Raw genomic sequence first — 54,807 nt, forward strand, 5'->3', positions numbered from 1 at the left:
CCGCGGCCGGGGAGGCGCTGGTGCCGGATATCCTGCCGCGGCTGGATGGGCTGATGCTGACCGGCAGCCGGTCCAACGTGCACCCCACCTATTATGACGGTCCCGCCCATGCCGAGGGCACGCCGGAGGACCCGCAGCGGGATTCCACCACCCTGCCACTGATCCGCGCCGCCATCGCCGCGGGGCTGCCGGTGCTGGCGATCTGCCGGGGATTCCAGGAGCTGAATGTGGCGCTCGGCGGGTCGCTGGACCAGCGGATCCAGGACCTGCCGGGTCGGATCGACCATTCCACCCCGTCCGACCAGCAATTGCCCGGTGTGCGCACCGGCAAGGCCCATGCGGTGCGCATCGCCGCCGATGGCCAGCTCGCCCGCATCTGGGCCGCCGCCGGGCTGCGCGTGCGGCCGGAGGCGGTGCCGGTAAACTCCCTGCACAACCAGGGCATCTGCCGCCTGGCGCCGCGCCTGGTGGCGGAGGCCTGGGCGCCGGATGGCACGGTGGAGGCGGTGCGGGCCGCCGATGCGCCGGGCTTCTGCATGGGCGTGCAGTGGCATCCGGAATATGACTGGGAACAGGATGCGCGATCCCGCGTGATCTTTGAGGCTTTTGGCGCGGCCACCGCCGACTGGGCGGCGGGCAAGCGCCTGGTCGTCGCAGCGCAGCGCGCGGCTTGAGCTTGGCGCGGCGCGCGGCTTGAGCCCCGGTGTCGCCGCATGTTCTTTGCATGCGGGGGGCGGGACGCGCTAAGATGCGCGGGCCGGCCGACTATCGCCGGCGGACGAGGCCCGGTTCCCCTGCCGGCTCGCCCGACCATTCCGATCGGAAGTAATCCGCGTTGGCGCCCGGTCACCCCCCTGACCGGGCGCTTCGCGTTTGGAGGCCCGGAGGCAACGGATGGATGAGCAAAAGCTGGCGGCGTTGAAGGCGCGTTTCGCCACGGGGGCGGAGAGCGAGGACCCGCTGTTCCGCCGCATCATCGAGACCCAGTTCCAGGGCGACCGCCGGGCCTGGCCTTTTGCGGGATTGGCCACCCTCTGTGGCGCCCCCTTCCAGGCCGACCCTTTTGCCAATCCGCCCGAGATCGGACTGGTCGGCGTGCCGATGGACCTCGGCGTGACCAACCGGGCCGGCGCGAGGCTCGGCCCGCGCGCGATCCGGGGGGTGGAGCGCGTCGGCCCCTATGAGCCGGCCTTGCACATGGCGCCGCTGAGCGAGGCGCGGGTGGCGGATATCGGCGACGTGCCCATGGCCTCCCGCTTTTCCCTCGAATCCTGCCATGCCGACATCGAAAACCACTTCGGCGCGCTGCGGGCGGCGGGCATCCGCACCGTGGCGGCGGGCGGCGACCATTCGATCAGCCTGCCGATCCTCAAGGCCCTGGGGGCGGGGCGGCCGCTGGGGATGGTGCATATCGACGCCCATGCCGATACCGGCGGCGAATATGAGGGCAGCCGCTTCCACCATGGCGGCCCCTTCCGCCAGGCTGTGCTGGAAGGCGTGCTGGACCCGGAACGCACCATCCAGATCGGCATCCGCGGTGGCGCCGGCTATCTGTGGGAGTTTTCGACCGCCAGCGGCATGACCCTGATTCAGATGCATGAATTCGCCGAGATGGGCGTATCGGCGGTGCTGGAGCTGGCCCGGAAGGTGGCGACCGGGCCGATCTACGTCTCCTTCGACGTGGATGCGGTGGACCCCGGCTTCGCATCTGGCACCGGCACGCCGGAGGTGGGCGGGCTGACCCCCTTGCAGGTGATGCAACTGCTGCGGGGCCTGGCGGGGCTGGATGTGGTGGGGGGCGATGTGGTGGAGGTGGCGCCGCAATACGATGCCGGCACCGCCACGGCCCAGATCGGCGCCCAGGCGATGTTCCAGATTTTGTGTCTGCTGGTCCGGGCGCCATCCTTCCGTCGATAAAATGGGCGGAAGTCCGGCCCTTCAAAGCCTGATTCCAGCCTGTTAGACTGGCACCCCGCGCGGGGCGGGTAGGGGTCGGCCTGTCGCCGCCAGATTTCGGGAATTCAGGTCATGAAGTTCACGGTGGACCGGGCGGTGCTCCTCAAGGCGCTCGCACATGTGCAGAGCGTGGTGGAGCGGCGGAATACGATCCCGATCCTCGCCAATGTGCTGCTGGAGGCCCGCGAGGGCGGGCTGCGGCTGACCGCGACGGATATGGAGATCGCGGTGGTGGAGGATGTGCCCGGCGTGACCGTGGCGCGCGCCGGCCGCACCACGGCCCCGGCGGCCACCCTGTTCGAACTGGTGCGCAAGCTGCCGGACAGCGCGAAGCTGGAGCTGGACCATCCGGGCGGCGACGCGCAGATGACGCTGCGCGCTGGCCGCTTCGACGCCAAGCTGTCGGTCCTGCCGGTGGAGGATTTCCCCTCCATGACCGAGGGCAAGCTGCCGCACCGCTTCTCCCTGCCCGCCGGCCAGCTGCGGGAGCTGATCGACCGCACGAAGTTCGCGATCTCCACCGAGGAGACGCGCTACTATCTGAACGGCATCTATATCCACGCCACCGAGAGCGGCGGCGCCCAAGTGCTGCGCGCCGTGGCGACGGATGGCCACCGCCTGGCCCGCGTCGAGGAATCCCTGCCCGATGGGGCGGCCGGCATGCCGGGCGTGATCGTGCCGCGCAAGACGGTGAACGAGTTGCGCAAGCTGGCCGAGGAAGTGACGGATGAGATCGCCGTCGCCCTGTCCGATACCAAGATCCGCTTCACCCTGGGCGCGGTGCAGCTGACCTCCAAGCTGATCGACGGCACTTTCCCCGAATATGAACGGGTGATTCCACGCGGCAACGACAAGGTTCTGCGGGTCCAGAAGAAGGATTTCGCGGAGGCCGTGGGGCGCGTGGCGGGCATCAGCAGCGAGCGGTCGCGGCCTGTGAAGCTCTCCATCGACCGCAACCACCTGCTGCTCTCTGCCGCCAGCGCCGAGCTGGGCCAGGCGCAGGAGGAGCTGGATGGCGATGTGGTGAGCTACGAAAGCGGCCCGCTCGAGATCGGCTTCCAGGCGCGCTACCTGAACGATATCACCGACCAGATCGCCGATACGGTGGAATTCCGCTTCTCCGACGGTTCCGCGCCGACCATCGTGACGGACAGTGCGAAGCCGGAAGCGCTGTACGTGCTGATGCCGATGCGGGTCTGACGCGGCTTGCGGTTGGGGCCGTCCGGACCATTTCCGGACGGTCATGACCCATATGCCGCCACCTGCCTTCAACGCCGACCTGCCCGACTGGCTGCTCGGCGAATTGCGGTCCGACCATGCCGGGGAAACCGGCGCCGTGATGATCTATCGCGGCATTCTGGCATTCGCCCGCGACCCCGAGATCCGGGATTTCGCGCAGCGGCATGGCGCCACCGAACAGGGACATCTCGACCTGCTGGAAGGGCTGCTGCCGCCGCGCCAGCGCAGCGTGCTGCTGCCGATCTGGCGCGTGGCGGGCTGGCTGACCGGGGCGCTGCCCGCGCTGGCCGGCAACCGCGCCATCTACGCCACCATCGATGCGGTCGAGACTTTTGTCGATCACCACTACCAGGCGCAGATCGACCGGCTGGATGCCGAAGCCATCCACCCCGACATCCGCGCGATGCTGGCGCATTGCCAGGCCGAGGAAGTGCACCACCGGGACGAGGCGCGGGAGGCCGCGGATGCGCCACCCGGCGCCTTGCTGCGCGGTTGGGCCTGGCTGGTGGGAAGCGGCTCCGCCGCCGCCGTCCATGCGGCGCGACGGATTTAGCGCCCTGCCCCACCCCTGACGCCGCGGGGCAAGCGGCGTAAAGACGCGGCATGGAGCTTTCAGCGGATATCCTGGTCGCCGGCGGCGGCATGGCCGGCACCATGGCGGCGATCGCGGCGGCACGCGCCGGCGCCGATGTGCTGCTGGTGGAGCGCTTCGGCTTTTTGGGCGGCGCCGCGACGGCCGCGGCGGTGGGCCAGTTCGTGGGTTGGGAAACCGCCGCGGGGCGCCGCGTGGTGGCCGGGCTGGCGGAGGAGGTGGTGGCGCGGCTTCAGGCGCTCGGCGCCAGCGACGGCCATTCGTACTTCACCATGTCCACCGGCCACCGCATGGACCGCGTCTGCTACGACCCGGAACTGCTGAAGCCGGTGCTGGACGCCATGGCGGCAGAAGCCGGCGTGCGGCTGCTGTTCCACACCGCCATTTTGGGCGCCGAACGCCAGGGCCGCGCCATCGCCTCGGTCGATCTGCTGACCAAGGCGGGGGTGTGCAGGGTGACGCCGCGCCTGGTCATCGACGCCAGCGGCGACCTCGACCTGCTGGCGCGGGCCGGCGCGGATTTTCTGGCGCTGCAGCCGGGCCAGGTGATGCAGCCCGCCACGGCCATGTTCCGATTTGGCCCCATCGACCTGCCGGCCTTCGACGCCATTGCGCCCAAGGACCTCGCCGCGCTGGCGCAGCAGGGCGTGGCGGAGGGAAGGCTGGCGCGCGCCGCGCTGCATGCCAGCCGCATCGAGGGCACCGCCGACGCCTGGTTCAATATCGGCCGCCTCGCCTTCGATGCGACGGACCCGCTGGCGCTCTCGGCCGCGGAGGTGGAGGGCCGGCGCCAGTCGTTGGCGGCCGCCGGCTTCCTGCGCGACCTGGTGCCGGGCTGCGCGGCGGGGCGCATCCAGGCCTTCGCGCCGCAGGTGGGCGTGCGCGAAAGTCGCCGCATCCACGGCCTGCATGTGCTGGAGGAGGCGGAGCTGCGCGAAGGGAAGGCCTTCGCCGACCGCATCGCCTGGGGCGCCTATCCGATGGACATCCACCCGGCCAAGGGCGCCGGGCTGCATTTCGAGGGATTCGGGGCCGACCACGCCTATGCGATTCCCCTGCGCGCGCTGCTGCCGCGCGGCTTCGACAATGTGCTGGTAGCCGGGCGCGGCATCTCGGCCAGCCACAAGGCGCATGCGGCGATCCGGGTGATGCCGATCGTCATGGCGATCGGTCAGGCGGCCGGAATCGCCGCCGCCATGGCGGCACGCGGCAATGCCGCGCCGGCCGAGATTGACGTGCCCGCCTTGCAGGACGCGCTGCGCCAGGCCAGCGCGCATCTGCCGTGACGGGTTTAGGGTTGGGGAAAGGAAACGACATGATGGACAAGAAGCTGATCACGCGCCGGCTGGCACTGGCGGCGGGCGGCGCGCTGCTGGCAGGTGGCGCCGCGGCCCAGGCCAACAGCTGGCCGACACGGCCGGTCCGCATCATCGTGCCCTTCGCCGCCGGTGGCCCGGCTGATGCGCTGGCCCGCATGCTGGCCGAGATTTTTGCGCCCCAGCTCGGCCAGCCCGTGGTGGTGGAGAACCGCGCCGGCGCGGGCGGCATTTTGGGCACTCAGGCGGCGGCGCAGGCGAATGACGGGCATACGCTGCTCTTCGGCAGCGTCAGCATGACCATCGTGCCGCACCTCCAGCCGCAGCCGCTGGCCTATGACGTGGTGCGCGATTTCGCGCCGATAGGGCTGGTGGCCTCGACCCCCTTCGTGCTGGTGGTGCCCGCGGCCTCCCCGCTGCGCAGCGTGGCGGATGTGGTGGCGGAGGCGCGCAAGGGCGGGATGGCGGCGGCGAATAGCGGCCATGGCACCATCTCCCACCTCACCGCCGAACTTTTGGGCGAGGCGGCGGGGGTGCGGATCGAGCCGGTGGTCTATCGCGGGGAGGGCGTGCTGATGCCGGACCTGCTGAACGGCGCGGTGCCGATGGGTTTCCTGACGCTCTCCACCGTGCTGCCGCAGATCCAGGCGGGGCGGCTGCGCGCGCTGGCCATTGCGGGCGCCACGCGGCTGGCGGTGCTGCCGGATGTGCCGAGCCTCGCCGAACAGGGTTTTGCCGGAATCGAGGCGGATGGCTGGCAGGCGCTGTTCGCGCCTCGCTCGGTGCCGGAGGCGGGGGTGGACCGCCTGGTGCCGCTTCTGCGCGATGCCATGGCGAGCCCCGCGCTGCGCGAGCGTATTGTGGGCTTCGGTGCCATTCCTGGCACGCGGGATCGCGCCGCCTTCGCCGAGATGTTCCCGCAGGAATATCAGCGCTGGGGCGCGGTGGTTCGGGCGCGCGGCATCCAGGCGCAGTAGGGGTGGACGACATCTATGATGCGGTGGTGCTGGGCAGCGGTGCCGCCGGGCTGACGGCGGCGCTGACCGCCGCCGTGTCCGGGCTGCGCGTGCTGGTGGTGGAGAAGACCGACAAGCTGGGCGGCACCAGCGCCATGTCCGGCGCCGGCACCTGGATTCCCGCGAACCACCATGCCGAAGCTGCCGGCATCGCCGACAGCCCGGAGGAAGCGCTCGCCTATATCCGCGCCGCCGCACCGGAAGGTTGGGCAGCGACGGAGGATGCGCTGTGGCAGCGGCTGGTCACGGCCTCCCCCGCCATGCTGCGCTTCGTCGAGGCGCATTCGCCGCTGCGGTTTCGGCTGACGCCGGAGGGCGACCCGCTGCGAACCCTGCCGGGCGCCAAGCCGCGCGGGCGCATGCTCTCGCCGCTACCGCTCAGCCGGTGGCGTGTGAGGCGCTTCGCCTTTCGTATCCGGCGATCGACCATCCCGGAAATCTTCACCTATCACGAGGCGGTGGAGACGGACCTCTATCACCACCCCTATCGCACGGCGGCAAAACTCTGGCCGAGGTTGGCTTGGCGGCTGCTGGTGAACAGCCGCGGCAAGGGCACGGCGTTGATCACCGGCCTGCTGCGCGGCTGCCTGGATGCCGGCGTGCGGTTTGTGCTGTCCTCCCGCGCGGTCGAACTGCTGCGGGACGAGACGGGTGCGGTGACGGGCGTGGTGGTGGAACAGCGCGGCCGACGCAAAACCATCCAGGCGAGGCGCGGCGTGGTCATCGCGACCGGCGGTTTTGAGTGGAATGCGGCGCTGCGGGCACAGCATTTTCCGGGGAAGGTGGACTATCTCGGCAGCCCGCCGGGCAATGAGGGGGATGGCCATCGCATGGCGCAGGCTGCCGGCGCGGCGCTGGCGCATATGGACCAGGCGACGCTGACGCCGGCCGTGCCGGTGCGGCATGAGGGGCATCTGATGGCGCGCCCCGTGCCCTTCCACACCGAGCCGAATGCGATCCTGGTGAACCGCCACGCGCTTCGCTTCGTGAATGAGCTGGTCTTCAATATCGGCGAGGCGATGGATGCGCGCGATGCTTCCGGGCAGCCGGTGCACCTGCCCTGCTGGGTGATCGCCGATGCGCGGCTATTGGACCGCCTGCCGCCGGCGCGCTGGGCCGCGAAGGATGATGCGAGCTGGCTGCATCGCGCGGGCAGCATTGCGGAGCTGGCCCAAAGGATCGGCCTGGACCCGGCCGCGCTGGAGGCGACTGTCGCGCGCTACAACGCCGCCTGCGCCGCGCAGAAGGACGCGGACTTCGGCCGTCCTTCCGCCGCCGATGCCGCCGCCAGCGGCGACAAGCGACGTCGCGGCGGGTTGGAGGCGCTTGAGAAAGGGCCGTTCCTGGCGATGCCGTTCAACCGCTCCATTTTGGGCACCAAGGGCGGGCCGCGCACCAATGACCAGGCGGAGGTGCTGCAGCCGGATGGCAGCGTCATCGCCGGGCTCTTCGCCGCGGGCGCGTCGAGCGCAAATCCGCTCGGCACCCGCGGCGTCGGCACCGGCACCACCATCGGCCCCTATATGGCCTGGGGCCATGTGGCGGGGCTGCGCCTCGCCCAGCGCAATGCCTGAGGGTCAGCCGAAGGCGACGGAAGGCAAAAAGGTGGCGATGCCCGGGAACAGGCAGAGCAGCGCCACGCCCACGAGCAGCGCGATCCAATAGGGCAGCGCGGCCAGCGCCGCCTCGCCCAGCTTCACCTCGCCGCCTGTGATGCCGACGAGCACAAAAAGATTCATGCCGACAGGCGGCGTCAGCATGCCGACCTCGATCATCAGCGTGACCACCACGCCGAGCCAGACGGCGTCGAACCCCACGCCGGTCAGCAGGGGAAAAACCAGCGGCAGGGTCATGATCATCATCGACAGCCCATCGAAGAACATGCCGAGCAGCAGATAGACCGCGACGACGACCAGCAGCAGCACCCAGCGCGAGAGGCCCCATTCGGCGACGCTCGCCAGCAATTGCTGCGGCAGACCCAAAAGGCTGATCGCCTGCGCCAGCACCAGCGCGCCGATGAAGACCATGGCGATGACGGCGAAGGTGCGCACCGTGCCGACCAGCGAGGCGATGCAGCCGCGCCAGCTCAGCTCGCCCAGGGTGAAGCCGAGCAGCAGCGCGGCGGCGACGCCGACGCCCGCCGCCTCGGTCGGCGTGGCTAGGCCTGCGAACAGGCTGCCGAGCACGGCGACGATCAGCCCGATCAGCGGCAGCACGCCGACCAAGCCCCGCAGCGCCTCGCCGAGCGCCACGCGCTTCTCCGCCGGTGCGATAGCCGGGTTGCGCAAGGCGGCCACCAGGATCCAGGCCATGAACAGCGCCGCCATCATCAGCCCGGGCAGCACGCCCGCCAGGAACAGCCGCCCGATGGAGGTATCGGTCAGCGCGCCATAGATCAGCAGGGACAGCGAGGGCGGGATCAGCAGCCCCAGCGTGCCACCGGCCGCCAAGGTGCCCACCGTCTGCGCCCGGTCATAGCCGCGCGATTTCAGCTCCGGATAGGCGACGGACCCCACCGCCGCGGCGACGGACATCGAACTGCCGGACACCGCGCCGAACACCGTGCAGACCGCGATATTCGTGTGCAGCAGCCCGCCCGGCAGCCGCGCAAAGATCGGCGCCAGGGCACGATAGACGCCGCGCGCCAGGCCCGAGGCCACCAGCAATTCGCCGAGCAGGATAAACAGCGGAATCGCCGTCAGCGTGAATTCGTTCAGCGTGTTCCAGACGGTCTGCACGCCGATGCGCGTCGATCCGCCGGCGAAGAAATGGAGAATGGCGAAGCCGGTCAGCCCCAGCGCCGCGCCGATCACGGCGCCGGACAGCACGGTCGCCGTGACCATGCCGAGCAGGAAAGTCCAGATCACAGATGTTGCGCCTTTTCCACGGGCGGCGGCCGCAGCCCGACCCAGGCCGCGACCAGGCCGGTGAAGGCGAAGCCGGCCGGCGCCACCGCCACCCAGGGGCCCAGCGGCAGCCGCGCCTGTTCGCTCATCAGCGACAGCCGCCAGGTGAATTCGGCCAGCCCATAACTCTCCCAGGCGAAGACCGCGCAGAAAGCCACCATGATGAGCTGGCCGATCACCCAGGCGATGCGCCGGCCAAGCGGCGGCAGCCGCTCGGTCAGCAGGGTCACGCGGATATTGGCGTTGCCCGCCATGGCGAAGGGCAGTGCCAAAAAGGCCAGCGCGGAAAGCAGCAGCCCCGCCAGCTCCTCGGTGAACCAGAAGGGCGCGGCGACGGCGTAGCGCATCACCACCGCCGCCACGACCAGCCCCAGAATCCCCGCGCAGGCCGCCGCCGAGACGGCCAGCAGCGCGCGGGAGATGCCGAGCAAGGCGCGGTCGATGATCTCCAACTCAGTTGGCGCCGAGCGCGGCCTGGATGCGGCTGCGCCAGGCGGGACCCTGGCCGCCAGCCTCCCGCATCAGCGTGTCCCAGGTCGCCATGGCGGCGCTGCGGATCGCTTGCTGTTCCGTCTCCGTCAGCGTCGGATGGAAGGTCACGCCCTGGCCGCGCAGGCGTTCGCGGGAGGCTTCGTCATCCGCCGCATCCTGCTCGAACCGCGCGCTGCGCTGTTCCATCGCGCCGACCGTGGCCTGAAGCGCCGCGCGGTTTTCCGCCGACAGCGCGCGAAAGCGCGCCTGGTTGGCCAGCACGATATAGGGCGTGGGCGGGAAGGCGAAGCCGGTGCTGGTGGCATGCTTCGCCACTTCCTGCAGGCTGATGGTATGGACGATGCGCGGCGGGTACAGCGCGCAATCCACGACACCGGTCTGCATCGCCGCATACAGCTCCTGCTGCGGCACGATCTGCGCCGCCACGCCGAGCGCGCGGAAGGTCTCGACCTGCTCCCGCGATCCGACGCGCAGCTTCACGCGCTTCAATTCCTCCAGCGTGCGGATCGGGCTGCGGCAGAACAGCGCGGCATCCAGCAGGCCGAGCTGCATGTAGCCCACGGGCTCGATGTTCCAGCGGCGGATGCCCTGGTTCAGGCTCTCCTGCAAGGCCGGCATCACGCGGTTCAGCTCCTGCGCGTTGCGGATCAGGCCGAAGACCAGGATGGAGGACATCGCCGCATCGTCACGGCCCAGGAAGGGCGGCCAGATGAAGCTCATCTCCGGCGTCGCGCCCTGCATGGTGCGCAGCATGTCGGCATCGCGCAGGTTCATCGCATTGCCCTCGAAGACATTGAGGGTGAAGCGGCCGTTCGTGCGCGTGCGCAGATCGGCGGCGAGGTCGCGTACATGCTGGCTTTCGATGCGCGTCGGCGCATAGCTGTTGTGGAAGCGCCATTCCACATTCTGCGCCTCGGCCGCGCCGGTCAGGCCGAACAGGGCCGCCATCGCGCCCAGCATCCAGTTCCGCATTGTCCCCACTCCCACCCTCATCGTGCCGGACGATAGGAGGCGGAGGCCGACATTGACAATCGCCGGCCGGGGGCAACCCTATGTAACCATGGCAGGATATATCGACCGGACGCGCGCGGCGCGGCTGATGCGGGCGGCGGGGCTGGACGCGCTGGTTCTGGCGGCGCCCGAAAGCTTTCGCTGGGCCAGCGGCGCGCCGGCCGGCGTGGCGGCGAATTGGCGGCGGCTGGGGGCGGCGATCGCCGTGGTGCCGGCCGATCCTGCCCGCCCGGTGGGCGTGGTGGTGAGCGACCTTTTTGCCGGGGCGGCGGAAGCGGCGGGCTGCGCGCCGTTGCACCGCCACGTGACCTGGCCCGAAACCGGCGATCTGCGCCCTTTCCTGCCCTTCGAGGCCGATGCCGCGACCCTGGTGGCGCGCGCCACGGCTGCCCGGCCACCTGGCTTCGCCCGCCCCGCCACCTTCGACCGCGCGGCGGCGCTGGCCGCTTTGCGCGCCCTTCTCACCGAGCAGGGCCTTTTGAAGGCCCGGCTCGGCGTGGAACTCTCCGCGGTTCCGGCCGCGGATATGCCGGCGCTGGAAGCGGCGATCGCGCCCGCCGGCATCGCCGATGCCTCCCTGATGGTGGAACGACTGCGCGCCCATAAGTCGCCGGCCGAAATCGCGCTGCTGCGGGAGGCCGGGCTGATCACCGAGGCCGCCCTGCTCAGCCTGCTGCCCGAGATCCGCCAGGGCGCGACGCGGGAGGCGCTGGGGCAGCGCTTTCTCGACCTGGTCCGGCGCGTGGCGCAGCAGCGCGGCACGCCTTCGGTGACCGCCTGGGAATATATCGGCTTCGGCGCCTCCCCCTGGTCCAGCCCGGGCGGCATCGCGCCTGGCGATGTGGTGAAGGTGGATGTCGGCGCCGTGGTCGGCGGCTATTCCGCCGACCTCGCCCGCACCTTCACCTGCGGCGCGCCCGCCCCCCAGGCGCGGCAGCTCCACGCCGCGCTGCGCCAGGCTTTTGACATCGGCCGGGCGATGTTCCGCCCCGGCGTGGCGCTGCGCGACATCCACGCCGCCTGCCTCGGCGCGATGCGGGATGCGGGCTTTCCCAGCTATGCGCGGGGCCATTTCGGCCATGGCCTCGGCGCTTCCATCTGGTCCGAGGAGTTCCCCTATACCGCCGCCGACAGCGACGTGGTGCTGGAGCCAGGGATGGTGATGGCCTTCGAGCTGCCCTGGTACCTGGACGGCCTCGGCGGCTTCATCGTCGAGGACATGCTGCTGATCACGGCGGAAGGTGCGGAAACCCTGGCGGGTGGCGGGCTGCCACACGCCCTGGTGGAATTGCCCTGAGGCGTCTTCACGCAATCTGTGCTGCGGTGCAAGATTGTTGAAGATATGCCAAAGGATCGCGGCTCATGGCTGCTGCTGCTGCCCGGTCACGCCTCGCGCCTCGCCTGACGGGCCTGGGGCGGCGCCCCCTGTTGCTGGCCGCCGGGGCGGGGCTGCTCGCCGCCCCCGCTGTGGCTCAGGCGCCCTGGCCGCAGCGCGCGGTGCGGCTGGTGGTGCCGTTTCCGGCCGGCGGCGGCACCGATGTGGTGGCCCGCATCTATGCAGCGAAGATGGCGCAGCTGCTGGGCCAGCCCATGGTGGTGGACAATCGCGGCGGGGCGGGCGGCAATTTCGGCCTCGAGCATGTGGTCCGCTCCCCGGCGGATGGCCATACGCTGGTCTTGTCCTCCAATGGTCCGGTCGCGGTGAACCGCCATCTGTTCCGCGACCTGCCCTTCGATCCGTCGCGCGACCTGGCGCCGGTCAGCCTGGCCTTCCGCATCGAACAGGCGCTGGTGGTGCGGCCGGACCTGCCGGTGGCCAATCTGGCAGAGTTCATCGCCCTGGCGCGGCGGGAGGAACTGGACTGGGGCTCCGGCGGCACCGGCAGCACGCTGCACCTGGCCGGGGAGCTGTTCAATCTGCGCGCCGGGGTGAAGCTGGCGCATGTGCCCTATCGCGGTTCCGCCCCGGCCACCAATGATCTGCTCGCCGGCACGATCGACGCCATGTTCGACAGCCTGCCCTCCTGCGTGCCGCTGATTCGCAACGGGCGGGTGCGGGTGCTGGCGCTTTGCGGCGCCCGGCGCCACCCGCTGCTGCCGGAGGTGCCGACGATGCAGGAGGCCGGGGTGGCCAACTACGCCACCGGCACCTGGGGCGCGGTCTTCGCCCCGGCGGGCACGCCCGCGCCGATCATCGCGCGGCTGTCCGCCGCCACCAGCCAGGCCCTGGCCGACCCGGCGACGCGGGAGCAGTTGGCCCGCGCCGGCGGCGACGCCGAATCCTCCACGCCGGAAGTGCTGGCCGCCCTGCTGCGGGCGGAGATTGCGATGTGGGGCCAGGTGGTGCGGGAGGCGGGGATCAGCGCCGGCTGAGCTTCATGCCAGCAGGATCGTGACGCCCGCCTGTTCCAACGCCCGGCCTAGCTTCGACGGCGGCGGCGCATCGGTGACGAGGGTGCCGAAATCCCGGGCCGGGGCGATGCGGATCAGCGCGTCGCGGGCGAACTTCTCCGCATGGCACAGCAGCACCGTGCGCCGGGCGGCGGCCATGGCGGCGCGCTTGATGGCCACCTTCTCCGGGTCGAAATCCATCGGGCTGCCGGCGGCGTCGAAGCCCGAACAGGCGAGCACCGCCACATCCAGCGACAGCGCGGCCAGCGCGCCCGCCGTTTCCGCCCCCACCAGCGACCCGTCACCACCGCCCAGACGCCCGGGCAGCACATGCACCGCCGGATGTTCGGCGCGGGCGAAGGCCAGTGCCGCGACCATGGAATTGGTGAAGACCCGGTCGCCACCCCGCGCCGCCAGCGCCACGGCCGCGGCTTCGACCGTGGTCCCGACATCGAGGAAGATGGACTGGCGCGGCGGCAGATGCGCGGCCAGTGCGGCGCCGATGCGGGATTTCGCCGCCGGGTCGCGTTCCCGCTTTTCCGCGTAGCCTAGCCGCACCGCGCCCACCGGCCCGGCACCGCCATGGAAGCGCTGCAACAGCCCCGCCTGGGACAGGTGGATGATGTCCCGCCGCGCTGTCTGCGCGGAGATGCCGAAGCGCCGGGCCAGCGCCTCGATGGTCGCAAAACCCTGCTCCGCGACCAGGCGCAGGATCGCCTGCTGGCGGGGGTTGGGCGCGGTGTCTTGCTCGGGCGGCAGGTCCATGGAAGGTTTCTTACATTCTGTGCTTGCGTCGGGGCAAGTTCCGGTGCTGCCATCCGGCTGGGAGAGACGACCAATGAGCCTTCGACTGCACGAACAGGCGGGCGATGTCACCCTGCATCGCGACGCGCGGGTCTTCGACCCCTGGCGGCTGGAATGGGCCGAGGCGCCGCCGCGCCCGGGCGGGGTGGAGGTAACGCCGGAGGCTGCCTTGGCGGCGCTGTCCGCCGCCCGGAAACTGCGCGGCGTGCCGGTGGCGGTGATCGGGCCGCGGGAGGCGGGGGCGGAGGAGTTGCGCCTGGCCGAAGCAGTCGGCGCCGGCCTGGCCCGTTGCGGCCTGGTGCTGCTCTGCGGCGGCAAGAATGGCGCGATGGAGGCCGCCTGCCGCGGCGCGCAGCGGGAAGGCGGACTGACCATCGGCCTGTTGCCGGATGAGGAATGGCCCGCCGCGAATAACCACGTGATGGTCCCGCTGGCCACCGGCATCGGCCCGGCCCGCAACGCCATCCTGGCCCGCGCGGCCGTCGCGCTGATCGCCGTCGGCGGCGCCTACGGCACAATTTCCGAAATGGCCCTGGCGATGCAGTTCAACCGCCTGGTGCTGGCCCTGCCGCCGGCGCCGGAGGTCCCCGGCGTCGTCCGCTGCCCGACGCCGGAGGCGGCGCTGCACCGTGTCGCTCTGCATCTGCTGCGGATGTCATGAAACGATCATTCGCCAAGATCATGGAAGTTTTCGTAAACGCGCCGCAGCAAAGGATGCCCCGTGCCCATTGAACGCCGCCCCCCTGCCGGCATCACCCTGCGCGGCATCACCAAGCGCTATGGCGCGGCGACGGTGCTGGATGGCGTCTCGCTGGACATCGCGCCGGGCGAGTTCCTGACGCTGGTCGGCCCCTCCGGCTGCGGCAAATCCACCCTGCTGCGCACCATCGCCGGCTTCGAGCCGCAGGATGGCGGGGAGGTCGCGATCGGAGGCCGGGTGGTGGATGCGCTGCCGCCGGCCGCGCGCGACGTCGCCATGGTGTTCCAGTCCTACGCGCTCTACCCGCATATGACGGTGGCCGGAAACATCGCCACGCCGCTGGAAATGCGGCGCCTGTCGCTGGCGGAACGCCTGCCGCTGCTGCGCCTTCTCTCGCCCCGCCGCCCGCGCATCCGGCGGCAGATCATGGCGGAGGTGGAGGTGGTGGCGCGTCAGCTCGACATCCTGAAGCTGCTGGACCGCAAGCCGGCGCAGCTTTCCGGCGGCCAGCGCCAGCGCGTGGCATTGGGCCGCGCCATGGTGCGCAACCCCGCCGCCTTTTTGATGGATGAGCCGCTGTCGAACCTTGATGCCCGGCTGCGGGTGCAGATGCGGACGGAGCTGGCGGAACTGCACCAGCGGCTGGGTGCCACCTTCGTCTATGTCACGCATGACCAGGTCGAGGCGATGACCATGTCCGACCGCGTGGCGCTGATGGAGGCCGGGCGGGTGCTTCAACTCGGGACACCCGCGCAGCTTTACGACACCCCGGCCAGCATCGCCGTGGCGCGCTTCATCGGCAGCCCGCCGATCAACCTGTTGCCAGCCACGGCGCGGGCGCTCGGGGTGCTGGAGGCCGAGGGCCTGGTGCTGCATGCCGATGCGACGGTGCCGCCGGGCCCCGTGACGATTGGCATCCGCGCGGAATCCCTGGCGCTGGCGCCGGAGGGTGCGCCCGGCACCCTGGCCGTGCGGCTGCGCCGGGCCGAGAATCTCGGCGCGGAATGGCTGCTCCACGCAGAAACCCCCGCCGGTGTCGCGCTGACCGCGCGGGTGCCGGCGACGGAGCGGGTGCCGGAACGCTTCGCCTTCGCGGTCGACCCGGCCCGCCTGCATCTGTTCGGCGCCGATGGCCGGCGCATCGAGGCCCGTCTGGGCACGATGGTGCCGGCATGAACGCCAAATCCCTGGCGGGCACCGCCTTCGCCGCCCCCGCCTTCGCGCTGATGCTGGCGCTGCTGATCGGGCCGCTCCTGGTGCTGCTGGCCCTGTCCGTCACCGATTATCGCCTCGGCGCCATGGCGGTGAATTTCATCGGTCTCGGCCATTACGCCGCGCTGTTCAGCGACGAGGTCTTCCAACGCGCTCTGCGCAACACCTTTCTCTATGTCGGCTTCGTGCTGCCGGGCGCGGTGTTCGGCGGGCTCGGCGTCGCGCTGCTGGTGCATGCGCGGATCAGGACGCGCAGCTTCTATGAGGTGATCTACTTCCTGCCCGTCACCTCCACCCTCGTGGCCATGGCGACCGTCTGGCAGTTCATGCTGCATCCCTCGCTCGGCCCTGTCAGCGCGATTTTTTCCGCATTGGGGCTGGCGGGCGTCGATCTTCTGAACGATCCGGACCTCGCGCTGGGCACGCTGGCGATGATCGGGCTGTGGCAACAGGTCGGCTTCAACATGGTGCTGTTCCTGGCCGGCCTGTCCGCCATTCCGCGCGACCTGTACGAGGCGGCGGCGCTGGATGGCGCGGGGGGCGGGGCGGATCGCTTCCTGCGCGTCACCTGGCCGCTGCTGGGGCCGACGACCATGTTCGTCACCATCACCAGCACCATCGCCGCCTTCAAGGTCTTCGACACGGTGGCGGTGCTGACCAAGGGTGGGCCGCTGGGCGCCACCGAAACGCTGCTCTACGTGCTGTATCTGGAAGGCTTCCAGTATTTCCGCACCGGCTACGCGGCGGCGATGACCATCGTGCTGCTCGCCTTCCTCATCATCCTCTCCGTCATCCAGGCGCGGGTGATCGACCGCAAGGTGCATTACGCATGAGGCGCCGTGGATTTTTGGGGGCGCTGCTGTCGCACGCCGTTCTGCTGGCGGGTGCGGTGCTGATGGCTGCGCCCTTCCTCTGGATGCTGCTGACCTCCATCCGCCCGCCGGAGGAGGTTTTTGGCACGGTCTTCAACCTGATCCCCTCCCGCTTCGCCGGGTTCGAGAACTATGCGGAGGCGCTGACGCGCAGCAACCTGCCGCGGGCCATGCTGAATGGCGTGATCGTCTGCGGCGGCATTTTGGCGGTGCAATTGCTGTTCGCGATTCCCTCGGCCTATGCACTCGCAAAACTGAAATTCCGCGGGCGGGAATGGCTGTTCGGGCTGGTGCTGTTCGGGCTCTGCGTGCCGATCCAGGTGCCAGCGCTGCCATTGTATCTCGGCCTCGCCCAGGCCGGGCTGCTCGACACCTTCTTCGCGCTGATGGCGCCCTTCGCGCTGACGGTCTTCGGGATGTTCCTGTTCCGGCAGTTCTTCCGTGGCTATCCGGAGGAGGTGCTGGACGCGGCGCGGCTGGACGGCATGGGGGAATTCGAGATCGTCTGGCGGCTGGCGACCCCGGCCGCGTTGCCGGCGATCGCGGCGTTTTCCATCTTCTCCATCGTCGCCCATTGGAACGACCTCTACTGGCCGCTGATCGTCGTCACCTCCGCCGAGCGGTCGGTGCCGTCGCTGGCGATCCTCGCCTTTCGCGATACCGAGACGGGCGGGAATTACGGGGCGCTGATGGCGGCCGCCGCCATCACCACCGCGCCCCTCATCCTCGGCTTCTTCGCCGCGCGCCGCGCCTTCCTGCGCGGCATCACCATGACCGGGCCGCGCTGAGGCGGCCCCCAGAACAGAGAGGATTCCCCACATGACGACCCGCAGAACCCTTCTCGCCAGCGGCGCCGCGCTGCTCGCCGCCCCCGCCATCGGCCATGCGCAGGCCCAGGTGACGCTGGACGTGCTCTTCGCCAACCCGTCCTTCGCGCGCTTCTTCACGCCGATCTCGGAGGCCTTTACCCGCGCCAATCCCGGCATCCGCATCGCCTTCCGCCAGCCGGCGCCGAATTACGACGAGCAGCACCAGGCGCTGCTGCGCGGATCGCTGACCAACCAGCTGCCGGACGTGACCTTCCCGGGCTTCAACCGCCTGCCGGAGCTGGCGCGCAGCCTGGCGCCGCGCAACCAGATCGCCGACCTGGCGCCGCTGATCGCGGCCGAGGGCGCGGAATGGAAGGCGGCGAATTTCAACGACCGGATGCTGGCGCTGGGCCAGGTCGGCGGCACGCAATACGGCATGCCGTTCAACGCCTCCTCTCCCGTCGCCTATTACAACCCGGAGCTGCTGCGCCGCGCCGGTGGGGACCCCGAGAACTTCCCGAAGGACTGGGAGGGCGTGGTGGCGCTCGGCGCGCGCATCAAGGCGGCGGTGCCGGACGCCATGGGCGTGTCCTACTACATCAACTCCTTCGACAGCGACTGGCTGTGGCAGGCGCTGATCCAGCAGGGCGGCGGGCGCATGCTGAACGCCGATGGCAGCGTGGCCTTCGGCGGCGCGGCTGGCCAGGCGGCCATCACCCTGGCGCGGCGTTTCGTGGCGGAGTCCGGCATGCGGCTGATCGGCGATGAGCAGAACCGCCAGCAATTCGGCCAGGGCGGCACCGGCGTGATCTTCGACAGCCCGGCGCGTCTCGGCGTCATCACCGGCCTGGTCGGCGGCCGCTTCCCGCTGCGCACGGCGCCCTTCCCCATCACCGATGCGGCGAATGGCGGCGTGCCGACCGGCGGCAATGCCGCGGTGATCCTGGCGCGCGATCCCGCGAAGCGCGAGGCCGCCTGGAAGTATGTGAAATTCAGCGCGGGGCCGGAGGCGCAGAAGGTGGCGGTGGAAATGACCGGCTACCTGCCGACCAACAAGCTGGCCGAGGGCGCGGAGTTCCTCGGCCCCTGGTATGCGCAGAACCCCAATGCCCGCGCCGCCGCGATGCAGGCCGACAAGTCCCTGCCCTGGGAGGATTACGGCGCCAATGGCCCGCGCATCCACCGCGCGCAGCAGGAAATCCTAACCGGCGTCATGCGCGGCGACCTGGCGCCGGAGGCCGGGCTGGCCCGCATGGTGCAGCAGACCACCAGCATGATGCGCGGCTGAAACCGGTTGAAGCCCTCTTCCCCCCTGGGGAGGAGGGCCTTCAGCGCAGGCCGAGCCGGTCCAGCAGGGCCAGGAAATCATCGGCCGCGCGGGCGATCGCGGCGGGTCCGTGACAGGCAAAGGCGTCGCGCCGCGCCGCGGCCCCCATGGCGGCCAGCCGGTCCGGATCGGCCAGCAGCGCATCCACCTCCGCCTCCAGAGTCTCCGGTGTCACCAGCAGGCCGTTCTCGCCATGACGGATGCCGCCGGGGATGACGTCGCGATAGGCGACCACGGGCAGGCCGCAGGCCATGGCCTCGATCACCGCGCGTGGCAGCCCATCATGCAGGGCGGGATGTACCATCAGCCGGGATTCGCGCATCCGGGCGAAGACATAATCCTGCGGCCGGTGGCCGGCGAAGCGCATGCGATAGGGCGCCTGGGCCTGCAACGCCGCCATGTCCGGGCCGCCGCCGACGCAGAGGACCCAGTGGCGCCGCGCCAGGGGCAGCAGGGCCGCCTGGTTCTTCCGCGGGCCGTGAAAGACGCCGACATTGATGATGGCGAAGCGCGGGTCCGGGTTGGGCGTGCCATCCCCCACCAGCGCCGGGTCGAAATATTTGGGCAGCAGCAGGCAGCGGCCGGCCGCCGCATGGGCGGCGAAGGGGCCGGCGACCTGGCCCTCATGCTCCGCCAGCACCAAAGCCGCCTCGGCCAGCATCGGGTCAGCGATCGCGCCGCCGACGATGAAGCCGAAGGGGCAGGGGGCCAGCGCCGCCATCACGTCCGGGATCACCTGGTAGCCCAGCCCCTTGAACAGGATCAGTCCCGGCTGGAATTCCGCCAGCGCCTGCCGCAGCGCGGCCGAGACGCGATGGATATGCGGCAGGGAGGGATTATCCGCCGGCAGGAAGCAGGCCGGCACCGCCTCCGGCTCCAGCAGCGCGTCCTCCCTGGCCTCGTCATGCATGCGGAACATCCGCGCATCGACGCCCTGGCGGCGCAGCGCCGCCAGCCAGTGCAATTCGCGCCGAGCGCCCACCATCCGCCGATCGGCGTGACTCATCACCAAGGCCAGACGCATCGATGATCCTCTGTCGGTCCCAGAAGGACCGGTTCTCGGGGCCACAGTTTCTCTGGGGCCACAGTTTCTCTGGGGCCACAGTCCAGGAATTTTTTTCGGGCAAGGCCGGAACCCGGCGCCGGATGCTTCGTTCTTCTCGCAGCCGTCTGCAAGTCCCCCCCTGCGGTCGGCGAAGGCAGGCGGCGGCGCCATACCCCCCCAAGGTCCCATAAGCGCCGCCGCCCGCCCCCCCCCAAAGAAGTGCCCCCCAAACTTGACCGGAACCGGACGCTGCGCGCAGCGTCCGGGTTTTCCGCGTCTTTCATCGCGTTGGGGGGGTTATGATCCGCATCGGCATTGCCGGCATTGCCGGCCGCATGGGCAGCCTGCTGGTGGAGGAGGTGGCCCAGGCTGGGGCCGGCCTCGTGGGTGGGACAACCCGGCCGAGCAGCCTGCGCCCGACCCCGCCAGACACCACCCTGTTCCCCGATGCCGAGGCGCTGTTCGCCGCCAGCGATGTCGTGATCGACTTCACCCACGCCGAGGAAGCCGTGCCCCATGCGCAATGCGCCCTGCGCCATGGCACGCCGCTGGTGCTCGGCTCCTCCGGCCTCTCCACGGCGCAGGAACGCGCGGTGGCGGAGGCGGCGGCCCAGGTGCCGATCCTGCACGCCGCCAATTTCGCCCCCGGCGTGAATCTGGTGCTGGCCCTGGCCGAGAAGCTGGCCGCGGCCCTGCCGGCCGAGAGCTACGATGCCGAGATCGTGGAGATGCATCACCGCCAGAAGGTGGACGCACCCTCCGGCACCGCCATGGCCATGGGGCGGGCGGTCGCGGCGGGGCGGGGCACGACGCTGGAGGCGGCGGGGATGGAAAGTGGGCGAGATGGCCATACCGGCGCCCGGGCCACCGGCGCCATCGGCTTCGCCGCGCTGCGCGGCGGCCAGGTGGTGGGTGAGCACACGCTGATCTTCGCCGCGGCGACCGAGCAGATCGCCATCACCCACCGCAGTTTTGACCGCCGCGCCTATGCCTCCGGCGCCGTGCGGGCGGCGCTCTGGCTGCGCGGCCGGCCGCCCGGGCTCTATTCCATGATGGATGTGCTGGGCATGCGCTGAGGCGCCCGGCGGGGGGCCGCGCAAGCCGGGCATGCGTGGCGGTGGGCCCCGCTCTGCCTTGACCCCGCCACACCGCACTGCAATACGGCCAAATCCCGGTATCCGCCGGGCCAAACCAGCCAGGCCGGGGCGAACCGGCCCTCACGCGACAAGAGGCCGAACCACGCCATGCGCGACAAGGGCGAATATCTTTTCACGTCCGAGAGCGTCTCCGAAGGCCACCCCGACAAGGTGGCGGACCGCATCTCGGACACTGTTCTCGACGCCTACCTCTCGGCTGACCCCTATGCCCGTGTGGCCTGCGAGACGCTGGTCACCACCAACCGCGTCGTCCTGGCTGGCGAGACGCGCGGCCCCGGCAGCGTCACCCCCGATCTGCTGATGCACCTGACGCGCATGGCGATCCGGGACATCGGCTATGAGCAGGACGGCTTCCACTGGCAGAACGCCAGCATCGAATGCCATCTGCACGCCCAGTCCGCGCATATCGCGCAGGGCGTGGACGCGGCCGGCAACAAGGATGAGGGTGCCGGCGACCAGGGCATCATGTTCGGCTATGCCTGCACCGAGACGCCGGAGCTGATGCCGGCGCCGCTGTACTACGCCCATCTGATCCTGCGCCGCATCGCCGAGATGCGCCGCGCCGGTGACGTGGCCGTGGCCGGGCTGCTGCCGGACGCCAAGTCCCAGGTGACGCTGAAATATGTCGACGGCAAGCCGGTGGGTGCCACCAGCGTCGTCGTCTCGACCCAGCACGAGGAACGCCTCGACCAGGCCGAGATCAAGCGGATGATCCGCCCGATCATCGAGAGCAGCCTGCCCAAGGGCTGGATGTGCCCGGATAACGAGCTCTATGTGAACCCGACCGGCACCTTCGTCATCGGTGGCCCCGATGGTGACTGCGGCCTGACCGGGCGCAAGATCATCGTCGACACCTATGGTGGCGCGGCGCCCCATGGCGGCGGCGCCTTCAGCGGCAAGGACCCGACCAAGGTCGACCGTTCCGCCGCCTATGCGGCGCGCTATGTGGCGAAGAACGTCGTCGCCTCCGGCATTGCCGAGAAGTGCACCATCCAGGTGTCCTACGCCATTGGCGTGTCCAAGCCGCTGTCGGTTTATTTCGACCTGCATGGCACGGGCAAGGATGTGGACGAGACGAAGCTGGCCAAGGTGATGGACGGGCTGATGAACCTCTCCCCGCGCGGGATCCGGGAACATCTGCACCTGAACCGCCCGATCTACGCGCCGACCAGCGCCTATGGCCATTTCGGCCGCACGCCGGATGCGGAGAAGGGCACCTTCACCTGGGAGAAGACGGACCTGGCGGATGAGATCCGCCGCGCCTTCAACCGGTAACTTTCGGCCGGCCCGCGCTGCGGCGTGGGCCGGTCCTGCCTGACCCGTCCGCGCCCTGGCGCGGCCGGCCTTGTCTGTTGGGCGGCGGGCGCAGGCCCGTCGCCCCTTTTCGTTTGAGGCCCCCTCATGACCGCAGACCGCCCCCCCCTGGCCGAGGGCGTGCCGGACCGGCTTTATGGCCGTCAGCGCGGCCATAAGCTGCGGCCGCGCCAGCAATTGCTGCTGGATGCCACCCTGCCGCGCCTGCGCCTGCTGCCCGACCAGGCCGCCGACCCGCTTTCGGCCTTTGGCATGCCGGGCGCCAGGCTGTGGCTGGAAGTGGGTTTTGGTGGCGGCGAGCACGCGCTGGAACAGCACCGGGCGCATCCGGATGTGGCCTATATCGCCTCCGAGGTCTTCGAGAACGGGCTGTGCTCCCTGCTCACCCGGCTGGTGCCGGATGGTGAGGAGGCGACCGGCCCGCTGCCGCCCAGCCTGAAGCTCTGGCCGCAGGATGCGCGGCATCTGCTGGGCCTGCTGCCGGAGGGTGCGCTGGATCGGCTGATGCTGATGTTCCCCGACCCCTGGCCGAAGTCCCGGCATTCGAAGCGCCGCTTTGTGCATCCCGAGATGCTGCCGCTGGTGGCCCGCGTGCTGCGCCCGGGCGGTGAATGGCGCATCGCCAGCGACGATCCGACCTACCAGGCCTGGGTGACGGAGGTCTTTGCCCCTACGCCGCTGTTCGAGCTGGTCGAGCGCCACACTACCCGGCCCGAGGGCACGCCCGGCACGCGGTATGAGGCGAAAGCCGTGCGCGCCGGGCGGCAGCCGATCTGGTGGGTGTTCCGGCGGCGCTGAGCCCTCAGGCCGCGGTATTCACCCGCAGGGGGTGGGGCACCACGGCGACCGCGGCATTCGGCACCCGTTGGCGGACATCCTGGCTCAGCCGGTCGATGGTCTGGAACACCTCGGCCAGCGGCCGCTCCTCGGCGAAGGCCAGGTGCAGGGTGACGAAGACGGTCTGCGGGCTGCGCCGGCTCTCCAGCCGCACCAGGTCGTCATAGTCGTCGAAATGCCGGGCGAGCGAGGCATAGACCGCGAGCCGGGTCTCCTCCTCCGCCGCCGCATCCAGCAGATCGCGGCCGGAGGCGGCCATCACCAGGGCGATGGCGCGCAGCCGCACCGCCGACAGCAGCAGCACGTTGAGCGGGTCGAGGTAGCGCACCCAGCCCTCGCCGGGCACCAGCGCCGCGATCGCCAGCAGCAGGCCGGTGGCGAGGTTGGCCAGCACCTTCACCTGGTAGCCGCGGTACAGCGCCAGCGCGACCGGACTCGGCGCCCGCTTCGCCAGCCTGCGCGACCAGAGCAGCATCGCAGCCGTCACCACCGTGCCATAGGCATAGAGCAGCAGGGCGAGCCCGGCGCCGGCCGGCGGCACCGGCGAGAGCAGGCGCTGCACCGCCATCCAGGCGAAGATCAGCAGATAGGCGAGCTGCACCTGGGCGATCAGCAGGCCGCAGAGATTTTCCAATTTTGCGAAACCATAGTTGAAATCGTCATTCGCCTGGCGTGTCGCCCGTCCCAGCGCATGCCAGGTGACAGCAAGCGCGACGATTTCTAGAAATCCGCCAACCAGATCGAGACGAACAACCAGGGAATTGGACTCGAACGCCACGAGCAGCGAAAGAAGAACTGCTGCGGTGACAGTCAGAAGGCTGACCGCCACCCGCTTCTGCTTGGCGTCCATTGCACCCCATGTGCCGATTCACTTGCACCATGCTGGCATGCCGGGGCGGCGGCAAGTCCCTCTTGCAGGGATGTGGCGGCGCGCGTATATCCGCTGCACGAGTTCGCTTTCCGAGGTTCCGGGAGGGTGGCCCCAAAAGGGCCGCCTTTTTTGTTGGCGGGACCCACGGTTGGATGGGTCAATGGACAACGATCAACCGCATCACGAGGGCCTCGAGGCCCGCATCGCCACCGCGATCCTGCCCACCCTGGGCCAGCTCGGCTATGAGCTGGTGCGCGTCCAGGTCAGCGGCAAGGAACGGCCGGTGGTGCAGATCATGGCCGACCGCGCCGATGAGGCGACGTTCCGGGTCGAGGATTGCGAGATCATCAGCCACGCCGTCGGCGCCGTGCTGGATGTGGAAGACCCCATCCGCAGCGAATGGTCTCTGGAAGTGTCCTCCGCCGGCATTGACCGGCCGCTGACCCGGGCCAAGGACTGGAACCGCTACGCCGGCCAGCTCGCCAGCGTCGATCTCCAGGTGCCGCAGGACAATCGCCGGCGGCTGCGGGGCATCGTGCTCGGCGCCGATGCCGATGAAGCCCGCCTTCGTCTGGAGGATGGCACGGAGGTGGTGGTGCCGCGTGGCAATATCCGCCGCGCCAAGCTGGTGCTGACCGATGCGCTGATCGAACACAGCGCGGCGCTGGCCGCCGTCGCCGATGCCCGCCGCGCGGCGCTGGAGCCGCCGGCTGTGGACGATGGCTCCGAGGTAGATGATTCCGCTGAAGCGCCGGAAGTGGAGGAGGAAGCCCCTCCCGCCCGCCGGCGCCGCTCAACCCCGAAGAGGAACTGACGCCATGGCGATGGATGTCGCGATCGCGCGCCCGGAACTGCTGCTGGTGGCGGATGCCGTCGCCCGCGAGAAGATGATCGAGCGCGACGAGGTGCTCGAGGCGATGGAGCAGGCCATCCAGAAGGCCGGCCGCGCCAAATACGGCCATGAGAAGGACATCCGGGCCGTCATCGACCGCAAGAGCGGTGAGGTGCGGCTGTCCCGCTGGACCGAGGTGGTGGACGCCGAGCCGGTGGAGAACGAGGCGACCCAGCTTTCGCTCCGCATCGCCCAGAAGATCAAGCCGGGCATCAAGACCGGCGAATTCATCATCGACCCGCTGCCGCCCATCGATTTCGGCCGCATCGCCGCGCAGACCGCCAAGCAGGTGATCGTGCAGCGGGTGCGGGAGGTGGAGCGCAACAAGCAGTACCTGGAATACAAGGACCGCATCGGCGAGGTCATCAACGGCGTCGTCAAGCGCACCGAATATGGGAACCTGATGGTCGAGCTCGGCAAGGCCGAGGCCCTGCTGCGCCGCGACGAGACCATCCCGCGCGAGGCGTTCCGCAATGGCGACCGCGTCCGCGCCTATATCTACGACGTGCGCGAGGAACCTCGCGGGCCGCAGATCTTCCTCAGCCGCACGCATCCGGGCTTCCTGGCCAAGCTGTTCGCGCAGGAAGTGCCGGAAATCTATGATGGCATCATCGAGATCAAGGCGGTGGCGCGTGACCCGGGGTCGCGGGCCAAGATGGCGGTGATCTCCCGCGACAGCTCCATCGACCCGGTCGGCGCCTGCGTCGGCATGCGCGGCTCGCGCGTTCAGGCGGTGGTGCAGGAGCTGCAGGGCGAGAAGATCGACATCATCCCCTGGTCGCCCGACCAGGCCACCTTCATCGTCAACGCCCTGGCACCGGCCGAAGTCACCAAGGTTGTGTTGGACGACGACGCCCGGCGGGTCGAGGTGGTGGTGCCGGACGACCAGCTCTCGCTGGCCATCGGCCGCCGCGGTCAGAATGTGCGCCTTGCATCTCAGCTCACGCGTTACGATGTGGACATCCTGACGGAGGCCGAGGAATCGGAGCGCCGCCAGGAGGACTTCCGCAAGCGCAGCGGCCTGTTCGTCGAGGGTCTTGACGTCGATGACGTCATCGCCGGCCTGCTGGTGACGGAGGGCTTCGGCTCGATCGAGGACATCATCACGGTCGATGACGAGGAACTCGCGGCGATCGAGGGCTTCGATGAGAATGTGTCGGCGGAGCTGAAGCGCCGCGCCCAGGCCTTCCTCGACAAGCGCGAAAGCGAGATGGACGACAAGCGCCGCGAGATGGGCGTGGAGGATGCGGTGGCCGAGGTCGGCGGCTTCTCCCCCGCCATGCTGGTGGCGCTGGGCGAAAAGGGCGTGAAGTCGCTTGAGGATCTGGCGGATCTGGCCGGCGATGAGCTGGTGGAGATCCTCGGCAGCGATGCGGTGGATGAGGATACGGCGAATGCCGTGATCCTCGCCGCGCGGCAGTCGGCCGGGTGGTTCGGCGATGAGGATGTGGTCGGCGCCATGGCCGCCGCGCAGGATGGCTATGACGATGCCGAGGATGGGGAAGCAGGGGCTGACGACGCAGAAGGGCTTGAAGGCGAAGGCGACGAAGGCGCGGCGGAGTCCCTCGAAGGACAGTCCGACGAAGCCGAAGGAGAGCCGGGCGAAGCCGAGGCAGGGCCGGACGAGTCCGTCCGAAGCTGAGGCGACGACCAGGCCGGCCGCGCTCGACATCGCGACCCTGCTGCGTCCCCTGCCGGCCGCGCCCCTCGATGGCGCGGATGAGGCTGAGGATGCGGTGGAGGAGCCGGAAACCGGCCCCCTGCGTCGCTGCATGGTGACGCGGGAACGGTTGCCGAAGGAAGTGATGCTGCGTTTCGTGCTGTCGCCGGCGCGGGAAGTGGTCCCCGACCTCAGCGCAAGGCTGCCCGGCCGGGGAATGTGGTTGAGCGCCCGGGCCGATGTGTTAGAACGTGCCGCAACCCGTGGGGCCTTCGCAAAGGCCGCGCGCGGTGCGGTGCACGTGCCCCCCGACCTTCGCGCGCGAATTGAGACCGGCCTTCATGGGCGGGTTCGCGATCTTGTCGGTCTGGCGCGGCGTGCCGGTCAGGCGGTAAGCGGGTGGCAGGCAGCGCTGGAGTGGCTGCAGAAGGGGCGCGTGGCGCTGCTGGTCCAGGCTTCGGACGGCAGCGCGGCGGAAAGGGCCCGGTTGGTGGGGCTCCGGCAGGTGCCAGCGGTCACGCCGCTGACCGGCGCGGAGCTTGGGGCGCTGTTCGGGCGCGACCAAGCGGTGCATGTTGCGGTGGCGCCAGGCAAACTGGCGCTGGCGATCGCGGCGGAAGCCGCACGGCTCGCGGGCGTCGCCGCCGCAGCCGAGAGCAAGGGCAGGGCGCCGGCGAGGGGAGTTCCTCCGGCGCCGCCCTAGGCGGACCGCCCCCCGGCGGCGACCGGGGATGGATGTTCGGCCTTGGCCGAGGGTCCTTTGATCGCTGTGCTCCACGGTTTCGGGGTGCGGTTACGACTTCACCCGCGTTCGCGCGGCAGCACAGGGTGTCGCGTTTAATGCGCGGCTGGACATGACGGACGAAAGATCAGGTTCGGATCGGCGGATGAGCGACCAGAACGACCAGGATGCGGCCAAGGGCCGGCTTTCCCTCCGGCCGGGTGGACGCCTGGAACTGGGCAAGACGGTGGATGCTGGCAGCGTGCGCCAGTCCTTCAGCCATGGCCGCAGCAAGGTGGTGCAGGTCGAGGTTCTGAAGAAGCGCGCGCCGACACCAGCGGCAGCGCCGGCTCCGGCGAAGCCCGGCGTGGCAGGCCCCGGCGCCCCGCGCCCGGGTGGCGCGACCTTGCGGCCGCAGGTGGCCGGGCCGGCTGGCAAGCCGCCCGCCGCCGCGGGACGCCCGCTGACGCAGTCGGAACTCGCCACCCGCCAGCGGGTGCTGGAGGAACAGCGTCGCGCCGAGGCCCAGCGCCAGCGCGATGAGCGTGAGCGCCAGGCGCTGCAGCTGCGCTCTGCCGCTGAGGAAGCCGCGCGCCGCGCGGAGGATGAGCGCCGTGAGGCTGAGGAGGCAGCTGCCGCCGCCGCCGAGGCCGCGCGCCGCGCCGCCGAGGAGGCGCGTCATGCGCCGCCGCCCGAGGTGGAGGAGCCGCCGGCCGTCGAGGCCGCCGAGCCCACGCCGCCGCCGGTCGCCGCCGCCCCGGCGCCCGCCGGCACCCCGGCCCGCGCCGAGGCGCCCGTGCCGCAGCGCCGTCCGGAGGCATCGCGTGCCGCCGAGCCGGCTCGCCCGGCCGGCCGCCCGGCGATGCCGGTCCCGCCGCGCCCGATGGCGCCGCCGCTGCGCACCGGCCGTCCCGGTCCGGTGCCGACCGCGCTGACCCCGCGCCGCCCCGCCCCGGCACCCGCCGCGCCCCAGGGGGCGCCGGCTGGCGCTCCGGGTGCCGTGGCCAGCGCCAGGCCGGCCGCCGCGCCGGCCAGCGACACGCCTGCCGCCAAGCTGACGCTGAAGGCTCGCACGCCTTCCGCCGAGGATGAGGAGGCGCCGCGCGGCGTCGTCCGCCGCCCGGGCATGCCCGGCCCGGCTGGCGCCGCCAAGAAGCCGGCTTTGCCGGCGGTCAAGAAGTCCCTGGTGCCGGGTGGCGATCGTCGCCGCGACGGCCGCATCGACGTCTCCGCGGCGATCGAGGGCGAGGATGAGCGCACGCGCTCCATCGCCTCCGTCCGCCGGGCCCGTGAGCGGGAGCGTCGCCAGCAGGAGCTGGCGCGCCTGCGCAGCGGCGCGGAGCGTGTGGTGCGCGACGTGGTGGTGCCGGAAGCCATCACCGTGCAGGAACTGGCGAACCGCATGGCCGCCCGTGGCGGCGAGGTGGTGAAGGCCCTGTTCCGCATGGGCGTCATGGCCACCCTGACCCAGTCCATCGACGCCGATACGGCGGAGCTGGTGGTGCAGGAATTCGGCCACCGCATCCGCCGTGTGGCGGAAGGCGATGTCGAGATCGGCCTGGAAGGCGAGGTGGATGTCGACACCGACATGCTGCCGCGTCCCCCGGTCGTGACCATCATGGGCCATGTCGACCACGGCAAGACCAGCCTGCTGGATGCCCTGCGCAAGGCCGATGTGGCGGCGCGGGAAGCCGGTGGCATCACCCAGCATATCGGCGCCTATCAGGTGACGCTGCCCGATGGGCAGAAGGTCACCTTCATCGACACGCCTGGCCACTCCGCCTTCACTGCCATGCGCGCCCGTGGCGCCAGCGTGACGGATATGGTGGTGCTGGTGGTGGCGGCCGATGACGGCGTCATGCCGCAGACGATCGAGGCGATCAGCCATGCGAAGGCGGCGAATGTGCCGATCATCGTGGCGATCAACAAGATCGACAAGGAAGGCGTGCGGCCGGAGCGCGTGAAGCAGGAACTGCTGCAGCACGAGATCGTGGTCGAAAGCCTGGGCGGCGAGACGCAGGAGATCGAGGTCTCGGCGACCAAGAAGCTCAACCTCGACAAGCTGCTGGAAGCCATTGCGCTTCAGGCCGAAATCCTCGACCTGCGGGCCAATCCGAACCGCGCGGCCGAGGGCACCGTCATTGAAAGCCGGCTGGACCGCGGGCGTGGCCCGGTGGCCACCGTGCTGGTGCAGAAGGGCACGCTGAAGACCGGCGACATCGTCGTGGCCGGCGCCGAATGGGGCAAGGTTCGCGCCATGCTCGATGACAAGGGCCGCCAGGTGAAGGAGGCCTCGCCTTCCTTGCCGGTGGAGGTCCTCGGCCTGTCCGGCGTTCCCACCGCGGGCGAAAACTTCGTCGCGGTGAAGGACGAGACGCAGGCCCGCGAGATCAGCGAATTCCGCCAGCGCAAGCTGCGGGAGAAGCAGGTGGCGGCGGTCTCCGCCGGCCGTGGCAGCCTGGTCGACATGCTCGCCCGCATCCAGGCGGGCGCGCAGAAGGAAGTGGCCGTCGTCGTCAAGGCGGACGTGCAGGGCTCGGCGGAAGCGATTTCCGTCACGCTCGGCAAGCTCGGCAACGACGAAGTGCGGGTGCGCATGCTGCATTCGGCGGTCGGCCAGATCACCGAAAGCGACATCCAGCTCGCCAAGGCGTCCAACGCCGTCATCGTCGCCTTCAACGTCCGCGCCACGACCCAGGCACGCGACCTGGCGACGCGAGACGGCGTGGAGATCCGCTACTACTCCATCATCTATGAGGTGGCGGACGACATCGAGGACCTGGTGCGCGGCAAGCTGGCGCCGGTGCAGCGGGAGAAGTTCCTGGGCTACGCCCAGATCCTTCAGGTGTTCGAGGTCAAGCGCATCGGCAATGTGGCCGGTTGCCGCGTGACCGAGGGTGTCGTGAAGCGTGGCTGTGGCGTGCGCCTGCTGCGCGACGGCACCGTCATCCACCAGGGCGAGCTTTCGACACTGCGTCGCTTCAAGGACGACGTGAAGGAAGTGACCAACGGCTACGAATGCGGCATGTCCTTCGTGAACTACAACGACATCCGCGTCGGCGACCAGATCGAGTGCTACGAGACCGAGACGGTCGCCGGCACGCTCTGACGCTCCACTGGCCGCAGATGGGGGGCGCGGCCGACAGGCCGCGCCCCTTTCTCGTTAAGGAACTGCCCGACATGGCCCGCAAGACCCGCGAAGCCGCGGATGCCCCGCGGCGCGAGACCAAATCCGCGATGACTCGCGCCACGAAGCCCGCCCGCAAGGGCGGCGCGGAGGGGCCGAGCCAGCGCCAGCTGCGCGTGGCGGAAGAAATCCGGCACGCGTTGTCTGCCATCTTCGCGCGGGAGGAGTTTCGCGACCCCGACCTGTTCGAGCTGAAGGTGACGGTGACGGAGGTTCGCGCCTCCCCCGACCTCCAGCACATGACCGCCTTCGTCAGCGGGCTGGGCCGCGACCTGTCGCCTGCGCAGCTCGCCGGGCTCAAGCGCATCCAGCCCTTCCTGCGCAGCCAGGTGGCCAAGGCCGTCCGGCTGCGCACGGCGCCGGAACTGCATTTCCAGGCCGATACCGCGCTCGACTACGCCATGCATATCAGCAAGGTGATGCAGCAGCCGGTGGTCCAGCAGGACCTCGGCAAGCCGGCCTCACCCCCTCAGGACGCCGAAGAACCGTGAACCAGCCCAACCGCCACCGCCATCGTTCCAAGAAGCCCAAGGGCCGCGAACTGGATGGATGGCTGATCGTCGACAAGCCCTCCGGCATCGGCTCCACCGATGTGGTGAACAAGGTGAAGCGCGCCTTTGACGCCCAGAAGGCGGGGCATGGCGGCACGCTGGACCCGCTGGCGACCGGCCTGCTGCCGGTGGCCTTCGGCGCCGCGACCAAGACCGTTCCCTATGTGATGGACGGCACCAAGACCTACCACTTCACGCTGAAATTCGGCGAGGCGCGGGACACCGACGATGCCGATGGCCAGGTCGTGGCCACCAGCGACGTCCGCCCGACCGATGCCGAGATCGAGGCCGTGCTGCCCGCCTTCCGCGGCGACATCATGCAGGTGCCCCCGGCCTATTCCGCCATCAAGATCGGCGGGGAGCGCGCCTATGACCTGGCGCGCGAAGGCCAGGTCTTCGAGATCGCGGCCCGCCCGGCGCGGATCGACCGCTTCGACCTGATCAGCCGCCCGGATGCGGACACCGCCATCTTCCACGTGGAATCCGGCAAGGGCGTCTATATGCGCAGCCTGGCGCGGGACGTGGCCCGCGCGGTGGGCTCGGTCGGCCATATCACGGCGCTTCGTCGCCTGCGGGTCGGTCCTTTCCGGGAGGAACATGCGATTCCCCTGGACTCTCTGCTCGTAACCGGCGATACGCCTCCCCCTTCCCCGGACCTCCTGCTTCCGGTGACGACCGCGCTGGCCGACATCCCGGCACTGGCCGTCACGGCGGAGGAGGCCGCACGCCTTCATCAGGGCCAGGCGATCAGCCTGGTGGACCTCATGGGGCGCGTTCCCCGCAATGCCGATCCCGAAGGGGGCCTGCTGCGCGCGATGGCGGGGGAGCGTCTGCTCGGCCTGTGCCGGCTGGAGAATGGTTGGATGCAGCCCGAAAGGCTGATCCAGCTCGATTCCGGGCAACTGACCGCAGACGTGGCTTAACCCCGATCCGGAGGATAGATGATGTCGACGACGACTGAGACCACCGAGCCCGCCGCCGCGCCGGCCGCCAAGCCCGCGCCCAAGATCATCGCGGCGACGGACAACGCGGCACGCGCCGCGATCATCAAGGAATTCGCCACGAAGCCGGGCGACACGGGCAGCCCGGAGGTTCAGGTCGCCCTGATCTCCGCCCGCGTCACCATGCTGACGGAACACCTGAAGGCCCATCCGAAGGATTTCCACAGCCGGCGTGGCCTGCTGGTGCTGGTTGGCCAGCGCCGCGGCCTGCTGGACTATGTGAAGCGCAAGGACCAGAAGCGCTACGAGACCCTGATCGGGCGCCTCGGCCTGCGCCGCTGATCTTCGCGACATCGCGCCTGTGAAAGGGCCAGGGAGGCAACTCCCTGGCCCTTTTCATTGGCGTGCTGAACCAGCGGCCGGTGCGCGGCGTTGGCGGGGCTGACCCTATGGAGGCGCCCGCCATGCGACGATGGCAAGGCTTGCCTGGGCTGTTCCGATTTCTGCTGGTTCAGATGCTGACGGGATTTGGCATCGCGGCTTTGGCCGTGCTGGCTTTGCTGGCGGCCGACCCGGGCGATGCGCGGATGCTGCTGCTGCGCGCGACCGGGCATTGGTGGCCGGCGGTGCTGCTCTGGGGATTTCTCGGCCTGACCTTTGGCGCGGTGCAATTCGGCGTCGCCATCGCCTTGCTGGCGGAGCCGCCGCCCCGGCCGCCCCCAGGCGGCCGATGGGCCCTCCGCCCGCTCAGCGCTTGCGCAGCCGCGTCGACCAGATGTGCCAGAGGTAGGTCGCGATGAAGCCGCCGACGACGACATAGGCCAGCGGTTCCAGCCAGCCCTCGATCTGGTCGTAGCGGTCTTCCATGAAATAGCCGGCCAGCGTCAGGAAGGTGATCCAGACGCCGCTGCCCAGCGCGGTCCACAGGTAGAAGACGGGCCGCGGAATGCGGATGAGCCCGGCGGGGATGGAAATGACGGTGCGGATGCCCGGCAGCAGCCGGCCGAAGGACAAAGCGAAGGGGCCGTATTTTTCGAGGGTCGCTTCCGCCTTGCGCAGATCCTCCTCTCCGACCGCGAACCAGCGGCCGTAGCGGCCAACCAGCGGACGGATGCGGTCGGCGCCGATGGCGCGGGACAGCTCATACCAGAAGACATTGCCCAGCAGCGTGCCCACCACGCCGGCGATCAGCGCCAAAATCAGGGACATCTGCCCGCGCGCAGCCACAAAGCCGGCCAGCGGCATGATGACCTCCGACGGGATGGGCGGGAACAGATTCTCCAGGAACATCAAGGCCAGCACGCCCGGCCAGCCGCCAGCGGCGACCACGCCCGTCACCCATTCGATCATCGGTCCATCCCGTACAGCGTGATCGCGACCCTGCGGCCGCGGGAATAATTGAAGCCGGAGACGGTCCCATGCTCGCGCAGGGCCAGCCCGCGGGTGGCGGCCTCGGCGCGGAAGGGGGCTTCCTGCCGGTCCGCAACGGCCACGAGGCGTCCGGGTTCGCCGGCGAGGAAATCCGCCGCCGCGGTGCCGTCGCGCAGCAGCCGGATGTCGCCGCCCAGCGCGAAGAGCAGGGAGGGTTCGTGGTAGCCGACCACGCCGAAGCGCGCATCCGGCAGGCCGGGCGAGGCGGTCCGCACCAGCGCGGCGAGGCGCGGCGAGATCCAGGGCGCCTCCAGCCGCGGCAGCACGGCGCCCAGCGCCACGGCCTGCAAGGGCACGGCCAGCAGCACGGCGAGCAGCGCGGCGCGGGCCGGCGCGCCTTCCCGCAGCATGCGCAGCAGGCCCCAGGCGAAGAGGCCCGCCGCCGGCAGGCCGAGCAGCGCCAGCATATCCACCCGCCCATCCGCCAGCACCGGCAGCACCGCGCAGGCGATGCCGAGCCCGGCGGCGGCCAGCACCGCGCCGAAGCTGGACAGCCAGGCGAGCCAGCGCGGCGGCGCCTGGCGCAGCGGGTCCAACGCCCAGGCGGCGGCCAGCAGCATCAGCGCCGGATAGGCCGGCATGGCGTAATGCGGCAGCTTGGTGGTCACCGCCTCGAACATCAGCCAGACCGGCACGGCCCAGGCGAGCAGGAAGCGCGTGCCGGGTCGCAGGCGGTCCGCCCAGGCGCCGGGCGCGGCGCGCAGCACCAGGAAGGCGGCGGGGAAGGCGGCGATGCCGAAGCTCAGCAGGTAGTAGCCCGGCGGGCCCCAATGGTTCTCATCGGCCCCGCCCACCTTGCTGAGCATGTCGCCGCCCAGCGCCTCGGTCAGGAAGCGGCCCTCGGTGGCGATGGTGACGGCGATGAACCAGGGGGCGGCGGCCAGCACCATCAGCGGCACGCCCCAGCCCGGGCGCAGCGCGCGCAGCCAGGGCGCGCCGGTCTTCCAGCCGCGGTCGGCGGCGAACAGGGTGATGCCGGCCAGCAGCGGCACCAGCGGCCCGATCGGCCCCTTCAACAGTACCGAGGCCCCGAGCACCAGCCAGAAAGTGGCGGCCGCCCCCGCGCCAAATCCGCTGGGCGCGACATAGGCGCGCCCCATCAGCCCCATCGCCACCACGATGGCGCCGAGCAGCGCCGCATCGGTCTTGGCGATATGGGTTTCGACCCCCAGCACGAAGCAGCCCGCGAGCATCGCCGCGCCCAGGAAGGCGGCACGCCGCCCGACCAGCGCCCGGCCGAAATGCGCCGTGGCCAGCACCGCGAGCAAGGCGCCAGCCAGGGAGGGGATGCGATAGGCCCAGATGTCGCCGCGATCGCCGAGCCGGAACGCCTCCACCACCCGCACCGATCCGGCCTGGAGCCAGTGGATGCCGGCGGGCTTCTTGTTGCGCTCGACCTCGCCGAAATGGATGCGCACCAGGTCGCCGGTCTCGACCATCTGGCGGCTGGCCTGGGCGAAGCGGCTTTCGTCGCGGTCGCCGGCCGGCAAAGCGAAGAAGCCCGGCAGCCAGAGCAGCAGGCACAGCAAGGCCAGCCAGGGAAGCGGGCGCCGCGTCTCCGGCAGCCGGTCGAGGAAATCGCGGAGCGCCTGCATGCGCGTGGCCCTAGCATGTGGCGCGGCGGGCGGCCATAAACCCGGCCACATGCCCCCCACAAATCCCTCGCCCCCTGCCACGAAGCGGGTCGCCGCCAAGCCGCCCAATGCCCGCGCCAACCGGGGCGCGCCGCCGCTCGGCACACGCTCCGCCGCGCTGCTGCTGCTGGCCGCGGTCTTCGATCGCCACCGCCCGCTGGAGGAGGCGCTGGACCAGCTTCCCGCGGCGCTGGAGCCGCGCGACCGCGCCGCCGCGCATCGCCTCGCCGCCGCCGTGCTGCGCCATGCCGGCAGCCTGGATGCCGTGCTGGAACCCGCCTTGCGGCGGGAACCGCCGCCGGTGGTGCGGGCCGCGCTGCGGATGGGGGCGGCGGAGCTGTTGCTGCTCGGCACGCCGGCCCATGCGGCGGTGGCGGCGACCGTCGCCGTGGTGCCGCGCCCCTTCGCCGGCCTTGTGAATGCCGTGCTGCGCAAGGTTTCGACCGAGGGGGCGGAGGTCTACGAAAGTCTGGACCGGGAGAGGCTGGACACGCCGCCCTGGCTCTGGTCGGCCTGGCACGCCGCCTATGGCGCGGCGGGCGTGCGCGCCATTGCCCGCGCCCATCAATCGGCCGCGCCGCTCGACCTGACCCTCGCCCCCGGTGCCACGCCGCCGGAAGGGGCGGTGGAACTGCCGAGCGGGTCCTGGCGCCTGCCCGCCGGCACCCGCGTGACCGACCTGCCGGGCCTGGCGGAGGGCAGCTTCTGGGTGCAGGACGCCGCCGCCGCCCTGCCGGCGCGGCTGCTGGCCGTGAAGCCCGGGGAGCGGGTGGCCGATCTCTGCGCCGCCCCCGGCGGCAAGACGGCGCAGCTCGCCACCGCGGGCGGCGTCGTCACCGCGGTGGAGCGCGACCCGAAGCGGGCCGCCCGGCTGCGCGAAAACCTCGCCCGGCTGAAGCTGACCGTGACGGTGGAGGAGGCGGATGCCGCCCATTGGATGCCGTCCGAGGCCAGCTTCGATGCGGTGCTGCTGGACGCGCCCTGTTCCGCCACCGGCATCATCCGCCGCCACCCCGACATCCCGCATCTGAAGCGGCCCAAGGACATCGCCCCGCTGGTCGAGGCGCAGGCGCGGCTGCTGGCCCAGGCGGTGAAGCTGCTGCGGCCCGGGGGGCGGCTGGTAATGGCCACCTGCTCCCTGCAACCGGAGGAGGGGGAGGCGCATCTCGCCCGCGCCGCTGCGCTCGGCTTGGTGCCGGACCCGATCGCCCCGACCGAATTGCCGGGGCTGCGCACTGCGCTGATCCGCGGCGGTACGATGCGCACGCGGCCCGACATGTGGGCCGAGCAGGGCGGCATCGACGGCTTCTTCGCGGCGCGTTTTCGGAAGGCGTGAGGGGAAGAACTTTTCGCGAGCTAAGGGAGAACCTTGGCAGCGGAGAGGATTGTGCTAGATATTCCGTATATTCGGGATGTCCTCACCATGGCTGTGGCTGAACTCGACCGTATCGATCGCGAAATCCTGCGCCTCATCATGCAGGATTCCGCTCGCTCCCTTGCCGAGATCGCGCAGGAGGTGGGGCTGACCCCGACCCCCTGCTGGAAGCGCATCCGGCGGATGGAGGAGGCGGGTGTCATCACTGGCCGCGTCGCCCTGGTGGATCCGGCGCTGGTAGGCCTGCCCATCTCGGTCTTCGTGGCGGTGGAGACCGGTGACCATTCCGGCGAATGGATCGCCCGCTTCGCCGAGGCCGTGGCCAGCCTGCCGGAGATTGTCGAGTGCTGGCGGCTGGGCGGGGACGTCGACTATCTGCTGCGCGTCGTGGTGCCGGACATGGCGGGCTATGACGCCTTCTACCGCCGCTTTGTCGCCGCCGTGCCCTCCCTGCGCAAGGTCACCGGGCGTTTCGCCATGGAGCGGGTGAAGAGCACCACGGCCCTGCCAATTTGAGGCTGCAACCGAGGCCCGGCCTATCTGATTTTGTATCAAAATAACACGGAAGTTGATTGCCCTCCGCCCCGCAACGGTCCACTGCGACGCGGATGTCATTTTTACAGTCTGAAACAAAGCCACCTGCGGTCCAACTTCCGGCGCTGACCTCACTGCGCTTTTTGGCAGCAACCGCGGTGGTTCTGTTTCATGTGCCCTATGTGCTGCCGCTATCGGTGGGCACGACCCCGCTGCATCAGGGCACGCTCGGGGTCAGTTTTTTCTTCATGCTCTCCGGCTTCATCCTGCGCCATGCGCATGCGCCGGAGGGCTTCCGCCCGCTGCCCTTCTATCGGCGGCGCGCGGCGCGGGTGCTGCCGCTGCACTACGCCACGCTGATCATCTGGACCTGGCTGTTCTTCGCGAACTGGGGCAACAGCCTGGGCGAGAAGATCAATAGCGGCATCGCCAATTTCCTGGCGATCCATTCGCTGTTCAGCGGCCATCTCTACACCCTGGGCTACAACGCGGTGTCCTGGAGCATCTCGGTCGAGCTGGTGTTCTACGCGCTGTTTCCGCTGCTGCTGGTGGGCGGGCGCGCGATACGGGTCTTCGCGGCCTGCGCCCTGGTGGCGCTGCTGCTGCCTCCGGCGGCGGCGGCCGGGCTGGACCGGGCCTTTCCGGGCTTCTTCCATTTCCACCCGCTCGGGCGGCTGCTGGAATTCAGCGCCGGCATGGCGCTGCACGGGCTGTGGCGGCACTGGCGGCCGGGGGAGAAAGTGGCCACCATCGTACAGATCGGCGCCATCCTGCTGTTGCTGGCGCTGGTCCCCGCCACGGAGGCCGTGCCGCCGCATCTGCGCAACCTGTTGCTGCTGGCGCCCTTCGGCCTTCTGATCCTGGGCTTCGCCTGGGACGGCCCACTGACCCGGCTGCTGTCCCGGCCCTTTCCGGTGCTGCTGGGGGAGGCGTCCTTTGCCCTGTATATGACGCACCACATGCTGTTCATGCTGATCGACCCGATGCTGGTCGGGCTCGGCGCCTCCATCGCCCTGCCGCTGGCGGTGCTCTCCGCCATCCTGCTGTCCGTCGCGGTCTACCTGCTGTTCGAAGGGCCGGTGCGCGCGCTGCTGAATCGGCCTTTTACCGGGCGTCATTCGCGTGTCGCGGTCGGAACCCCTGTTCCCCAGGGGGGCGGCGGCGGCTAGAACCGCAGGAACATGTCCGAACAGATCCGCATCGCCCCGTCCCTGCTCGCCGCAGATTTCACCCGGCTTGGCCAGGAAGTCGCCGCCATCGAGGCCGCCGGGGCCGACTGGCTGCATCTCGACATCATGGATGGGCATTTCGTGCCCAACATCTCCTTCGGCCCCGGGCTGGTGAAGGCGCTGCGGCCGCATTCGAAGATGTTCTTCGACGTGCATCTGATGATCGCCCCGGCCGACCCGTATCTGGCCGCCTTCGCCGAGGCCGGCGCGGACCTCATCAGCCTGCATCCGGAAGCCGGATCGCATCTGCACCGATCGCTGCAAACCATCCGCGCGCTCGGCAAGCAGGCCGGCGTGGTGCTGAACCCCGGCACGCCGGTGGAAGCCGTGGCCCCGGTGCTCGATCTGTGTGACCTGGTTCTGGTCATGTCGGTCAATCCTGGTTTCGGCGGCCAGTCCTTCATCCGCAGCCAGCTGACCAAGATCGCCGCCCTGCGCGCCATGATCGACGCCAGCGGCCGCCGTGTGGCGCTGGAGGTGGATGGCGGGGTCACCGCGGCCACGGCGCCGGATTGCCTCGCGGCCGGGGCGGATGTGCTGGTGGCCGGCACCGCGGTCTTCGGCGCTCCGGATTACGGCGCGGCGATCGCCGCGCTGCGAGGGAGAGGGACAGGCGCATGATCGAGGGGGTCCTGCGCGGCGCACGCCGCATTCTGGCCAACCTCAAGCCGATCAAGGTGCCGGACGGCCCGGCGCGATCTTTCCGCGACCTCTGGCCCGGCGATGCGGCGCGCGGCGCCCGGCTGCTGCGCGGCGAGTTCGAGGCCTTGGGCACCACCCGCCCCCTGCGCCCCATGGAGGGGGACTCCGCGCCGAGCCGCCCGGACTGGACCCCCGCCCAGCCCGGCGGCAGCCAGGCCTGGTACGCCGCCGCGCATGGCTTCGCCTGGCTGCGAGACCTGCGCGCCCTGGGCACCGACGCCGCCCGGCTGCGCGGCCGGGCGCTGGCCGCCGACTGGCTGGCCCATGGCGCGCATGACCCCTTGGCGGAGGCGCCGGAAGTGGCCGGCGCGCGCATCTCCGCCTGGCTCGGCCATTGGGATTTCCTGGCCGCGACGGCCGAGGACGGCTTTCGCCGCCAGTTGATGCAGCGCCTGGCGCAGGACGCCCGCGGCGTGGTCGCCGGCCTGCCGGCGGAGGCCGCGCATCGCGGCGCCCTGGTGGCGCTGAAGGGCGGCATGGCCGGCGCCGTGGCGCTGGAGGAGGAGACCTGGCTTGCCCGCTGCGTCCGCTTCCTGCCGCAGGAGCTGGAACGCCAGTTCCGCCCCGATGGCGGCCATGTGGAGCGCAGCCCGGGCGTGCAGCTCGCCGCGCTTCAGGACCTGATCGAAATCCGCAACCTGCTGCATGGCGCGGGGGTGGAGGCGCCGCCACAACTGGCCGGCACGCTGGACCGCGTGGCGCCGGCGCTGCGCATGCTGCGCCATGCCGATGGCGGCCTCGCGCTGTTCAACGGCACGCGGGATGAGCCGGCCTCCTTCATTGACCTGGTGCTGACCCAGGGCCAGTCGCGCGGCCGGGCGCCGACGCATCTGCCGGAAAGCGGCTTCCAGCGGCTGGCCGCCAGCCGCACCCTGATGCTGATGGATTGCGGCGCGCCGCCGGCGGCCCGGCGGGACGCCGCGCCCGGCGGCCTGCCGCGCGGCGCCGACCGCAACGCCCATGCCGGCACCCTGTCCTTCGAGATGTCGGTGGGCCGCGAGCGCCTGATCGTCAATTGCGGCGCCGCCCCGGCGGCCGAGGGCGAATGGCGCGACGCGATGCGCGCCACCGCCGCGCATTCCACCCTGGTGCTGGCCGATACCAACTCCTCCGAGCTGCGCCCCGAGGGGCTCGGGCGGCGGGTGGAGGGGGTGACGACCGATCGCTTCGAGGAGGATGGCAAGCTCTGGCTGGACGCGACCCATGATGGCTGGGTCAAGCAGTTCGGCCTGCGCCACCGCCGTCGCCTGTTCCTGTCCGAATCCGGCGACAGCCTGATCGGGGAGGACCTGCTGGAAAACACGCGGGAGGTGACGCCCCCCGCCTTCACCCTGCGCTTCCACCTGCATCCGGCCGTCGTCGCCAGCCTGCAGCAGGATGAGCAGGGGGCGCTGCTGCGCCTGCCCTCCGGCGCCGGCTGGCGGCTGCGCGCCGGGCGCGAGGTGCGGGTGGCGATCGAGGAGAGTATCTATCTGGGTGGCGAGCCGCGCCGCAGCCAGCAGGTGGCGCTGCATATCGAGGCCGGGGTCACCACGGTGAACTGGGCGCTGTCGCGCATCGGCCAGCCGGCGCCGACGCCAGCACCGGCCCCCGAGTGAGGTTCGGCCGGGCCGCCGTGCCATGAAGATTCTCGAAGTCACGAATGTGGACTTCGCCATGCACCACTTCCTGCTGCCACTGATGCGCGGCCTGCGGGCGCGTGGGCATGAGGTGGTGGGGGCCTGCGCCGAAGGCGCGCTGCTGGAGGGGCCGCGCGCCGAGGGTTTTCGCATCGAGCCCATCGACATGGCGCGCAGCCTGCACCCGCTGCGCCAGGCCCGTGCCCTGGCCCAGCTTGTGGCGCTGATGCGGGCCGAAAGGCCGGACATGGTGCATGCGCATATGCCGATCAGCGGGCTGCTGGCCCGCACGGCGGCGCGCATCGCCGGGGTGCCGCGCATTGCCTATACCTGCCACGGCTTCCTGTTCAACCAACCTGGCCCGCCTTGGCGCGGCCGCCTGGCGCTGGCGCTGGAACGCGCGGCCGGGCGCATCACCGACACCTATCTGACCGTCAGTGAGGAGGAGGCTGCGGATGCGAAGCGCTTGCGCATCCACCCGCATCCGGTCGCCGTGCTGAATGGCCGCGACCCCGCGCGTTTCGCGCATGACCCGGCCGCCCGCGCCCGGCTGCGCGCGGAGCTGGGGGCCGGGGAGGGCGATTGCGTGGTGATCGCCATCTCCCGCCTCGTCCGCCACAAGGGTTTTTGCGAATTGCTGGCGGCCATGGCCGATACGCCGCCGAATTGCGTGCTCTGGGTCGCCGGGGAACGGCTGGCCAGTGATCACGGCGAGGATCTGGAACCGTATTTCGAACGCGCCGCGGCCCTGCTCGGCCGCAGGCTGGTGCGTCTGGGCTACCGGGAGGATGTGCCGGCGCTGCTCTCGGCGGCGGATGTCTTCACCCTGCCCTCCCATTTCGAGGGCCTGCCGATGTCGATCATCGAGGCGATGCTGGCCGGCCTGCCGGTGGTGGCCACCGATATTCGCGGCCCGCGCGAACAGGTGGTGCCGGAGGAGACCGGGCTGCTGGTGCCGCCGATGCAGGTGGAGACATTGGCCGCGGCGTTGTCCCGCCTCGCCGGAGCGGCCGCCCTGCGCCGTTCCATGGGCGTCGCCGCCCGCGCGCGGGCCTTGATGCGTTTCGATGAGGCGAAGGTGCTGCGGCGGACCATCGCGCTGTTGGAATCGCCCCCGGTTTCTTCCTGAACTTCAATCACTTCCGGGCGTTGACGCGGCGTCACCGGAGTAAACAGACATGTCGCAGGCCGTCCTCGTTGCCACCGATAAAGTGCCTTCCCGTGTCTCCTGGGGCGCCATCCTCGCCGGCGGCCTCGTCGCCGTGGCCGTGGGCGCCATGTTCAACATCCTGGGCGTCGCCATCGGCGCCAGCACCATCGACCCGCTGGTCGCGGGCGAGACCCCCGGCGCGGGCAGCTTCGGCGTGGCCGGCGCCGTCTGGCTGCTGGTGGCCAATCTGCTCGGCCTGGCCTGCGGCGGCTATGTCGCGGCGCGGCTGTCCGGCACGGCGGACGACACTGACGGCGTGCTGCACGGCCTGTCCGTCTGGGCCGTTGCCTTCCTGATCTCGGCCGTGCTGCTCGGCAATGTCGTCTCCGGCGCGGCGCGCGGCGTGGGCGGCCTGATGCAGGGTGCGACCGAGGCGGTGTCCTCCGCGGCCATCCAGGCAGTGCCGGAGGTGAGCGACGCGGACGCGCTGGTCGATCGCCTGCAGGCCAGCCTTCAGGGCGGCGGTGACCCGGCGGCCCTGACCGAGGACCAGCGCCGTACGGAGATCGCCCGGCTGATCGGCGAACGTGCGCGCCAGGGCAGCTTCACCCCGGCGACGCGGGACCGGCTGTCGGCGCTGGCCGCGGCGGAGTTCGAGATCACCCCGGCGGAAGCCACCCAGCGCATCACCGCGCTGGAAGCGGAGGCGACCCGCCTGACGCAGGTTGCCGAGCAGCGGGCGCGTGAGGCGGCCGATGCGGCGGCCCGCGCGGCCTCGATCGGGGCGTTCTGGCTGTTCGCGACGCTGCTGCTGGGCGCCGCGGCGTCCGTCATCGGCGCCCGGATCGGCACCCGCAAGACGATGCTGCTGGCAGCACGTCGCTGACGAGTTGAGCCGGGGGCCTTCGGGCCCCCGGACGGGCGATCAATGCCCGGCGCGCACCGCTGCGGCGGGCGCGCCACGTCCGCCCAGGCGGCGGATGCCGCCGCTGAAGAAGATCAGCAGGATCCCCACGGCGATCAGCACGGCGCTCCACAGCAAGGTGGAGGTCAGGCTCTCCCCCACCAGACGTGGCCCGTGGTCGACCAGCACCCCGAGCGCCAGCGCCATCAGCAGGCCGAAGACGCCCAGCGTCAGGGCAATAAGCCCCACGCCGTCGGCGATGGAGCCGACCAGCGCCGCAGAGCGGGACCGGGTGCTGCTGGCATTCTCCCGCACCGTCTTGCTGAACAGGTAGAGAAACAACACGGCCACCACGATCCAGACCCACATGCCGTCCAACCCCTGACCTGCCGCGCACGGCGATTGCCGCGCATTTGCGGCCAGGGTGCTGCGCCGCGCAAGGGTTTTGGCGGGGCCGGGCGTGCAGAGGTGCCCCTGTAACGCGAAAATCCGCCAGGGCGGGTGCCCTGGCGGATTTTCCGGCTTTGACGGCGCCCTGGTGGGCGCCGGTGCGATGCCTCAGTAGCGGTACTGCTCGCCCTTGAAGGGGCCCTGCTCCGGCACGCCGATATAGCCGGCCTGCAGGGAGGACAGCTTGGTCAGCTTGGCGCCGACCTTGGCCAGGTGCAGCGCGGCGACCTTCTCGTCCAGGTGCTTCGGCAGCACATAGACCTTCTTCTCGTACTTGCCCGGATTCGCCCAGAGCTCGATCTGCGCCAGCGTCTGGTTGGTGAAGGAGGCGGACATGACGAAGGAGGGGTGACCCGTGGCATTGCCCAGGTTCACCAGCCGGCCCTCGGAGAGCAGGATGATGCGCTTGCCGTCGGGGAATTCGATCTCATCCACCTGCGGCTTCACATTGTCCCACTTGTAGTTCTTCAGCGCGGCGACCTGAATCTCGCTGTCGAAGTGGCCGATGTTGCAGACGATGGCGCGGTGCTTCATGGCGCGCATGTGGTCGGCGGTGATGACGTCCACATTGCCGGTCGCGGTGACGAAGATGTCGGCCACCGGCGCGGCATCGTCCATGGTGACGACCTGGTAGCCTTCCATCGCGGCCTGCAGGGCGCAGATCGGATCGACTTCGGAGACCATGACGCGGCAGCCGGCATTGCGCAGGCTGGCGGCGGAGCCCTTGCCCACATCGCCGAAGCCCGCAACCATCGCGACCTTGCCGGCCATCATCACGTCGGTGCCGCGGCGGATGGCGTCCACCAGCGATTCACGGCAGCCATAGAGGTTGTCGAACTTCGACTTGGTGACGCTGTCATTCACGTTGATCGCCGGGAACAGCAGCTTGCCTTCCTTCGCCATCACATACAGGCGGTGGACGCCCGTGGTGGTCTCCTCGGAGACGCCGACGATGGACTTCGCCAGCTGGGCGAACCAGCCCGGCTTCGTCTTCACCAGCTTCTTGATGAGGGCGTAGAAGACTTCCTCTTCCTCATTGGTCGGCTTCTCGAGGAAGGCGGTGTCGCCCTGCTCGGCGCGCAGGCCGTAATGCACCAGCAGCGTCATGTCGCCGCCGTCGTCCAGCAGCACGTTCGGCGTGCCGCCGTCACCCCACTCCAGGGTCTTCTGCACATAGTCCCAGTATTCCGGCAGCGTCTCGCCCTTGATGGCGAAGACCGGCGTGCCGGCGGCGGCGATGGCGGCCGCGGCGTGGTCCTGGGTGGAGAAGATGTTGCAGGAGGACCAGCGGACATCGGCGCCGAGATGCTTCAGCGTCTCGATCAGCACGGCGGTCTGGATGGTCATGTGCAGGCAGCCGGCGACGCGGGCGCCCTTCAGCGGCTGCGCGGCGCCGTATTCGGCGCGCACCGCCATCAGGCCGGGCATCTCATCCTCGGCCATGTTGATTTCCTTGCGGCCCCAGGCGGCGAGGGAAAGGTCCTTGACGATGAAGTCCTGGCCGGCGGCGTCGGGCATGGAAAATCCTTTGGGTCGCGTGTGACTTGGCTGCGGCGGCGTGTAGCAGGCGGCCGGGCGCAGGCCAAGCTATATCGCGTTAATCATAAGGATATCTTTATATCTGGGCATCAATTTGAAGCTCAGTCGGGTGCTCTCGGCGGCCAGGCGCGGGCGCCGTGCAACACCGCCAGGATCTCAATACGTTGATCCTTCAGGCGATAGGGCAGCAGGAAGGGCGTGCCTGGCAGCACCAGCTCGCGTGTCCCTGGGATGCGTCCGGGCCGACCCCTCTCAGGAAACTCCCGCAGCGCTTCTGCTGCCGCGACGAGGCGGGCGAGCAATCGCCCGGCCTCACCGTCCGGGCGGTTTGCGGCTGTCCTGGCGCCTATATCGTCTAGATCGGCCAGCGCCAGGCGCGTCCATTCGACGGCAATCACCCAGAGGCGCGCCGCCAACGGTCAAGGACGGCCTGAACCTCCCCCGCCTCGGCGAAATTCCCCGCATCGGCCTGGGCCAGACCCTGGCGGATATGCGCCTCCTGCGCAGCCTGCAGTTCAAGCCAGGCCTCGACAGCCTGGCTCACCACCTGCGACCGGTCCCGCCCATCCCGCGCCGCCAGGGCATCCAGCGCGTCACGCTGGGCGGTGTCGATGCGGATGGTCATTTCGGTCTTGGCGGATGCGGGCATCGGCGCCTCGGGCTGTTCGCGATGCGCAATCCTACACCCGCAGCGGTGAATCGATCTACTTCAGCGGAAAGCCCAGCGCCGTCAGCGAATCCCGCATCTTGTCGCGCCCCGACAACCCCGCGGCCGTGCCCACGCGGCTCATCATGCGCTGGGTCCAGTCCTGCTGCCCCATGCCCTGGGCCACGGAGAAATCGCCCAGGGCCTTGTCGTAGCCGGCGATCTTCCGGTCCTCCTCCGTCACCTGATACTGCTCCCGATGCAGCACCAGGGATTGCGGCAGGCGGGGTTTCACGGCGCCCTGCACCGCCGGATGGCCCACGGCCATCCCGAAGCAGGCGAAGGCATTGGGCGGCAGGTTCAGCTCGGCTGCCACCTTTTCCGGATACTGCCGCAGCTGCCCGACATAGACGGTGCCGAGACCCAGCGATTCCGCCGCCACCAGCGCGTTCTGCGCGGCCAGGGCGGCATCCACCAGTGCCACCATGAAGGATTCCAGGTAGTCCAGCCCCTCCATCTTGCGCTGATGCGCCTCCCCCAGCCGGGTCAGGCGGGAATTGTCGGCGATCCAGCACAGGAACAGCGGCGCCTGGCGGATGAAGGCCTGGCGGCTGGAAAGGTCGGCCAGCCGATTGCGCCGCGCCTCATCCTCCACCGCCACCACGGACCAGGCCTGGAGGTTGGAGGAGGTGGGGGCGGATTGCGCCGCGGCCACCAGCGTCTCCAGCGTGCCCGGCGCCAGCTTTTCATCCGTGAAGCTGCGGATGGAGCGGTGGTTCAGCAATGTCTCCAGCACCGGATTGGTCATCTCCAGCGCCGTCTCCGGGCCGGCATCGGCGCCATAGCGGGCGCGGACGGTGTCGATCGGGGCCTGGTCCATGCATGTCTCTCCGGAATCTGGATGCCGCGTAACGCGAAGATGCCCAACCGGTCCAGAGGCCGCGCGCAAGGCAGCCTCGCGAAGGCATTGGTTGATGCTGCACTGCGGCGGGTCCATACCCCGGGCCATCATGCTGTCAGGTTCCAACCCCCCCATGTCCGACATGACCCCCATCCGCCGCGCCCTGCTCTCCGTCTCCGACAAGACCGGCATCGTCGAATTCGCCCGCCAGCTCGTCGCCCATGGCGCCGAGATCCTGTCCACCGGCGGCACCGCCCAGGCGCTGCGCATCGCCGGCATCCCGGTGAAGGATGTGGCGGAGCATTCGGGCTTTCCGGAAATCCTCGACGGGCGGGTGAAGACCCTGGTGCCGCAGGTCCATGGCGGCCTGCTCGGCCGGCGCGACCTGCCGGAGCATCTGGCGCAGATGGAGGAACACGCCATCGCCCCGATCGACCTGGTGGCGGTGAACCTCTATCCCTTCGAAGCGACGGTCGCGAAGGGCGCCAGCTTCGAGGACTGCATCGAGAATATCGACATCGGCGGCCCGGCCATGATCCGCTCCGCCGCCAAGAACTTTGCTTCCGTTGTTGTCGTCACCGAGCCTGGACAGTTGGCGGAGGTGCAGGCGGAACTGGCGCAGGGGGGCACCAGCCTAGGCCTGCGGCGGCGCCTGGCCCAGGCGGCCTACGCCCGCACGGCGGCCTATGACACCGCCATCAGCACCTGGTTCGCCGACCAGAATGGCGAGGTCTTCCCGCCGCGCCTGGCTTTCGCCGGTCTGCTGCGTCAGAGGCTGCGCTATGGCGAGAACCCGCATCAGCAGGCCGGCTTCTACGCCGATGGCAGCCTGCGGCCGGGGCTTGCCACCGCCGCGCAGATCCAGGGCAAGGAGCTGTCCTACAACAACCTGAACGACACCGACGCCGCCTTCGAATGCGTCGCGGAGTTCGAGCAGCCGGCCATCGCCATCGTCAAGCACGCCAATCCCTGCGGCGTGGCGGAGGCCGAGAGCCTGGCCGCCGCCTGGGACCTGGCCCTGCGCTGCGACCCGGTCTCCGCCTTCGGCGGCATCGTGGCCGCCAACCGCATCCTGGATGCCGAAGCCGCCGAGCGCATCACGGCCATCTTCACCGAGGTAGTGGTGGCGCCGGACGCCGATGCCGCCGCGCGCGCCATCTTCGCCCGCAAGAAGAATTTGCGGTTGTTGCTGACCGGGGCGCTGCCGGACCCGGCGGCGCCGGGGCTGACCTTCAAGTCGGTGGCCGGCGGCTTCCTGGCGCAGTCGCGCGATGCCGGGCGGGTGGCGCTGGAAAAGCTGAAGGTCGTCACCCAGCGCGTGCCGACGCAGCAGGAGCTGGAAGACCTGCTCTTCGCCTTCCGCGTCTGCAAGCATGTGAAGTCCAATGCCATCGTCTATGCGAAGAACCTCGCCACCGTCGGCATCGGCGCGGGGCAGATGAACCGCGTTGAGAGCAGCCGCATCGCGGCCTGGAAGTCCGAGGCCGCGGCCATGGCGGCGGGGCTGGAGCGGCCATTGGCAGAGGGTTCCGTCGTCGCCTCCGACGCCTTCTTCCCCTTCGCGGACGGGCTGGAAACGGCGGCGGCCGCCGGCGCCACGGCGGTGATCCAGCCGGGCGGGTCGATGCGGGATGCGGAGGTGATCGCGGCGGCGGACAAGGCCGGCCTCGCCATGGTCTTCACGGGCATGCGCCACTTCCGGCACTAAAAATTACGGATCTGTCATTTTTCTGCCGCCCCTGGCCTTCCATTCGGCCGGGGGCGCAACCATCTCGCGCGCCGTCTCCACCATCCAAGGGCTTGAGTTGATGAACCGCCTCCTCGACGGCTATCGCCGCTTCCGCGCCGACACTTGGCCGCAGGAGCGTGCGCGATTCGAGGAACTGGCCGCGCAGGGCCAGAGCCCGCACACCATGATCATCGCCTGTTCCGACAGCCGCGTGGACCCGGCGGTGATCTTCGGCGCGGGCCCGGGCGAGCTGTTCGTGGTGCGCAACGTGGCCAATCTGGTGCCGCCCTATGCGCCCGACAGCGACTTCCACGGCACCAGCGCGGCACTGGAATTCGGCGTGCGGGTGCTGAAGGTCACGCAGCTTGTCGTGATGGGCCATGCCATGTGCGGCGGCGTCACCGCCCTGCTGCGCGGCGCCCCGCCCGAGGCGCGGGACTTCGTGCCCATCTGGATGAGCATCGCCAGCGAGGCCCGCCGCCGCGTGCTGGAATGCGTGCCGGTGGAACAAGCGCAGCAGGAGGCCTGTGAGCTGGAAGCGGTGCGCATCTCGCTGGCCAACCTCATGACCTTCCCCTGGGTGGCGGAGGCCGTGGAAGCGGGGCGTCTGACCTTGCAGGGCGCGCATTTTGGCGTGGCGACCGGGCGACTGATGCTGCTGGGCGCGAACGGGGAATTCGCGCCGGCATAGCCAGCGGCGGCACCGGGATGCGAGTCTGGGTTTCCAAACCCCGATTCGCGACAAAGGACTCCTCGCCTGCCGGACTGGCTGCCCCTCGCGCTGATCGCCGGCGCCCTGGCCTTCGGCCTGCTGTTGCTGGTGCTGGCGCTCCGCGGCCGGCGCGGGGATGAGGTGCTGCGCCTGGGCGCGATGATGGAGGCCCTGGCCGCCGGGCAGGACCGCCTCGCGCGCCTCAGCGAGGACCGGATGCGGGAGCAGGAGCGGACGTTGGCCGCGCGGCTGGACAACGCCGCCGAACGCAGCCAGGCCACCGCCACCGCCATCCAGCAGCGCCTGTCGGTCATCGACGCCGCACGTCAGAATATCGAGGCGCTGGGCGGGCAGGTGACCTCGCTGGCCGCCATGCTCGGCAACAAGCAGGCACGCGGGGCCTTGGGGGAGGTGCAGCTGCGCGACCTGGTGGCGGATCGGCTGCCGGCGGCCGGCTTCGCCTGGCAGCACACGCTGTCCAACGGCACGCGCTGCGACTGCCTGATCCGCCTGCCCTTCCCGCCCGGCCCGATCGTGGTGGACAGCAAGTTCCCGCTGGAGGCCTGGGCCGCGATGCAGGACGCGCCGGATGCTGCCGCGCGGGTTGTCGCGACGCGCCGCTTCACCGCCGATATCCGCAAGCATGTCGCCGATATCTCCCAGAAATACCTGATCCCCGGGGAGACGGCGGAGGGTGCGCTGATGTTCCTGCCCTCCGAGGCCGTGCACGCCACGCTGCATGCCGCGCATGCGGACCTCGTCGCGGAGGCCGCGCGACGCGGCGTGCATATCGTGGGGCCCTCCAGCCTCTGGGCCGTGCTGAACACCATGCGCGGCCTGTTGCGCGACGCGCGGCTTCAGGATGAGGCGCGGCGCATCCGGCATGAGGTGGAGGCGCTGGCCGAGGACTGCGCCCGGCTGGAACGCCGCACCGGCGCCCTGCGCGGCCATTTCGCGAATATCCAGCAGGATGTGCGGGATATCGAGATCACCGCGGAGAAGATCATCCGCCGGAGTGCGGCGATCCGCGCCCTCGACATTCCGGACGAGACGACGAGGGCTGCGGAATGATGTCGCTTCCACCCAACACTTCCGCCCCCGTCGCATGACCCTGCTCCAACTTCAATCCGCGCTCGGCCTGCTCGCGCTCACCGCCCTCGCCTGGGCGCTCGGCGGCTTCCACCGGCGCACGCCGTGGCGCGTCGTCGCGGCCGGGCTGGGCTTGCAAATTCTCTTCGCCGCCGCGCTGCTGCATATCCCGCCGCTGCGCGCCGCCTTCGCCCTGCTGGGCCGCGCGGTGGATGCGCTGGCCACGGCGACGCGGGCCGGCACCAGCTTCGTCTTCGGCTATCTCGGCGGCGGGCCGCTGCCCTTCGCCGAGCCTTTTCCCGGCGCCGGCTTCATCCTGTTCTTCCAGGGCCTGCCGCTGGTGCTGGTGGTCGGCGCGCTGGCCGCCGTGCTGTACCACTGGCGCGTCATCCCGGTGATCGTGGAGGCGCTGGCCCGGCTGCTGACGCGCGCTTTCGGCCTCGGCGGCGCGGCCGGCTTCGCCACGGCCGCCAATGTCTTCGTCGGCATGGTGGAGGCGCCGCTGCTGGTGCGCCCCTGGCTGGCGCGGCTTTCGATCAGCGAGATGTTCGTGGTGATGACGGCAGGGCTCGCCACCATCGCCGGCAATATGCTGGTGGTCTACGCCGTGATGATCGCCCCGGTGGTGCCCGACGCAGCCGGTCAGTTGCTGACCGCCAGCCTGATCTCGGCGCCCGCCGCCGTGCTGGTGGCGCTGCTGATGCGCCCCCGCGCCGAGGGCGATCCGCCGCCGGAGGTCGAATCCGCCGCCGCCGCACCTCGCCTCTATGACAGCACGATGGAAGCGCTGGTGCGCGGCACGCAGGATGGGCTGACCCTGCTGCTCGGCATCATGGCGACGCTGATCGTCTTCGTGGCGCTGGTGGCGCTGCTGAACATGGCGCTGGAACCGCTGACCGGCCTGACCTTGCAACGTATCTGCGCCGTGCTGTTCTGGCCGCTCGCCTATGCCATGGGCATCCCGGCCGAGAGCGCTGGCACGGTTGCCGCCTCGCTCGGCACCAAGGTCGTGGTGAATGAATTCGTGGCCTATCTCGAACTGGCGCGGTCGGGCGGGCTGGGGCTGAGCGAAAGGTCGCGGCTGATCCTGGTCTATGCGCTGTGCGGCTTCACCAATTTCGCCTCGGTCGGCATCATGCTCGGCGGCATGGTGGCGATGTGTCCGGAACGCCGGGCGGATATCGTGAAGCTCGGCCTGCCGGCGCTGGTGGCCGCGACCATCGCCTGCTGCATGACGGGCGCGGTGGTGGGGCTGCTGACGGCGTCGTGACGGAGGCTTCGCCAGCCCTGCGGGATGTCTTGCCGCCGGGTGAGGAGATCCGCTGGCATGCACAGGCGCCTCTTTCGGATGGCATCGGAGTGTCCATTGGCATTTCGCTGTTCGGCCTGATCTGGACCCTGCTGATCGTCGCGGCGGACCCTGAGGCGCGGATGCTGCTCAACGACACGCCGGTGCAGGATCCGCTGACCCGCCAAGTGATCTGGATTCAATTCATGATCGTTGGCTTCGCGATGATGCTGGCGCTGCCCTTCCATGTGATCGCCGCGCCACGCATGAGGTATGTGGTGACGGATCGGCGGGTCCTGGAACTGATCCGGCTGCGCGGCCTCGGTCGGGTACACAGCAATCTGCCGTCGCGGATCTGGGGGACGGTGCCGTCTGACCCGTCCGATACACCACGTCAGGAAGCGATCCGTATCCTGCGCCACGCCCCGCACCACAAAGGACCAGGCAGAGCGGATTGGATCACCGAGTTCCCGGCGATGCGCGGCAGTCCGGGCGCAGTTGCGGCCATCAGGACGCTGGTGGCGGCGCCGAAGCCGCTGATTGGGCACCAGCATATCCTCATGCGCGTGCCCGAGCGGCTTCGCGCCGCCTTCGCAACCAGGCTGCGCCCCGATGAGCGTCTGCTATGGGCGGCGCAACCTGACCCTATACGGTACGCCCGCTCCATCCTGATCGGGTCCGTGCTCATTCTTGCGTTTCTCGCCCCCTTCTTCCTGTTGATGCGAGCGACGGGTGCCTTCGACATCATCACGATCGGCTTTGGCGCGTGGTGTCTGCTGGCCCCGGCCATGGCCTGGTTCAGGGCATCCTGGACAGGCTTCGGCATCACGACGCAACGCGTCATCGTGCTGGACCACACGCCACTCCTTGGCCGGGAAACAACCTGGCCACTCGCTGCCATCGAAAGCGTCTCGCGCCCTTGGCCACAGAAGCAGGGCGGCAGCCTGACCCTGCGCGATGGTCAGCGACTCGACATGAAGCACAATCCTGCGACGCTGGTGCTGCGGGCCCTGCCCGATATCGCGGCCGCGGAGGTCGCACTCTTCGTCGCGTTGGATGGGCTGGCGCAGCCGGCAACAGCCCTGGAGGATACCTGAGATGATCGCCTTCCTCGGCCCGCCCCCCGCCGGCTCCCCCCGCCCCTTCAGCGAGGCGACGCGGGCCGGCGGGCTGGTCTTCGTCTCCGGCCATTCCGCGCCGCATGACCCGGCCAACGGCGTGCACCGCGGCGCGACGCCGGCCGAGGAAGTCCGCAATGCGCTGGCGAAGGTCGCCGCCATCCTGGAATCCGCCGGCAGCAGCCTGGACCGCGTGGTGCAGATGACCATGCTGATCACCGACCCTGCCGACTACGCCGCGCTCAACGCGGAGTACGTAAAGCACTTCCCGAATGGTCTGCCGGCCCGGCACACCGCCCGCTTCGGCGTGCCCACGGAAGCCCGCGTCGCCTTCGCCTGCATCGCCCTCGCCGGAGAGCCCACCCATGCGTAGCCACCTGGTCCAGCGCAACCTCCGCCAGGACCCGCCCCTCGCCCTGCGCGGCGAAGGCATCTTTCTGCATGACTCCAACGGAAAGACCATCATCGACGGCTCCGGCGGCGCGGCCGTCGCCTGCCTCGGCCATGGTCATCCCCGCGTGCTGGACGCCATGCGGGCACAGATGGACAGGCTCACCTACGCCCATACCGCGCTGTATTCCTGCGAGGCGGCGGAGGCACTGGCCGATCTGGTGCTGGAAGGTGAGCCGGGCGGCCTGACCCAGCTCTATCTGTGCTCCTCGGGCTCTGAGGCCATGGAGGCGGCGCTGAAGCTTTCCCGCCAGTATTTCTGGGAAATCGGGCAGCCAAACCGCCAAAAATACATCGCGCGGCGGCAGAGCTATCACGGCAATACGCTCGGCGCGCTGGCGGCCGGCGGCAATGCCATGCGGAAGGCGATCTACCAGCCGATCCTGTCGGACGCCTTCAGCCATGTCGCGCCCTGCTACGCCTATCGCGACCGTGGCCCGGCTGAATCCGATGCGGATTACGTGGCCCGGCTGGCGGCGGAGCTGGAGGCGGAGTTCCAGCGCCTCGGCCCCCAAAGCGTCATCGCCTTCATCGCGGAGCCGGTGGTGGGTGCGACGCTCGGCTGCGTCACCGCCTTGCCCGGCTACTTCCCGGCCATGCGCGCAGTCTGCGACCGCCACGGCGCGCTGCTCATATTGGACGAGGTGATGTGCGGCATGGGCCGCACCGGCACCATGCATGCCTGGGAGCAGGAAGGCGTGACGCCCGACATCCAGGTGGTGGCGAAGGGCCTGGGCGGTGGCTACCAGCCGATCGGCGGCATCCTGGCCAATCACCGCGTCATGGACGCGCTGCGCGATGGCAGCGGCGCCTTCATGCACGGCCATACCTACCAGGCGCATCCCATGGCCGCCGCCGCCGCGCTGGCGGTGCAGCGTGTGATCCGGGAGGAGGGGCTGCTGGCCAATATCCAGGCCATGGGCGCGCTGCTGGAACAGCGCCTGGTGGAGCGGCTCGGCAACCACCGCCATGTCGGCGACATCCGCGGCCGCGGCCTGTTCTGGGCGGCCGAGTTCGTCCAGGACCGCGGCACCAAAACCCCCTTCGACCCGGCGCTGAAGCTGAACGACCGGATCAAGCGCGCCGCCTATGACAACGGCCTGGCCTGTTACCCCATGGCCGGCACGCTGGATGGCCGCCTCGGCGACCATGTTCTGCTGGCGCCGCCCTATATCGCCACCGCCGCGGACATCGAGGCCATCGTCGCCCGCTTCGGCGATGCGGTGGACACGGCGCTGGCCGGGCTGCCGGAGTCTTCATCGACTCCGCAATGAACTGATCCTTCCGAAAGGCGTTCTGTACCCGAAGCCCAGCCACGAGGCCGGGCCAAGAGACAGGAGAAAGCGCTATGGACAAGGATCGCATCAAGGGCGCCCTCAACGAGGCCAAGGGCGCCGTGAAGAAGACCGTCGGCGAGGCCGTCGGCAATGAGCGTCTGGAGGCCGAAGGCCACCTCGACACCGTCAAGGGCAAGGCCCAGGGCGCCGTCGGCCGCACCAAGGACGCCGCGCGCGACGCCGTCGACGGCAAGGACCGGGTCTGATCTGGGGAGGGCTTCGGCCCTCCGCGTCAGGACCTGACGAAAAGCCCCTCTCCCGCCCGGGAAGAGGGGCTTTTTAATGTCTGGAGCCTCAGCCCGGCTTGCGCAGCAGCGCCCGGACCACCTCGGCCGGGCCCTGATGGCGCGGGCCCTCATCCAGATGCACGGTGCCTTCCAGCAGTTCCAGCACCTCCAGCGCCCCGAACAGATCCTCGACCAGGGCACGGGTCCAGAGCAGCGCCGGGATTTTCGGTCCGCCACTGCGACGGCCGTGCTGGGCAGGCGAAAAGGCCTCCAGCGCCAGCAGCCCGCCCGGTGCCAAGGCCCGGATGGCGCCCGTCGCGGCCGCCGCGCGGTCCTCCGGCGGCAGATGCAGGTAGATCCAGGCCACCAGATCGAAGCCGCCCTCCGGATAGGCCCAGCTGGCGGCATCCGCCGTGAGGGTGGTCATCGCCACGCCCCGCGCGGCGGCGAAGGACGCCGCCTTGGCCGAGGCGACCGGCGACCAGTCGAGCGAGGTGGTCACCAGCCCCCGCGCCGCCAGCCAGGCGCCGTTCCGCCCCTCCCCATCGCCCAGCGCCAGCGCCCGCATGCCGGGCCGCAGCCAGGGGCCGAGGCTTTCCAGATAGCGGTTGGGCGCCTCCCCGAACTGGAAGCCGCCGCCGGCATAGCGCTCATCCCAGGCGAGCGAGGTGCTCATGCGCCCGGATTCCAGCCGGGCGGCGCCAGCTCGAAGCCGGCGAAGTGGAAGGCGGGTGAGACGGTGCAGGACACCAGGCTCCAGCGGCCCGCGACCGGCCAGGCGGCCTGCCACCAACCAGTCGGCACCACGCCCATCAGCGTCGCGCCGACACCGATGCCGGGGCCGAGCAGCACTTCGGAATCCACCTGTCTGCCATCCCGCGACAGGGCCAGCTTCAGCGGCCCACCGCCCTGCCAGAACCAGCA

General features: G+C 70.1%; 54 protein-coding genes and 2 pseudogenes (2 of these 56 cut by a window edge). 41 read left to right on the forward strand and 15 right to left on the reverse strand.

The annotated features are described in order from the left end of the window. The 7 genes from ACVFYP_RS12845 to ACVFYP_RS12875 all read left to right on the forward strand — a co-directional run. A protein-coding gene (locus ACVFYP_RS12845) for a gamma-glutamyl-gamma-aminobutyrate hydrolase family protein (protein ID WP_499200583.1) crosses the window boundary here: on the forward strand, positions 1-674 show its 3' portion. Its footprint begins 130 nt before the window's first position; the window shows 674 of its 804 coding nt (coding positions 131-804); the start codon falls outside the window, past its left edge; its stop codon occupies positions 672-674. Between the two features lie 220 nt (positions 675-894). After that, positions 895-1,917, forward strand: coding sequence for an agmatinase (speB, locus tag ACVFYP_RS12850; protein ID WP_499200584.1), 1,023 nt, complete (start codon positions 895-897; stop codon positions 1,915-1,917). A gap of 111 nt (positions 1,918-2,028) precedes the next feature. Further along, positions 2,029-3,156, forward strand: coding sequence for a DNA polymerase III subunit beta (dnaN, locus tag ACVFYP_RS12855; RefSeq protein WP_499200585.1), 1,128 nt, complete (start codon positions 2,029-2,031; stop codon positions 3,154-3,156). 43 nt (positions 3,157-3,199) lie between these two features. Next, positions 3,200-3,748: a demethoxyubiquinone hydroxylase family protein gene (locus ACVFYP_RS12860; RefSeq protein ID WP_499200586.1), complete on the forward strand. Its 549-nt coding sequence runs from the start codon at positions 3,200-3,202 to the stop codon at positions 3,746-3,748. A gap of 50 nt (positions 3,749-3,798) precedes the next feature. Beyond that, complete coding sequence (locus ACVFYP_RS12865; protein ID WP_499200587.1) at positions 3,799-5,073, forward strand: FAD-dependent oxidoreductase; 1,275 nt, start codon at positions 3,799-3,801, stop codon at positions 5,071-5,073. Positions 5,074-5,105: 32 nt separating this feature from the next. Further along, entirely contained in the window at positions 5,106-6,080 is a 975-nt protein-coding gene (locus ACVFYP_RS12870; RefSeq protein ID WP_499200588.1) for a Bug family tripartite tricarboxylate transporter substrate binding protein, read from the forward strand. Between the two features lie 2 nt (positions 6,081-6,082). Beyond that, positions 6,083-7,693, forward strand: coding sequence for an FAD-dependent oxidoreductase (locus ACVFYP_RS12875; protein WP_499200589.1), 1,611 nt, complete (start codon positions 6,083-6,085; stop codon positions 7,691-7,693). 3 nt (positions 7,694-7,696) lie between these two features. On the opposite strand, the gene ACVFYP_RS12880 is transcribed toward ACVFYP_RS12875, so the two are convergent. Genes ACVFYP_RS12880 through ACVFYP_RS12890 form a run of 3 tightly spaced genes read right to left on the reverse strand, consistent with a single transcriptional unit; the run spans position 7,697 to position 10,489 of the window. Then, positions 7,697-8,986: a TRAP transporter large permease gene (locus tag ACVFYP_RS12880; protein WP_499200590.1), complete on the reverse strand. Its 1,290-nt coding sequence runs from the start codon at positions 8,984-8,986 to the stop codon at positions 7,697-7,699. Further along, positions 8,983-9,477, reverse strand: coding sequence for a TRAP transporter small permease (locus ACVFYP_RS12885; protein WP_499200591.1), 495 nt, complete (start codon positions 9,475-9,477; stop codon positions 8,983-8,985). Before ACVFYP_RS12885 ends, ACVFYP_RS12880 begins: the two co-directional genes overlap by 4 nt. A 1-nt stretch (position 9,478) precedes the next feature. Further along, positions 9,479-10,489: a TRAP transporter substrate-binding protein gene (locus ACVFYP_RS12890; RefSeq protein WP_499200592.1), complete on the reverse strand. Its 1,011-nt coding sequence runs from the start codon at positions 10,487-10,489 to the stop codon at positions 9,479-9,481. A gap of 88 nt (positions 10,490-10,577) precedes the next feature. Between ACVFYP_RS12890 and ACVFYP_RS12895 the strand changes: the two genes are divergently transcribed. Next, positions 10,578-11,825: a M24 family metallopeptidase gene (locus ACVFYP_RS12895; protein WP_499200593.1), complete on the forward strand. Its 1,248-nt coding sequence runs from the start codon at positions 10,578-10,580 to the stop codon at positions 11,823-11,825. 65 nt (positions 11,826-11,890) lie between these two features. Further along, the gene (locus ACVFYP_RS12900) at positions 11,891-12,901 is read left to right on the forward strand and encodes a Bug family tripartite tricarboxylate transporter substrate binding protein (protein ID WP_499200594.1); all 1,011 of its coding nucleotides are present in this window, start codon (positions 11,891-11,893) and stop codon (positions 12,899-12,901) included. Positions 12,902-12,904: 3 nt separating this feature from the next. Here ACVFYP_RS12900 and ACVFYP_RS12905 read toward each other — a convergent pair whose 3' ends face one another. Next, the gene (locus tag ACVFYP_RS12905; protein ID WP_499200595.1) at positions 12,905-13,684 is read right to left on the reverse strand and encodes a DeoR/GlpR family DNA-binding transcription regulator; all 780 of its coding nucleotides are present in this window, start codon (positions 13,682-13,684) and stop codon (positions 12,905-12,907) included. A gap of 73 nt (positions 13,685-13,757) precedes the next feature. Between ACVFYP_RS12905 and ACVFYP_RS12910 the strand changes: the two genes are divergently transcribed. From ACVFYP_RS12910 to ACVFYP_RS12930, 5 genes are read left to right on the forward strand one after another with little or no spacing between them, the layout of a single operon-like run. Next, entirely contained in the window at positions 13,758-14,384 is a 627-nt protein-coding gene (locus ACVFYP_RS12910; protein WP_499200596.1) for a TIGR00725 family protein, read from the forward strand. Between the two features lie 60 nt (positions 14,385-14,444). Beyond that, positions 14,445-15,599, forward strand: a complete 1,155-nt coding sequence (locus tag ACVFYP_RS12915) for an ABC transporter ATP-binding protein (protein WP_499200597.1) — start codon at positions 14,445-14,447, stop codon at positions 15,597-15,599. Continuing rightward, on the forward strand, positions 15,596-16,468 hold the full coding sequence (locus ACVFYP_RS12920) for a carbohydrate ABC transporter permease (RefSeq protein WP_499200598.1): 873 nt from the start codon (positions 15,596-15,598) through the stop codon (positions 16,466-16,468). Before ACVFYP_RS12915 ends, ACVFYP_RS12920 begins: the two co-directional genes overlap by 4 nt. Then, positions 16,465-17,295, forward strand: coding sequence for a carbohydrate ABC transporter permease (locus ACVFYP_RS12925; RefSeq protein ID WP_499200599.1), 831 nt, complete (start codon positions 16,465-16,467; stop codon positions 17,293-17,295). Before ACVFYP_RS12920 ends, ACVFYP_RS12925 begins: the two co-directional genes overlap by 4 nt. Before the next feature lie 31 nt (positions 17,296-17,326). Next, positions 17,327-18,604, forward strand: a complete 1,278-nt coding sequence (locus tag ACVFYP_RS12930) for an extracellular solute-binding protein (RefSeq protein ID WP_499200600.1) — start codon at positions 17,327-17,329, stop codon at positions 18,602-18,604. A 40-nt stretch (positions 18,605-18,644) separates the two neighbouring features. Here the strand turns inward: ACVFYP_RS12930 and ACVFYP_RS12935 are convergent, their stop codons facing one another. After that, positions 18,645-19,667, reverse strand: coding sequence for a glycosyltransferase family 4 protein (locus ACVFYP_RS12935; protein WP_499200601.1), 1,023 nt, complete (start codon positions 19,665-19,667; stop codon positions 18,645-18,647). A 323-nt stretch (positions 19,668-19,990) separates the two neighbouring features. Here ACVFYP_RS12935 and dapB point away from each other — a divergent pair, with 323 nt between their 5' ends. The 3 genes from dapB (at position 19,991) to trmB (ending at position 22,957) form a co-directional block, all read left to right on the forward strand. Beyond that, positions 19,991-20,764, forward strand: coding sequence for a 4-hydroxy-tetrahydrodipicolinate reductase (dapB, locus tag ACVFYP_RS12940; protein WP_499201267.1), 774 nt, complete (start codon positions 19,991-19,993; stop codon positions 20,762-20,764). A gap of 168 nt (positions 20,765-20,932) precedes the next feature. Further along, complete coding sequence (gene metK, locus ACVFYP_RS12945) at positions 20,933-22,120, forward strand: methionine adenosyltransferase (protein WP_499200602.1); 1,188 nt, start codon at positions 20,933-20,935, stop codon at positions 22,118-22,120. Between the two features lie 126 nt (positions 22,121-22,246). Further along, entirely contained in the window at positions 22,247-22,957 is a 711-nt protein-coding gene (trmB, locus tag ACVFYP_RS12950) for a tRNA (guanine(46)-N(7))-methyltransferase TrmB (protein ID WP_499200603.1), read from the forward strand. A gap of 4 nt (positions 22,958-22,961) precedes the next feature. On the opposite strand, the gene ACVFYP_RS12955 is transcribed toward trmB, so the two are convergent. Then, on the reverse strand, positions 22,962-23,846 hold the full coding sequence (locus ACVFYP_RS12955) for a cation diffusion facilitator family transporter (RefSeq protein ID WP_499200604.1): 885 nt from the start codon (positions 23,844-23,846) through the stop codon (positions 22,962-22,964). Between the two features lie 181 nt (positions 23,847-24,027). On the opposite strand from ACVFYP_RS12955, the gene rimP reads away from it, so the two are divergent. The 9 genes and pseudogenes from rimP (at position 24,028) to ACVFYP_RS13000 (ending at position 32,619) form a co-directional block, all read left to right on the forward strand. Next, entirely contained in the window at positions 24,028-24,681 is a 654-nt protein-coding gene (gene rimP, locus ACVFYP_RS12960) for a ribosome maturation factor RimP (protein WP_499200605.1), read from the forward strand. A gap of 10 nt (positions 24,682-24,691) precedes the next feature. Further along, a pseudogene (nusA, locus tag ACVFYP_RS12965) lies at positions 24,692-26,272 on the forward strand (transcription termination factor NusA); the annotation flags it as partial. 223 nt (positions 26,273-26,495) lie between these two features. Then, entirely contained in the window at positions 26,496-27,122 is a 627-nt protein-coding gene (locus tag ACVFYP_RS12970) for an RNA-binding protein (RefSeq protein WP_499200606.1), read from the forward strand. Between the two features lie 184 nt (positions 27,123-27,306). Beyond that, positions 27,307-27,456, forward strand: a pseudogene (locus tag ACVFYP_RS12975) (translation initiation factor IF-2 associated domain-containing protein); the annotation flags it as partial. A gap of 180 nt (positions 27,457-27,636) precedes the next feature. Next, positions 27,637-30,249, forward strand: a complete 2,613-nt coding sequence (gene infB / locus ACVFYP_RS12980) for a translation initiation factor IF-2 (protein ID WP_499201268.1) — start codon at positions 27,637-27,639, stop codon at positions 30,247-30,249. Between the two features lie 128 nt (positions 30,250-30,377). Next, positions 30,378-30,818, forward strand: coding sequence for a 30S ribosome-binding factor RbfA (gene rbfA / locus ACVFYP_RS12985; RefSeq protein ID WP_499201269.1), 441 nt, complete (start codon positions 30,378-30,380; stop codon positions 30,816-30,818). Then, positions 30,815-31,801, forward strand: coding sequence for a tRNA pseudouridine(55) synthase TruB (gene truB / locus ACVFYP_RS12990; protein ID WP_499200607.1), 987 nt, complete (start codon positions 30,815-30,817; stop codon positions 31,799-31,801). Before rbfA ends, truB begins: the two co-directional genes overlap by 4 nt. Before the next feature lie 21 nt (positions 31,802-31,822). Then, positions 31,823-32,161, forward strand: coding sequence for a 30S ribosomal protein S15 (rpsO, locus tag ACVFYP_RS12995; RefSeq protein WP_499200608.1), 339 nt, complete (start codon positions 31,823-31,825; stop codon positions 32,159-32,161). Between the two features lie 122 nt (positions 32,162-32,283). Next, on the forward strand, positions 32,284-32,619 hold the full coding sequence (locus ACVFYP_RS13000) for a hypothetical protein (RefSeq protein WP_499200609.1): 336 nt from the start codon (positions 32,284-32,286) through the stop codon (positions 32,617-32,619). Here ACVFYP_RS13000 and ACVFYP_RS13005 read toward each other — a convergent pair. Beyond that, positions 32,567-33,169, reverse strand: a complete 603-nt coding sequence (locus ACVFYP_RS13005) for a DedA family protein (RefSeq protein WP_499200610.1) — start codon at positions 33,167-33,169, stop codon at positions 32,567-32,569. The genes ACVFYP_RS13000 and ACVFYP_RS13005 overlap by 53 nt on opposite strands. Next, on the reverse strand, positions 33,166-34,845 hold the full coding sequence (locus ACVFYP_RS13010) for an ArnT family glycosyltransferase (RefSeq protein ID WP_499200611.1): 1,680 nt from the start codon (positions 34,843-34,845) through the stop codon (positions 33,166-33,168). Before ACVFYP_RS13010 ends, ACVFYP_RS13005 begins: the two co-directional genes overlap by 4 nt. Before the next feature lie 49 nt (positions 34,846-34,894). Between ACVFYP_RS13010 and ACVFYP_RS13015 the strand changes: the two genes are divergently transcribed. The 7 genes from ACVFYP_RS13015 to ACVFYP_RS13045 all read left to right on the forward strand — a co-directional run bounded on the left by ACVFYP_RS13015 (position 34,895) and on the right by ACVFYP_RS13045 (position 42,379). Continuing rightward, positions 34,895-36,220: an RsmB/NOP family class I SAM-dependent RNA methyltransferase gene (locus ACVFYP_RS13015; RefSeq protein WP_499200612.1), complete on the forward strand. Its 1,326-nt coding sequence runs from the start codon at positions 34,895-34,897 to the stop codon at positions 36,218-36,220. Positions 36,221-36,307: 87 nt separating this feature from the next. Further along, entirely contained in the window at positions 36,308-36,775 is a 468-nt protein-coding gene (locus tag ACVFYP_RS13020) for an Lrp/AsnC family transcriptional regulator (RefSeq protein ID WP_499200613.1), read from the forward strand. 92 nt (positions 36,776-36,867) lie between these two features. After that, positions 36,868-37,962 (forward strand): acyltransferase family protein, encoded by a 1,095-nt coding sequence (locus ACVFYP_RS13025; RefSeq protein WP_499200614.1) that lies wholly within the window; start codon positions 36,868-36,870, stop codon positions 37,960-37,962. Between the two features lie 12 nt (positions 37,963-37,974). Continuing rightward, on the forward strand, positions 37,975-38,643 hold the full coding sequence (gene rpe, locus ACVFYP_RS13030) for a ribulose-phosphate 3-epimerase (RefSeq protein WP_499200615.1): 669 nt from the start codon (positions 37,975-37,977) through the stop codon (positions 38,641-38,643). After that, complete coding sequence (locus ACVFYP_RS13035; RefSeq protein ID WP_499200616.1) at positions 38,640-40,322, forward strand: heparinase II/III family protein; 1,683 nt, start codon at positions 38,640-38,642, stop codon at positions 40,320-40,322. The genes rpe and ACVFYP_RS13035 overlap by 4 nt, the downstream gene beginning before the upstream one ends. Positions 40,323-40,344: 22 nt before the next feature. Then, positions 40,345-41,472, forward strand: a complete 1,128-nt coding sequence (locus ACVFYP_RS13040; RefSeq protein ID WP_499200617.1) for a glycosyltransferase family 4 protein — start codon at positions 40,345-40,347, stop codon at positions 41,470-41,472. Between the two features lie 49 nt (positions 41,473-41,521). After that, positions 41,522-42,379 (forward strand): hypothetical protein, encoded by an 858-nt coding sequence (locus ACVFYP_RS13045; protein ID WP_499200618.1) that lies wholly within the window; start codon positions 41,522-41,524, stop codon positions 42,377-42,379. Positions 42,380-42,418: 39 nt separating this feature from the next. Here ACVFYP_RS13045 and ACVFYP_RS13050 read toward each other — a convergent pair whose 3' ends face one another. The 5 genes from ACVFYP_RS13050 to ACVFYP_RS13070 all read right to left on the reverse strand — a co-directional run bounded on the left by ACVFYP_RS13050 (position 42,419) and on the right by ACVFYP_RS13070 (position 45,912). After that, positions 42,419-42,766, reverse strand: coding sequence for a hypothetical protein (locus ACVFYP_RS13050; RefSeq protein WP_499200619.1), 348 nt, complete (start codon positions 42,764-42,766; stop codon positions 42,419-42,421). A 189-nt stretch (positions 42,767-42,955) separates the two neighbouring features. Further along, complete coding sequence (gene ahcY / locus ACVFYP_RS13055) at positions 42,956-44,365, reverse strand: adenosylhomocysteinase (RefSeq protein WP_499200620.1); 1,410 nt, start codon at positions 44,363-44,365, stop codon at positions 42,956-42,958. A gap of 122 nt (positions 44,366-44,487) precedes the next feature. Then, positions 44,488-44,802, reverse strand: a complete 315-nt coding sequence (locus tag ACVFYP_RS13060) for a type II toxin-antitoxin system RelE/ParE family toxin (RefSeq protein ID WP_499200621.1) — start codon at positions 44,800-44,802, stop codon at positions 44,488-44,490. Next, a complete protein-coding gene (locus ACVFYP_RS13065) occupies positions 44,781-45,035 on the reverse strand; it encodes a CopG family ribbon-helix-helix protein (RefSeq protein WP_499200622.1) in 255 nt (84 codons plus the stop codon). The genes ACVFYP_RS13060 and ACVFYP_RS13065 overlap by 22 nt, the downstream gene beginning before the upstream one ends. A 55-nt stretch (positions 45,036-45,090) precedes the next feature. Next, positions 45,091-45,912 (reverse strand): NADPH-dependent oxidoreductase, encoded by an 822-nt coding sequence (locus ACVFYP_RS13070; protein WP_499200623.1) that lies wholly within the window; start codon positions 45,910-45,912, stop codon positions 45,091-45,093. A 154-nt stretch (positions 45,913-46,066) separates the two neighbouring features. Here ACVFYP_RS13070 and purH point away from each other — a divergent pair, with 154 nt between their 5' ends. The 8 genes from purH to ACVFYP_RS13110 all read left to right on the forward strand — a co-directional run bounded on the left by purH (position 46,067) and on the right by ACVFYP_RS13110 (position 53,862). Next, on the forward strand, positions 46,067-47,641 hold the full coding sequence (gene purH / locus ACVFYP_RS13075) for a bifunctional phosphoribosylaminoimidazolecarboxamide formyltransferase/IMP cyclohydrolase (RefSeq protein ID WP_499200624.1): 1,575 nt from the start codon (positions 46,067-46,069) through the stop codon (positions 47,639-47,641). Between the two features lie 100 nt (positions 47,642-47,741). Then, the gene (locus tag ACVFYP_RS13080) at positions 47,742-48,353 is read left to right on the forward strand and encodes a carbonic anhydrase (protein ID WP_499200625.1); all 612 of its coding nucleotides are present in this window, start codon (positions 47,742-47,744) and stop codon (positions 48,351-48,353) included. Between the two features lie 129 nt (positions 48,354-48,482). Next, on the forward strand, positions 48,483-49,445 hold the full coding sequence (locus ACVFYP_RS13085; RefSeq protein WP_499200626.1) for a DNA recombination protein RmuC: 963 nt from the start codon (positions 48,483-48,485) through the stop codon (positions 49,443-49,445). 34 nt (positions 49,446-49,479) lie between these two features. Beyond that, on the forward strand, positions 49,480-50,733 hold the full coding sequence (locus tag ACVFYP_RS13090; RefSeq protein WP_499200627.1) for a NupC/NupG family nucleoside CNT transporter: 1,254 nt from the start codon (positions 49,480-49,482) through the stop codon (positions 50,731-50,733). Further along, a complete protein-coding gene (locus ACVFYP_RS13095) occupies positions 50,730-51,848 on the forward strand; it encodes a hypothetical protein (protein WP_499200628.1) in 1,119 nt (372 codons plus the stop codon). Before ACVFYP_RS13090 ends, ACVFYP_RS13095 begins: the two co-directional genes overlap by 4 nt. A 1-nt stretch (position 51,849) precedes the next feature. Then, positions 51,850-52,242: a RidA family protein gene (locus tag ACVFYP_RS13100; protein WP_499200629.1), complete on the forward strand. Its 393-nt coding sequence runs from the start codon at positions 51,850-51,852 to the stop codon at positions 52,240-52,242. Then, complete coding sequence (locus tag ACVFYP_RS13105; RefSeq protein ID WP_499200630.1) at positions 52,235-53,593, forward strand: aspartate aminotransferase family protein; 1,359 nt, start codon at positions 52,235-52,237, stop codon at positions 53,591-53,593. Before ACVFYP_RS13100 ends, ACVFYP_RS13105 begins: the two co-directional genes overlap by 8 nt. Positions 53,594-53,667: 74 nt before the next feature. After that, positions 53,668-53,862 carry a CsbD family protein gene (locus ACVFYP_RS13110; protein ID WP_439599354.1) on the forward strand — a complete coding sequence of 65 codons (195 nt, stop codon included), beginning with the start codon at positions 53,668-53,670 and terminating at the stop codon, positions 53,860-53,862. 88 nt (positions 53,863-53,950) lie between these two features. Here ACVFYP_RS13110 and ACVFYP_RS13115 read toward each other — a convergent pair whose 3' ends face one another. Further along, positions 53,951-54,559, reverse strand: a complete 609-nt coding sequence (locus ACVFYP_RS13115; RefSeq protein WP_499200631.1) for a class I SAM-dependent methyltransferase — start codon at positions 54,557-54,559, stop codon at positions 53,951-53,953. Next, positions 54,556-54,807: the 3' portion of a cupin domain-containing protein gene (locus ACVFYP_RS13120; protein ID WP_499200632.1), read on the reverse strand. It continues 198 nt past the right edge of the window; only the last 252 of its 450 coding nucleotides appear in the window; the start codon falls outside the window, past its right edge; the stop codon is at positions 54,556-54,558. The genes ACVFYP_RS13115 and ACVFYP_RS13120 overlap by 4 nt, the downstream gene beginning before the upstream one ends.

Source organism: Roseomonas sp. F4, assembly GCF_053891155.1.

What these genes read in the sequence shown, in the direction of transcription:
- speB (WP_499200584.1), top strand. Translation starts at nt 895, where the DNA reads ATGGATGAGCAAAAGCTGGCGGCGTTGAAGGCGCGTTTCGCCACGGGG.
- dnaN (WP_499200585.1), top strand. Translation starts at nt 2,029, where the DNA reads ATGAAGTTCACGGTGGACCGGGCGGTGCTCCTCAAGGCGCTCGCACAT.
- ACVFYP_RS12860 (WP_499200586.1), top strand. Translation starts at nt 3,200, where the DNA reads ATGACCCATATGCCGCCACCTGCCTTCAACGCCGACCTGCCCGACTGG.
- ACVFYP_RS12865 (WP_499200587.1), top strand. Translation starts at nt 3,799, where the DNA reads ATGGAGCTTTCAGCGGATATCCTGGTCGCCGGCGGCGGCATGGCCGGC.
- ACVFYP_RS12870 (WP_499200588.1), top strand. Translation starts at nt 5,106, where the DNA reads ATGGACAAGAAGCTGATCACGCGCCGGCTGGCACTGGCGGCGGGCGGC.
- ACVFYP_RS12890 (WP_499200592.1), bottom strand. Translation starts at nt 10,489, where the DNA reads ATGCGGAACTGGATGCTGGGCGCGATGGCGGCCCTGTTCGGCCTGACC.
- ACVFYP_RS12895 (WP_499200593.1), top strand. Translation starts at nt 10,578, where the DNA reads ATGGCAGGATATATCGACCGGACGCGCGCGGCGCGGCTGATGCGGGCG.
- ACVFYP_RS12900 (WP_499200594.1), top strand. Translation starts at nt 11,891, where the DNA reads ATGGCTGCTGCTGCTGCCCGGTCACGCCTCGCGCCTCGCCTGACGGGC.
- ACVFYP_RS12905 (WP_499200595.1), bottom strand. Translation starts at nt 13,684, where the DNA reads ATGGACCTGCCGCCCGAGCAAGACACCGCGCCCAACCCCCGCCAGCAG.
- ACVFYP_RS12910 (WP_499200596.1), top strand. Translation starts at nt 13,758, where the DNA reads ATGAGCCTTCGACTGCACGAACAGGCGGGCGATGTCACCCTGCATCGC.
- ACVFYP_RS12920 (WP_499200598.1), top strand. Translation starts at nt 15,596, where the DNA reads ATGAACGCCAAATCCCTGGCGGGCACCGCCTTCGCCGCCCCCGCCTTC.
- ACVFYP_RS12925 (WP_499200599.1), top strand. Translation starts at nt 16,465, where the DNA reads ATGAGGCGCCGTGGATTTTTGGGGGCGCTGCTGTCGCACGCCGTTCTG.
- ACVFYP_RS12930 (WP_499200600.1), top strand. Translation starts at nt 17,327, where the DNA reads ATGACGACCCGCAGAACCCTTCTCGCCAGCGGCGCCGCGCTGCTCGCC.
- ACVFYP_RS12935 (WP_499200601.1), bottom strand. Translation starts at nt 19,667, where the DNA reads ATGCGTCTGGCCTTGGTGATGAGTCACGCCGATCGGCGGATGGTGGGC.
- metK (WP_499200602.1), top strand. Translation starts at nt 20,933, where the DNA reads ATGCGCGACAAGGGCGAATATCTTTTCACGTCCGAGAGCGTCTCCGAA.
- trmB (WP_499200603.1), top strand. Translation starts at nt 22,247, where the DNA reads ATGACCGCAGACCGCCCCCCCCTGGCCGAGGGCGTGCCGGACCGGCTT.
- ACVFYP_RS12955 (WP_499200604.1), bottom strand. Translation starts at nt 23,846, where the DNA reads ATGGACGCCAAGCAGAAGCGGGTGGCGGTCAGCCTTCTGACTGTCACC.
- rimP (WP_499200605.1), top strand. Translation starts at nt 24,028, where the DNA reads ATGGACAACGATCAACCGCATCACGAGGGCCTCGAGGCCCGCATCGCC.
- rbfA (WP_499201269.1), top strand. Translation starts at nt 30,378, where the DNA reads ATGACTCGCGCCACGAAGCCCGCCCGCAAGGGCGGCGCGGAGGGGCCG.
- rpsO (WP_499200608.1), top strand. Translation starts at nt 31,823, where the DNA reads ATGTCGACGACGACTGAGACCACCGAGCCCGCCGCCGCGCCGGCCGCC.
- ACVFYP_RS13000 (WP_499200609.1), top strand. Translation starts at nt 32,284, where the DNA reads ATGCGACGATGGCAAGGCTTGCCTGGGCTGTTCCGATTTCTGCTGGTT.
- ACVFYP_RS13005 (WP_499200610.1), bottom strand. Translation starts at nt 33,169, where the DNA reads ATGATCGAATGGGTGACGGGCGTGGTCGCCGCTGGCGGCTGGCCGGGC.
- ACVFYP_RS13010 (WP_499200611.1), bottom strand. Translation starts at nt 34,845, where the DNA reads ATGCAGGCGCTCCGCGATTTCCTCGACCGGCTGCCGGAGACGCGGCGC.
- ACVFYP_RS13015 (WP_499200612.1), top strand. Translation starts at nt 34,895, where the DNA reads ATGCCCCCCACAAATCCCTCGCCCCCTGCCACGAAGCGGGTCGCCGCC.
- ACVFYP_RS13020 (WP_499200613.1), top strand. Translation starts at nt 36,308, where the DNA reads ATGGCTGTGGCTGAACTCGACCGTATCGATCGCGAAATCCTGCGCCTC.
- ACVFYP_RS13025 (WP_499200614.1), top strand. Translation starts at nt 36,868, where the DNA reads ATGTCATTTTTACAGTCTGAAACAAAGCCACCTGCGGTCCAACTTCCG.
- rpe (WP_499200615.1), top strand. Translation starts at nt 37,975, where the DNA reads ATGTCCGAACAGATCCGCATCGCCCCGTCCCTGCTCGCCGCAGATTTC.
- ACVFYP_RS13035 (WP_499200616.1), top strand. Translation starts at nt 38,640, where the DNA reads ATGATCGAGGGGGTCCTGCGCGGCGCACGCCGCATTCTGGCCAACCTC.
- ACVFYP_RS13040 (WP_499200617.1), top strand. Translation starts at nt 40,345, where the DNA reads ATGAAGATTCTCGAAGTCACGAATGTGGACTTCGCCATGCACCACTTC.
- ACVFYP_RS13045 (WP_499200618.1), top strand. Translation starts at nt 41,522, where the DNA reads ATGTCGCAGGCCGTCCTCGTTGCCACCGATAAAGTGCCTTCCCGTGTC.
- ACVFYP_RS13050 (WP_499200619.1), bottom strand. Translation starts at nt 42,766, where the DNA reads ATGTGGGTCTGGATCGTGGTGGCCGTGTTGTTTCTCTACCTGTTCAGC.
- ahcY (WP_499200620.1), bottom strand. Translation starts at nt 44,365, where the DNA reads ATGCCCGACGCCGCCGGCCAGGACTTCATCGTCAAGGACCTTTCCCTC.
- ACVFYP_RS13065 (WP_499200622.1), bottom strand. Translation starts at nt 45,035, where the DNA reads ATGCCCGCATCCGCCAAGACCGAAATGACCATCCGCATCGACACCGCC.
- ACVFYP_RS13070 (WP_499200623.1), bottom strand. Translation starts at nt 45,912, where the DNA reads ATGGACCAGGCCCCGATCGACACCGTCCGCGCCCGCTATGGCGCCGAT.
- purH (WP_499200624.1), top strand. Translation starts at nt 46,067, where the DNA reads ATGTCCGACATGACCCCCATCCGCCGCGCCCTGCTCTCCGTCTCCGAC.
- ACVFYP_RS13080 (WP_499200625.1), top strand. Translation starts at nt 47,742, where the DNA reads ATGAACCGCCTCCTCGACGGCTATCGCCGCTTCCGCGCCGACACTTGG.
- ACVFYP_RS13090 (WP_499200627.1), top strand. Translation starts at nt 49,480, where the DNA reads ATGACCCTGCTCCAACTTCAATCCGCGCTCGGCCTGCTCGCGCTCACC.
- ACVFYP_RS13100 (WP_499200629.1), top strand. Translation starts at nt 51,850, where the DNA reads ATGATCGCCTTCCTCGGCCCGCCCCCCGCCGGCTCCCCCCGCCCCTTC.
- ACVFYP_RS13105 (WP_499200630.1), top strand. Translation starts at nt 52,235, where the DNA reads ATGCGTAGCCACCTGGTCCAGCGCAACCTCCGCCAGGACCCGCCCCTC.
- ACVFYP_RS13110 (WP_439599354.1), top strand. Translation starts at nt 53,668, where the DNA reads ATGGACAAGGATCGCATCAAGGGCGCCCTCAACGAGGCCAAGGGCGCC.
- ACVFYP_RS13115 (WP_499200631.1), bottom strand. Translation starts at nt 54,559, where the DNA reads ATGAGCACCTCGCTCGCCTGGGATGAGCGCTATGCCGGCGGCGGCTTC.